This window comes from Diaphorobacter caeni (assembly GCF_015354245.1).
Lineage (GTDB): Bacteria > Pseudomonadota > Gammaproteobacteria > Burkholderiales > Burkholderiaceae_C > Diaphorobacter_A > Diaphorobacter_A caeni.
This window is the reverse complement of sequence record NZ_JADKYZ010000007.1, coordinates 55,967-113,637: the sequence shown is the minus strand read 5'-3', so window position 1 is coordinate 113,637 and position 57,671 is coordinate 55,967. Positions and strand designations below refer to the sequence as shown.

Annotated in this window: 47 protein-coding genes and 3 pseudogenes (2 of these 50 running past the window's edge); 18 read left to right on the top strand and 32 right to left on the bottom strand. The window is 64.4% G+C overall.

What is annotated here, in order from left to right; genetic code table 11:
* From ISG32_RS17690 to ISG32_RS17660, 7 genes are all read right to left on the bottom strand, one after another.
* Positions 1-183: the 5' portion of an AMP-dependent synthetase/ligase gene (locus ISG32_RS17690; protein WP_194772357.1), read on the bottom strand. 1,779 nt of this gene lie to the left of the window's left edge; only the first 183 of its 1,962 coding nucleotides appear in the window; it begins with the start codon at positions 181-183; the stop codon falls past the left edge of the window.
* 25 nt (positions 184-208) lie between these two features.
* Positions 209-553 (bottom strand): hypothetical protein, encoded by a 345-nt coding sequence (locus ISG32_RS17685; RefSeq protein WP_194772356.1) that lies wholly within the window; start codon positions 551-553, stop codon positions 209-211.
* 9 nt (positions 554-562) lie between these two features.
* Positions 563-1,750: a methylmalonyl Co-A mutase-associated GTPase MeaB gene (gene meaB / locus ISG32_RS17680; RefSeq protein ID WP_194772355.1), complete on the bottom strand. Its 1,188-nt coding sequence runs from the start codon at positions 1,748-1,750 to the stop codon at positions 563-565.
* A gap of 4 nt (positions 1,751-1,754) precedes the next feature.
* Positions 1,755-3,437, bottom strand: a complete 1,683-nt coding sequence (locus ISG32_RS17675; RefSeq protein ID WP_194772354.1) for an acyl-CoA mutase large subunit family protein — start codon at positions 3,435-3,437, stop codon at positions 1,755-1,757.
* Entirely contained in the window at positions 3,434-3,856 is a 423-nt protein-coding gene (locus ISG32_RS17670) for a cobalamin B12-binding domain-containing protein (protein ID WP_194772353.1), read from the bottom strand. The genes ISG32_RS17675 and ISG32_RS17670 overlap by 4 nt, the downstream gene beginning before the upstream one ends.
* A complete protein-coding gene (locus ISG32_RS17665; RefSeq protein ID WP_194772352.1) occupies positions 3,837-4,442 on the bottom strand; it encodes a TetR/AcrR family transcriptional regulator in 606 nt (201 codons plus the stop codon). The genes ISG32_RS17670 and ISG32_RS17665 overlap by 20 nt, the downstream gene beginning before the upstream one ends.
* 502 nt (positions 4,443-4,944) lie before the next feature.
* Positions 4,945-6,594 carry an acyl-CoA synthetase gene (locus ISG32_RS17660; RefSeq protein ID WP_407645073.1) on the bottom strand — a complete coding sequence of 550 codons (1,650 nt, stop codon included), beginning with the start codon at positions 6,592-6,594 and terminating at the stop codon, positions 4,945-4,947.
* Between the two features lie 147 nt (positions 6,595-6,741).
* On the opposite strand from ISG32_RS17660, the gene dnaG reads away from it, so the two are divergent.
* The 4 genes from dnaG (at position 6,742) to ISG32_RS17640 (ending at position 13,774) form a co-directional block, all read left to right on the top strand.
* Positions 6,742-8,772 (top strand): DNA primase, encoded by a 2,031-nt coding sequence (dnaG, locus tag ISG32_RS17655; RefSeq protein WP_194772351.1) that lies wholly within the window; start codon positions 6,742-6,744, stop codon positions 8,770-8,772.
* 261 nt (positions 8,773-9,033) lie between these two features.
* Positions 9,034-11,463 carry an RNA polymerase sigma factor RpoD gene (gene rpoD, locus ISG32_RS17650; protein ID WP_194772350.1) on the top strand — a complete coding sequence of 810 codons (2,430 nt, stop codon included), beginning with the start codon at positions 9,034-9,036 and terminating at the stop codon, positions 11,461-11,463.
* 236 nt (positions 11,464-11,699) lie between these two features.
* Positions 11,700-12,737, top strand: coding sequence for a Bug family tripartite tricarboxylate transporter substrate binding protein (locus ISG32_RS17645; protein WP_194772349.1), 1,038 nt, complete (start codon positions 11,700-11,702; stop codon positions 12,735-12,737).
* A 77-nt stretch (positions 12,738-12,814) separates the two neighbouring features.
* Positions 12,815-13,774, top strand: coding sequence for a ketopantoate reductase family protein (locus tag ISG32_RS17640; protein ID WP_194772546.1), 960 nt, complete (start codon positions 12,815-12,817; stop codon positions 13,772-13,774).
* Between the two features lie 15 nt (positions 13,775-13,789).
* Here ISG32_RS17640 and ISG32_RS17635 read toward each other — a convergent pair whose 3' ends face one another.
* The 7 genes from ISG32_RS17635 to ISG32_RS17605 all read right to left on the bottom strand — a co-directional run bounded on the left by ISG32_RS17635 (position 13,790) and on the right by ISG32_RS17605 (position 21,776).
* Positions 13,790-14,443, bottom strand: a complete 654-nt coding sequence (locus ISG32_RS17635) for a substrate-binding domain-containing protein (RefSeq protein ID WP_194772545.1) — start codon at positions 14,441-14,443, stop codon at positions 13,790-13,792.
* 72 nt (positions 14,444-14,515) lie between these two features.
* Positions 14,516-15,628 carry a porin gene (locus tag ISG32_RS17630; protein WP_194772348.1) on the bottom strand — a complete coding sequence of 371 codons (1,113 nt, stop codon included), beginning with the start codon at positions 15,626-15,628 and terminating at the stop codon, positions 14,516-14,518.
* Positions 15,629-15,689: 61 nt separating this feature from the next.
* A complete protein-coding gene (locus tag ISG32_RS17625; RefSeq protein WP_194772347.1) occupies positions 15,690-16,985 on the bottom strand; it encodes a gallate dioxygenase in 1,296 nt (431 codons plus the stop codon).
* Between the two features lie 57 nt (positions 16,986-17,042).
* Positions 17,043-18,749 (bottom strand): subtype B tannase, encoded by a 1,707-nt coding sequence (locus tag ISG32_RS17620; protein WP_194772346.1) that lies wholly within the window; start codon positions 18,747-18,749, stop codon positions 17,043-17,045.
* Between the two features lie 103 nt (positions 18,750-18,852).
* Positions 18,853-19,890, bottom strand: a complete 1,038-nt coding sequence (locus ISG32_RS17615; protein WP_194772345.1) for a TRAP transporter substrate-binding protein — start codon at positions 19,888-19,890, stop codon at positions 18,853-18,855.
* 36 nt (positions 19,891-19,926) lie between these two features.
* A complete protein-coding gene (locus ISG32_RS17610) occupies positions 19,927-21,249 on the bottom strand; it encodes a TRAP transporter large permease (RefSeq protein ID WP_194772344.1) in 1,323 nt (440 codons plus the stop codon).
* A complete protein-coding gene (locus tag ISG32_RS17605; protein ID WP_194772343.1) occupies positions 21,246-21,776 on the bottom strand; it encodes a TRAP transporter small permease in 531 nt (176 codons plus the stop codon). Before ISG32_RS17605 ends, ISG32_RS17610 begins: the two co-directional genes overlap by 4 nt.
* A 292-nt stretch (positions 21,777-22,068) precedes the next feature.
* Between ISG32_RS17605 and ISG32_RS17600 the strand changes: the two genes are divergently transcribed.
* The 3 genes and pseudogenes from ISG32_RS17600 (at position 22,069) to ISG32_RS17590 (ending at position 24,161) form a co-directional block, all read left to right on the top strand.
* A complete protein-coding gene (locus tag ISG32_RS17600; protein WP_194772342.1) occupies positions 22,069-22,974 on the top strand; it encodes a LysR family transcriptional regulator in 906 nt (301 codons plus the stop codon).
* Between the two features lie 211 nt (positions 22,975-23,185).
* Positions 23,186-23,488: pseudogene (locus ISG32_RS17595) on the top strand (winged helix-turn-helix transcriptional regulator); the annotation flags it as partial.
* Between the two features lie 313 nt (positions 23,489-23,801).
* Entirely contained in the window at positions 23,802-24,161 is a 360-nt protein-coding gene (locus ISG32_RS17590) for an FKBP-type peptidyl-prolyl cis-trans isomerase (RefSeq protein WP_194772341.1), read from the top strand.
* 73 nt (positions 24,162-24,234) lie between these two features.
* On the opposite strand, the gene ISG32_RS17585 is transcribed toward ISG32_RS17590, so the two are convergent.
* From ISG32_RS17585 to ppsA, 4 genes are all read right to left on the bottom strand, one after another.
* Positions 24,235-24,717, bottom strand: coding sequence for a hypothetical protein (locus ISG32_RS17585; RefSeq protein ID WP_194772544.1), 483 nt, complete (start codon positions 24,715-24,717; stop codon positions 24,235-24,237).
* A gap of 106 nt (positions 24,718-24,823) precedes the next feature.
* Positions 24,824-26,914, bottom strand: a complete 2,091-nt coding sequence (locus ISG32_RS17580) for a VC_2705 family sodium/solute symporter (protein ID WP_194772340.1) — start codon at positions 26,912-26,914, stop codon at positions 24,824-24,826.
* The gene (locus tag ISG32_RS17575; protein ID WP_194772339.1) at positions 26,907-27,212 is read right to left on the bottom strand and encodes a DUF4212 domain-containing protein; all 306 of its coding nucleotides are present in this window, start codon (positions 27,210-27,212) and stop codon (positions 26,907-26,909) included. Before ISG32_RS17575 ends, ISG32_RS17580 begins: the two co-directional genes overlap by 8 nt.
* A 27-nt stretch (positions 27,213-27,239) precedes the next feature.
* Positions 27,240-29,630 carry a phosphoenolpyruvate synthase gene (gene ppsA / locus ISG32_RS17570; RefSeq protein ID WP_194772338.1) on the bottom strand — a complete coding sequence of 797 codons (2,391 nt, stop codon included), beginning with the start codon at positions 29,628-29,630 and terminating at the stop codon, positions 27,240-27,242.
* A 298-nt stretch (positions 29,631-29,928) separates the two neighbouring features.
* On the opposite strand from ppsA, the gene ppsR reads away from it, so the two are divergent.
* Both ppsR and bchE read left to right on the top strand, forming a co-directional pair.
* Positions 29,929-30,750: a posphoenolpyruvate synthetase regulatory kinase/phosphorylase PpsR gene (gene ppsR, locus ISG32_RS17565; protein WP_194772543.1), complete on the top strand. Its 822-nt coding sequence runs from the start codon at positions 29,929-29,931 to the stop codon at positions 30,748-30,750.
* An 89-nt stretch (positions 30,751-30,839) separates the two neighbouring features.
* Positions 30,840-32,402, top strand: coding sequence for a magnesium-protoporphyrin IX monomethyl ester anaerobic oxidative cyclase (gene bchE, locus ISG32_RS17560; RefSeq protein ID WP_194772337.1), 1,563 nt, complete (start codon positions 30,840-30,842; stop codon positions 32,400-32,402).
* A 36-nt stretch (positions 32,403-32,438) separates the two neighbouring features.
* Here bchE and ISG32_RS17555 read toward each other — a convergent pair whose 3' ends face one another.
* A complete protein-coding gene (locus ISG32_RS17555; protein ID WP_194772336.1) occupies positions 32,439-32,645 on the bottom strand; it encodes a YgaP family membrane protein in 207 nt (68 codons plus the stop codon).
* A gap of 186 nt (positions 32,646-32,831) precedes the next feature.
* Here ISG32_RS17555 and ISG32_RS17550 point away from each other — a divergent pair, with 186 nt between their 5' ends.
* On the top strand, positions 32,832-33,200 hold the full coding sequence (locus tag ISG32_RS17550) for a carboxymuconolactone decarboxylase family protein (RefSeq protein ID WP_194772335.1): 369 nt from the start codon (positions 32,832-32,834) through the stop codon (positions 33,198-33,200).
* A gap of 40 nt (positions 33,201-33,240) precedes the next feature.
* Here ISG32_RS17550 and ISG32_RS17545 read toward each other — a convergent pair whose 3' ends face one another.
* Positions 33,241-34,224, bottom strand: coding sequence for a LysR family transcriptional regulator (locus ISG32_RS17545; RefSeq protein WP_194772334.1), 984 nt, complete (start codon positions 34,222-34,224; stop codon positions 33,241-33,243).
* 155 nt (positions 34,225-34,379) lie between these two features.
* On the opposite strand from ISG32_RS17545, the gene ISG32_RS17540 reads away from it, so the two are divergent.
* Positions 34,380-34,658 (top strand): DUF2798 domain-containing protein, encoded by a 279-nt coding sequence (locus ISG32_RS17540; protein ID WP_194772333.1) that lies wholly within the window; start codon positions 34,380-34,382, stop codon positions 34,656-34,658.
* Between the two features lie 73 nt (positions 34,659-34,731).
* The gene (locus tag ISG32_RS17535) at positions 34,732-35,580 is read left to right on the top strand and encodes a DUF4261 domain-containing protein (protein WP_194772332.1); all 849 of its coding nucleotides are present in this window, start codon (positions 34,732-34,734) and stop codon (positions 35,578-35,580) included.
* Between the two features lie 72 nt (positions 35,581-35,652).
* Here the strand turns inward: ISG32_RS17535 and ISG32_RS17530 are convergent, their stop codons facing one another.
* The 8 genes from ISG32_RS17530 to ISG32_RS17495 form a co-directional block, all read right to left on the bottom strand.
* A complete protein-coding gene (locus tag ISG32_RS17530; protein WP_194772331.1) occupies positions 35,653-36,453 on the bottom strand; it encodes a heme ABC transporter ATP-binding protein in 801 nt (266 codons plus the stop codon).
* A complete protein-coding gene (locus ISG32_RS17525) occupies positions 36,450-37,496 on the bottom strand; it encodes a FecCD family ABC transporter permease (protein ID WP_228529907.1) in 1,047 nt (348 codons plus the stop codon). The genes ISG32_RS17530 and ISG32_RS17525 overlap by 4 nt, the downstream gene beginning before the upstream one ends.
* Before the next feature lie 84 nt (positions 37,497-37,580).
* A complete protein-coding gene (locus ISG32_RS17520; protein WP_194772329.1) occupies positions 37,581-38,468 on the bottom strand; it encodes a heme/hemin ABC transporter substrate-binding protein in 888 nt (295 codons plus the stop codon).
* Positions 38,465-39,571 (bottom strand): hemin-degrading factor, encoded by a 1,107-nt coding sequence (locus ISG32_RS17515; protein ID WP_194772328.1) that lies wholly within the window; start codon positions 39,569-39,571, stop codon positions 38,465-38,467. Before ISG32_RS17515 ends, ISG32_RS17520 begins: the two co-directional genes overlap by 4 nt.
* A 32-nt stretch (positions 39,572-39,603) precedes the next feature.
* A complete protein-coding gene (locus ISG32_RS17510) occupies positions 39,604-41,889 on the bottom strand; it encodes a TonB-dependent hemoglobin/transferrin/lactoferrin family receptor (RefSeq protein ID WP_194772327.1) in 2,286 nt (761 codons plus the stop codon).
* 198 nt (positions 41,890-42,087) lie between these two features.
* Positions 42,088-43,479, bottom strand: a complete 1,392-nt coding sequence (locus ISG32_RS17505) for a cytochrome c (protein WP_228529906.1) — start codon at positions 43,477-43,479, stop codon at positions 42,088-42,090.
* Positions 43,480-43,499: 20 nt separating this feature from the next.
* Positions 43,500-45,152: a GMC family oxidoreductase gene (locus tag ISG32_RS17500; protein ID WP_194772325.1), complete on the bottom strand. Its 1,653-nt coding sequence runs from the start codon at positions 45,150-45,152 to the stop codon at positions 43,500-43,502.
* 53 nt (positions 45,153-45,205) lie between these two features.
* Positions 45,206-45,748 (bottom strand): sugar dehydrogenase complex small subunit, encoded by a 543-nt coding sequence (locus ISG32_RS17495; RefSeq protein WP_194772324.1) that lies wholly within the window; start codon positions 45,746-45,748, stop codon positions 45,206-45,208.
* Between the two features lie 319 nt (positions 45,749-46,067).
* Between ISG32_RS17495 and ISG32_RS27780 the strand changes: the two are divergent.
* Together ISG32_RS27780 and ISG32_RS27775 are read left to right on the top strand one after the other, a co-directional pair.
* Positions 46,068-46,466, top strand: a pseudogene (locus tag ISG32_RS27780) (LysR family transcriptional regulator); the annotation flags it as partial.
* 20 nt (positions 46,467-46,486) lie between these two features.
* A complete protein-coding gene (locus ISG32_RS27775; protein WP_323745953.1) occupies positions 46,487-46,972 on the top strand; it encodes a LysR substrate-binding domain-containing protein in 486 nt (161 codons plus the stop codon).
* A 99-nt stretch (positions 46,973-47,071) separates the two neighbouring features.
* On the opposite strand, the gene ahpF is transcribed toward ISG32_RS27775, so the two are convergent.
* Both ahpF and ahpC read right to left on the bottom strand, forming a co-directional pair.
* A complete protein-coding gene (ahpF, locus tag ISG32_RS17480) occupies positions 47,072-48,631 on the bottom strand; it encodes an alkyl hydroperoxide reductase subunit F (RefSeq protein ID WP_194772322.1) in 1,560 nt (519 codons plus the stop codon).
* 110 nt (positions 48,632-48,741) lie between these two features.
* Positions 48,742-49,305 carry an alkyl hydroperoxide reductase subunit C gene (gene ahpC / locus ISG32_RS17475; protein WP_194772321.1) on the bottom strand — a complete coding sequence of 188 codons (564 nt, stop codon included), beginning with the start codon at positions 49,303-49,305 and terminating at the stop codon, positions 48,742-48,744.
* A gap of 372 nt (positions 49,306-49,677) precedes the next feature.
* On the opposite strand from ahpC, the gene bfr reads away from it, so the two are divergent.
* Positions 49,678-50,154 (top strand): bacterioferritin, encoded by a 477-nt coding sequence (gene bfr / locus ISG32_RS17470; protein WP_194772320.1) that lies wholly within the window; start codon positions 49,678-49,680, stop codon positions 50,152-50,154.
* Between the two features lie 146 nt (positions 50,155-50,300).
* On the opposite strand, the pseudogene yccS reads toward bfr, so the two are convergent.
* Together yccS and ppc are read right to left on the bottom strand one after the other, a co-directional pair.
* Positions 50,301-52,364, bottom strand: a pseudogene (gene yccS, locus ISG32_RS17465) (YccS family putative transporter).
* Between the two features lie 294 nt (positions 52,365-52,658).
* Positions 52,659-55,508: a phosphoenolpyruvate carboxylase gene (gene ppc, locus ISG32_RS17460; RefSeq protein ID WP_194772319.1), complete on the bottom strand. Its 2,850-nt coding sequence runs from the start codon at positions 55,506-55,508 to the stop codon at positions 52,659-52,661.
* A 163-nt stretch (positions 55,509-55,671) separates the two neighbouring features.
* On the opposite strand from ppc, the gene hemC reads away from it, so the two are divergent.
* The 3 genes in view from hemC to ISG32_RS17445 are tightly spaced (at most 9 nt apart) and all read left to right on the top strand, a layout consistent with a single transcriptional unit that may run on beyond the window.
* Complete coding sequence (hemC, locus tag ISG32_RS17455) at positions 55,672-56,613, top strand: hydroxymethylbilane synthase (protein ID WP_194772318.1); 942 nt, start codon at positions 55,672-55,674, stop codon at positions 56,611-56,613.
* A 9-nt stretch (positions 56,614-56,622) separates the two neighbouring features.
* Positions 56,623-57,420: a uroporphyrinogen-III synthase gene (locus ISG32_RS17450; protein ID WP_194772317.1), complete on the top strand. Its 798-nt coding sequence runs from the start codon at positions 56,623-56,625 to the stop codon at positions 57,418-57,420.
* Positions 57,417-57,671, top strand: partial view of a uroporphyrinogen-III C-methyltransferase gene (locus ISG32_RS17445; protein WP_194772316.1) — the 5' end (the start) only. The gene runs 936 nt beyond the window's last position; 255 of the gene's 1,191 nt are visible here — the first part of the coding sequence; it begins with the start codon at positions 57,417-57,419; its stop codon lies beyond the right edge, outside the window. Before ISG32_RS17450 ends, ISG32_RS17445 begins: the two co-directional genes overlap by 4 nt.

Below are 57,671 nucleotides of genomic sequence, written 5' to 3'. Positions count from 1 at the left end.
CACCAGATGCTCGCCCGGCTGCAGACCCGCGTCATGCAGACCGCAGGCCAGTTCCTGCACCAGTGCTGCAAGCTCGGACCATGTCGTGGTCTGCCAGATGCCGTACTCCTTCTCCCGCATGGCAGGGGCCTGCGGGCGGGTGGCGGCTTGCTGCAGCATCAACCGAGGGAAAGTGGATTGCACATCGGCTCCAGGTTGTGAAAATCGCTCAATGCGTCGGGGTGGACAAAGGCAGGCCATGCCGGCTCGCCAATGCGAGAAAGCACTCCTGCAGGGACCTGTCGGCAGATCGCAAGGCGACGGCCCGGCAGTACTTCCAGTGCGCCTCCGACAGCGCCGCGCCCAGATCAACGGCCTGTTGAAGGCGTTTCATCGCCAGGCGCTCGTGCCCGAAGCGCATGCTGCGCTCCAGCAGTGCCACCACGCTGTTCTGCCCGATCTCGCGCGCATCGGACGCGGCGGTCTCGCAGGCGCCGATGCGCATCTGCCGCTTGAGATGGCGCACCTGCTGCCTTCCCCGCAGAAGCGTTCGGATTGGAATCGATGTGCTCATTCAGTCACCTCAATCATCATTGGCGCCGACCGGAGGCCGGTCCAGCACATACACGGTTCCATGAATCAGCGCGATGTGCGCATCGTCCGAGGCCCGCGAAATCCGCACCTGGTAGCTGCCGATCTTTCGCGACCGACTGACCTCGTAGGCGTGCGCAATCAGCCAGTCCCCCTCGTCCACGGCGGTGGAGATGCTCAGTTGTCCGTCCACCAGCGTGGCAAGGTGTCCTTGCGAATTGCAGGCCAAACCCAGCGCCATGTCCCCCAGCGAGAACAGCATCCCGCCGTGGCACTTGCCGTTGAAGTTGATGTGCTTGCGTTGCACCTTCATGCGCAGCGTGGTGCTGCCTCTGGATGCGGCGACCAGCTCCATGCCCAGCAGATTGGCGACGTTGTCGGAGGCGATGAATTTCGACAGCTGCCGATACGCATCTCTCGCCCCGCCAACCTCGTGGCGCACGCCGCGCGCCGGGCGCTGCATGAGCACGTCCACGAGGGCATCAACGCCATCACCGCTCGTGGCCACGACCTTCAGCACCTCGGGCAGCGCATTCTTCTCCTTGCGCAGCGCAAGCATCGCGCGCAGATCCGCCTCTGTCTTGCGCGAGTCCGGCAGGTCGGACTTGGTGACCACGAAGACATCGGCAATCTCCAGAATTCCCGCCTTGATGGCCTGCACATCGTCGCCAAGCCCGGGCGGACAGACGACGATCTTGGTATCGGCATAGCGGGTGATCTCGACCTCGGACTGCCCTGCTCCGACGGTTTCCACGATGATCACATCGAAGCCCGAGGCGTCGAACAGATCGATCACGTCGGACGCCGCCGTGGCAAGCCCGCCAAGATGGCCGCGCGATGCCAGCGAGCGGATGAATACGCCCTCGTCCGACTGGCGCTCACCCATGCGGATGCGGTCACCCAGCACCGCTCCGCCCGTGAACGGACTTGAAGGGTCCACCGCAGCAACGGCCACCGTCAAACCACGCTCGCGCAGACAACGGATCATCGCGGAGACCAGCGTCGACTTGCCTCCGCCTGGTGGACCTGTCACGCCGATGACATGGGCTCGTCCCTGTTTCGCAACCATCGCGTGACGGATCGCGTACGCGGACTCACCGCCGCTTTCCAGCGCACTGATCGCCCTGCCGATGGCCCGGCGATCTCCCTCCAGTGCTTGTTGAATGAAGGCTGTATTCATGTCGTCACACCACGGTCAGAGGATGGCCGAAGCCCAGTTCCTTGCGCAGCGTGCCGCAGATCTCGCCGTGCGTCGCGCCCGCCTCCGCCGCCTTGACGACATGCTCGAAGACATTGGTCTTGCGTGTCTCGGTCGAGCGCGCCAGTTCCTTCAATGCACGCTCCACATCGTCGTTGGACCGCGTCTTCTTGAACTCCGCCAATTGCTTGAGGTAACCCTGCATGCGCTCGGGCTGAGGGTATTCAAGCGTGGGATAGGAGGCGGGGTCTTCCTCGGTCTGGTACGCATTGACGCCGACCACCGTCTGCTCGCCCGAATCCACCTTCTTCTGGAAGGCAAGGGCCGAGTCGCCGATCATCTGCTGGACGATGCCCTTTTCCACCGCGTTGTACATGCCGCCCGCCTCGTCGATCATGGCGATGATCGAGAGAATCTTCTGCTCCATATCGTCGGTGAGCGACTCGACGTAGTAGGAGCCACCCAGCGGATCGATCACATCGGTCAGATGCGCCTCTTCACGAAGAATGTTCTGTGTGGCCACCGCGATGCGGGCCGCCTCGGTCGTCGGCGTGGAGAACACCTCGTCGTAGCCGTCGGTGTGCAGAGACTGCAGCCCGCCCAGAATGCCCGCCATGGCCTGCGTGGTGACGCGGGCGATGTTGTTGAGCGGCTGCTGGCGCGTGAGGTCGACACCCGAGGTCTGGCCGTGGAACTTGAAGCGCCACGAGCGTGGGTCCTTGGCGCCGAAGCGCTCGCGACACAAGCGCGCCCATACGCGTCGGCCCGCACGGAACTTGGCCACTTCCTCGAACAGGCTCACGGAGATGTCGAAGAAAAAGGTGAAGCGCGGCAGGAACTGGTCAGGGTCCATGCCTGCAGCGATGCAGTCTTCCGCATACTGGATGCCCGACGCGAGCGTGAACGCCATGGCTTCGGCCGGAGTGGCTCCCGCCTGCTGCATGTGCTGACCAACGATGGACAGCGGATTCCAGTTGGGCACCTGGGTGTTGCAGAACTTGATGTGATCGATCACCACCCGGCGCGCACCCTGCAGAGCGAGCCGGAAGAACATGTGGTTCGCGACGAAATGCGAGATGCAGTCGCTCTGGTTCGAGGTGCCCGTGATGCTGGTCCACGGAATGCCGCGGCGCTTGGCCACCGCCAGCTCAAAAGCCAGCAGCGTGAACGGAGACGGGTCGTTCATGGCGGTGGACAAATGATCGATAGGAACACCGTCGAGCGCCGTTTCCATGTCCTTGACGTGATTGATCACGGTTCCGCAGGTCCCGAGCAATTCGTGCGGCACTTCGTCAGCGTCGTAGCCCCGGAACACGGAGTTGCAAGGGATCAGCGACAGCGCGGAAGCACCCAGATCCAGGATTTCCTTGACGCGGCTGTTGTAGTCTTCCGGCACGCCGAGGCCGATCAGCTGGCGCTGCGACCAACTGCGTCCGCGGTACATCGTGGCGTAGATGCCGCGCGTGTACGGAAACTGCCCCGGATAGCCGAGCGCATCGTCCTGACGTTCTCCGGACCAGTCCTGCTGCGTGTACAGCGGTTTGATCGACACACCGGAGCGGTTGTGCGTGACGGCATCGCCTTTCACGCCCTGAGCGAATTCACGCTCCCATTTGCGCAACCCCTCGGGTGCCGCTGCCTGCTTGATGTTCAGTACGTCCGCGCTCATGCCGATTCTCCCTGCAGTTGACGACGCTTGGCGGTGAGCGCAATGACGTCAGTGACAACATCGTCGAGTGCGGCACCCGGATGAAACACCCGCGCCACGCCCGCCTCCATCAACATGGCCTCGTCCTTGGTCGGAACGATGCCGCCAACGATGACCTGAACATCGGACAGGCCCGCGTTCTTCAGCGCCGTCATGAGCTGCGGAACAATGAGGTGATCGGTCGCGAGCGACGAGATGCCGATCACGTCGGCGTCCTCTTCGGTCGCCAGCTTGACCACGGTAGCTATCTCTTGCCACGGTGGTGTGTAGATCACCTCCATGCCTGCGTCGCGAAGGGTGGCGGAGATGACGCGGCTGCCCCGGTCATGCCCGTCAAACCCGATCTTCGTGACAATCACCCTAGGCGGACGAACTGCCATCTTGTGTCTCCTTGATCAGCCCCACAAATTTCCTTGCCAGTGCGCGTGGGGAGTCGCGTCCCTGGGGGTTGAACCACAGCGCCGTCCAGTTGAGGGCACCAATCAACATCAATCGCAACGCGCGGCGGTCGGCGCGTGGCACGAGCGGCAATTCATCGACCGCATCGCGAAACGTTTTTTCGTAGGACTCCCGCACCTCGCGCAGCCGCTCTGCAGCCTCGGGGATGTCATCGGGCAGCACGCGGATCAGAACGTTGGCGTAGTTGCTGTCACTGAGCACCGTCTCCAGATGTGCCCGGCACAGCGCCTCGAGCCGATCCCAGGGATCGCGCTCCTTCGCGATGGCCGCCGCCGTCGCGATCTCCAACTCCTTCACGCCCTCGCTGTACACAGCAACAAGCAAGGCCTCCTTGGACGGGAAGTGGTAGTACAGCGATCCCGGAAGCATGTTGGTCTCCACCGCGATCTCCCGCATGGACGTCGCCGCGTAGCCGCGACTTCCAAAGGCGCGGGCTGCGGCGTCCAGCAATTCAGGCAGCCGATTGTCCGAACGGGGCGAGCGGTTGGTGGTTCGTTTGGTGTTCATATAAAAAGCAAACGTTCGTTTGGTATAGTGTGTGAAAACGGATGATGAAAGTCAACGCATGAAAGCTAGGGATTTCACTACGCCGGCGCGGCACTGTGCAGAAAGCACTTGAATCAAAGGACTGCCAAGACGCAGCCATGAGTCAGAGAAATAGCTTTGAAGATATCCCTTGGACCAGCCTCGAGCGGCCATCATGCAAAGAAGAACGTGCCCGGCGGCCGTTGTTGCATGAGAGATTCTGAGCACGGCTGACGACTCCGCCAGTGCGTATCAACATCGGCATCCATGCTGGCGATGGCACTGCGACGATGCGAAGGAAAACGAGCATGGATCAACCGCTGCCGCAGCCCACGTTCAGCCGGGCGGCATGCGGACATCGATGCCAATCGTGGCCGCGACGCAGCCGAGACATTCGAGTGCGACGTGAAATGGAATGCATCCTTCACGCGCACTCCATGCGGAGCCATTTCGGGAAGCGCACCCGAAATGGCCCAGCGCAAGTTCAACCGTCAATCGCGGAAGCCGACCCCGCCTGCTTGCGCAGTTCGAACTTCTGGATCTTGCCGGTGCTGGTCTTGGGAAGGTCGCCAAAGACCACCGCGCGGGGCACCTTGTAGCCCGCCAGATGCTTCTTGCAGTGCGCGACGATGTCTTCCACAGTGGTTGCCGCGCCCGCCTTCAGTTCGATGAAGGCGCACGGCGTCTCACCCCACTTGGGATCAGGCTTGGCGACCACGGCGGCGGCGAGGACGTCGGGGTGGCGATACAGCACGTCCTCGACCTCGATGGACGAGATGTTCTCGCCGCCCGAGATGATGATGTCCTTGCTGCGGTCCTTGATCTTGATGTAGCCATCGGGATACTGCACGGCCAGGTCACCCGAGTGGAACCAGCCGCCACGGAAGGCCTCCTCGGTGGCCTTCGGGTTCTTCAAGTAGCCCTTCATGGCGATGTTGCCCTGGAACATGATCTCGCCCATGGTCTCGCCGTCATGGGGCACGGGCTCCATCGTTTCGGGATCGAGCACGGCGGCCGAGCGCTGCAGGTGATAGCGCACGCCCTGGCGCGCGTTGAGGCGCGCGCGTTCACCGATGTCGAGCGCATTCCACGCCTCGTGCTTGGCACAGACCGTCGCGGGGCCGTAGACCTCGGTGAGACCGTAGACGTGGGTGATGTCGAAGCCCATGGCCTCCATGCCCTCGATCATCGCGGCCGGTGGCGCAGCGCCCGCGACCATGGCCTTCACGCCCGCGGGCACGCCCTCCTTCATCGCCGCCGGCGCGTTCACCAGCAGGCCGTGCACGATGGGCGCACCGCAGTAGTGGGTGACGCCGTGGTTGCGGATCGCGTCGAAGATCGCCTGCGCTTCCACGCGGCGCAGGCAGACGTTGACAGCGGCACGTGCCGCCACCGTCCATGGAAAGCACCAGCCGTTGCAGTGGAACATCGGCAGCGTCCACAGATAGACCGCATGCTTGGGCATGTCCCATTCGAGCACGTTGCTGATCGCGTTAATCGTCGCGCCGCGATGGTGATAGACCACGCCCTTGGGGTTGCCCGTGGTGCCGCTGGTGTAATTGAGCGCGATGGCATCCCACTCGTCGCCGGGCATCTTCCACTCGAATGCGGGATCACCGGCCGCGACGAAGGCGTCATAGGTCTGTGAGCCCACCGACTGCGCGGGCGCGCCGTAGCTCGCGTCTTCCACTTCGATCACGAGCAGTGGCGTGGAGAGCTTGCGCAGCGGCAGTGCCTTGGCCACGAGCACGGAGAACTCCGGATCGACAATCAGCACCTTGGCCTCGCCATGGTCGAGCATGAAGGCGATGGTCTCGGGATCCAGCCGGGTGTTCAGCGTGTTGAGCACCGCACCCGACATCGGCACACCGAAGTGCGCCTCCACCATTGGCGGCGTGTTCGGCAGCATCACAGCCACGGTGTCGTTCTTGCCCACACCAGCCCTCTGCAGGCTGCTGGCCAACTGCCGGCAGCGCGCATAGGTTTGAGCCCAGGTGCGACGCAGATCACCGTAGATGATGGCCAGACGATCCGGATAGACCTCGGCCGTGCGCTCGATGAAGGACAACGGCGTGAGCGCTGCGTGATTGGCTTCGTTCTGGGACAAGTTCTGGTCGTAAATGCTCGTGGACACGATCGATATCTCCTGTATTCAAAGGCTGCGCAAATGATTGTCGCCAGCCCCATTTGGCTGCCGGACATTAGACCAAAGCGGGCTGACGCCAAACTGAGTGAAAACCACATGCCCGAAACCTGAGGCGGCATCGGTCAAAATACCCCCGTGTCCATTCCGCAAACATTCATCCAGGATCTCCTCGCGCGCACCGACGTTGTCGATGTCGTGGGCCACTACGTGCAGCTCAAGAAGGCGGGCGCGAACTACATGGGGCTGTGCCCGTTCCATGGTGAGAAGTCGCCGTCGTTCAGCGTGAGTCCGTCCAAGCAGTTCTATCACTGCTTCGGCTGCGGCAAGAACGGCAATGCCATTGGTTTTCTGATGGACCACGCGGGCCTTGGTTTTCGCGATGCGGTGCAGGACCTGGCCCAGAAGGCGGGCATGCAGGTGCCGGATGACGACAATACGTCTCCGCAGGACCGCGAACGCGCGGTCGCCCAGCGCAAGAAGCAGGCGACGCTCAACGACGTGCTTGAAAAAGCGGGGGAGTCGTGGCGCAGGCAATTGCGCGAATCCCCTCGGGCCATCGCGTATTTCAAGGGACGGGGCGTCTCGGGCACCATCGCCAAGAAGTACGGCCTCGGTTACGCGCCGGAGGGATGGCGCAATCTGGCGAGCGTCTTCCCGAGCTACGATGATCCGCTGCTCGAAGAGAGCGGCCTCGTGATCGTCAGCGAAGAGGACGACAAGCGCTACGACCGCTTCCGCGACCGGGTGATGTTCCCGATCCGCAATGTCAAGGGCGAGTGCATCGGCTTCGGCGGCCGGGTGCTCGGCGACGACAAGCCCAAGTATCTGAACTCGCCCGAGACCGAGGTCTTCCACAAGGGACGCGAGCTCTACGGACTGTTCGAGGCACGCGCCGCGATCCGGGAGTCGGGCTACGCGCTGGTCACCGAGGGCTACATGGACGTGGTGGCGTTGGCGCAGCTCGGCTTTCCCAACGCGGTGGCGACGCTGGGCACGGCCTGCACGCCCGATCATGTGCACAAGCTCTTTCGCTTCACCGACACGGTGGTGTTCAGTTTCGACGGCGACGCGGCCGGGCGGCGCGCTGCGCGCAAGGCGCTTGATGGCGCCCTGCCCTACGCGAGCGACACGCGCAGCGTGAAGTTTCTGTTTCTGCCCAGCGAGCACGATCCCGACAGCTTCGTGCGCGAGTACGGCACCGACGCCTTCGCGCGCCATGTGGGTGACGCCACGCCGCTGAGCCGCTTTCTGGTCGAGGCCTCCGGTGAAGGCTGTGATCTCGGCACCGCCGAGGGCCGCGCCCGCATGCTGGCCAACGCCCGCCCGCTCTGGGGCCTGTTGCCCGACGGCGCGCTCAAGCGCCAACTGCTGGGCGAGTTCGGCGAACTGGGCCAGCTTCCGGCGGGCGAACTCGGCCAGCTCTGGTCTCAGGCACAACCGCCAGCGCAGCCGGGCCGCTCCGGGCCGCGTGCGCCTTCGTCCGGCGGCATGGGTGCACCGGACGACGGCATGCCCTGGGACATTCCAGCCGATCTCGCCCCTTGGGAGCGCGACGGCGAGCCCTCATTCGCGCCGCCCGATGGCTACCCCTCCCAAGGCGGCTATCCATCGACCGCGCCACAGTTTCAGAAAAAACCCTGGACACCCGGCAACGGCAAGGGCCCCTGGAAGAAGCGCTGGGGCAAAGACGCGGATCTGCCACCTCAACCACCGCTGCCGCGCGACGCCGTCGCCAAGCGCGAGGACCACGCGGTGCGGCTGGTGCTCTCGCACATGGAATTCCTCGAAGAACTGTCGCACGAAGACCACACCACGCTCTGCGACCTGCCCGCGCCGCACGGGCCGATCTTCGTCTGGCTCGAAGGCCAGTTGCACGAGCATGGCCCCGTCGCCTGGGCCGTGCTGCAGGAGTCGCTTGCCGGCCACGAGCACGAGGCCAAGATCCGCAAGCTCATGAGCGGCTCCCACGCCCAGACGGAGGGAGACATGACCGAGCTGCGCGAAGAATTGCGCGGCATCGTCAACCGGCTGCTGATCGACCAGCTCAGACGGCAGGAAAACGAGCTGATCCAACAGGCGGCACGCGATCCTGCGGCGCTTGAAAAATACAAACAATTACAAATTCGCCGCGTGGCACTGGAAAACCCCAAGCTGTCAAGCACTTGATTTGCCTGTAAAAGGTATAATTTAAGGCTTGTTGGCAAGAGCGACAGCAGCACCTCCGGATCAGGCGACCGTGACAAACACGCACAACAGCCTACCCCACCGCAAGGACTGCACTCCAAATGTTCGCCCAGACATCTTGCTGCAGAGGATTTGATCCTCACCTGCGAAGGCAACGGAAACGTCCTTCGCCTGCTAGCCCGCGCCGGGATGGATGGCGCTTGAGTTTTCTTTGTGAGTCCGTTTTTGAACCTGAGGTAATGCATGCCCGCTCAAAAGTCCGCGAAGCCAGCCAAGACCGCTCCAGCCAAAAGCACGGCTGCGAAGACCGTTGCCAAGACCACGACGCCCGTAAAGCCCGTTACGTCCGTTGCCAAAGCTGCTGTGAAATCCGTTGCCAAGGCCCCCGCCAAAGCCGCGCCTGCAAAGAAGGTCGCGGCCAAGCCCGCCAAGGCAACCAAGAAAGAAGAAGTCAAGACCGTGCCTGCCAAGAAATCCGTAGCCTCTGCAGAAACCACTGATGAATTGAAGAAGAAGCCTGCTCGCGGCGCCGCCGCTGACGACGCGGGTGACGACGAAACCACCGCCAAGAAGCGCCCCGGCCGTCCCGCCAAGGCCGCCGCCGAAGGCAAGGCGCCCGCCAAGCGCGGCCGCAAGCCCAAGGCCAAGGAAGACGAAGGCTCGGACGACGATGCCGACCTGTCGGACATCGAGTCCGATCTCGAAGGCGAACCCGAGGCCGAAGTCGAACAGGCCGCGACCGTCGAGAAGGTCAAGCCGCTGCGCATGAAGATCAGCAAGGCCAAGGAACGCGCCTTGATGAAGGAATTCGGCCTGGACGAAACCGTCCTGTCCGAAGAAGACATGGCCAAGCGCCGCTCGCAGCTCAAGAAGCTGATCACGCTGGGCAAGACGCGCGGCTACCTCACGCAAGTCGAAATCTCCGACCACTTGCCCGACAAGCTGGTCGATGCCGAAACGATGGAAGTCGTGGTCACCATGTTGAACGACATGGGCGTGGCCGTGTACGAGCAGACTCCCGATGCGGAAACCCTGTTCCAGAACAACGTCACGCCGACCGCCACGACGGTCGAAGAAGCCGAAGAAGAAGCCGAAGCGGCTCTGTCGACGGTGGACTCCGAATTCGGCCGCACGACCGACCCGGTGCGCATGTACATGCGCGAAATGGGCACGGTCGAACTGCTGACCCGCGAAGGCGAAATCGAAATCGCCAAGCGCATCGAAGGCGGCCTGCAGGACATGATGGAGGCGATCTCCGCATCGCCCGCCACCATCGCCGAAATCCTCTCGATGGGCGAAGAAATCCGTGAAGGCAAGGTCGTGATCTCGACCATCGTCGACGGCTTCTCCAACCCCAACGAAGCCGACGACTACGTGGCCGAAGAAGACTTCGACGAATTCGATGAAGACGACGACGACGACGGCAAGGGCGGCTCCAAGGCGCTGACCAAGAAGCTCGAAGAGCTCAAGAACGAAGCGCTGAGCCGCTTCGACACGTTGCGCGGTCACTTCGAGAAGATGCACAAGGTCTACGACAAGGACGGCTACGGCGGCGCCGTGTACATGAAGATCCAGCACGACATCTCGGCTGAGCTCATGACGATCCGCTTCACCGCCAAGACCATCGAGAAGCTGTGCGACATGCTGCGCGCCCAGGTGGACGACGTGCGCAAGAAGGAGCGCGAGCTGCGCCGCATCATCGTGGACAAGTGCGGCATGCCTCAGGAAACCTTCATCAAGGACTTCCCGCCCAATCTGCTGAACCTGCAGTGGGTCGAAAAGCAGGCCGCCGCCGGCAAGCCATGGAGCAACATCCTCTCGCGCAACATCCCGCCCGTGCAGGAACTCCAGCAGCGCCTGATGGACCTGCAGTCGCGCGTGGTCGTGCCGCTCACCGAGCTCAAGGACATCAACAAGCGCATGAACGCGGGTGAATCCGCTTCGCGCGATGCCAAGAAGGAAATGATCGAGGCCAACCTGCGTCTCGTGATCTCGATCGCCAAGAAGTACACGAACCGCGGTCTGCAGTTCCTCGACCTGATTCAGGAAGGCAACATCGGCCTGATGAAGGCGGTGGACAAGTTCGAATACCGTCGCGGCTACAAGTTCTCGACCTATGCCACTTGGTGGATTCGTCAGGCCATCACGCGCTCCATCGCTGACCAGGCCCGTACGATCCGCATCCCGGTGCACATGATCGAAACCATCAACAAGATGAACCGCATCTCGCGCCAGCACTTGCAGGAGTTCGGCTTCGAGCCCGATGCGTCGATTCTGGCCGCCAAGATGGAGATCCCCGAGGACAAGATCCGCAAGATCATGAAGATCGCCAAGGAGCCGATCTCGATGGAAACCCCCATCGGCGACGACGACGACAGCCATCTGGGCGATTTCATCGAGGACAGCAACAACACCGCGCCTGTCGATGCAGCGATGCAAGCCGGCCTGCGCGATGTGGTCAAGGACATCCTCGACGGCCTCACCCCGCGCGAAGCCAAAGTGCTGCGCATGCGCTTCGGCATTGAAATGTCCACCGACCACACGCTGGAAGAAGTGGGCAAGCAGTTCGACGTGACGCGCGAGCGGATCCGTCAGATCGAAGCCAAGGCGCTGCGCAAGCTCAAGCACCCCAGCCGCTCCGACAAGCTGCGCAGCTTCATCGACTCGCTGTAATCCGCAACGAGCGCAAGCTGAAAACCAAAGCCCCGCATGTGAAAGCATGCGGGGCTTTTTGCTGCGCGCGTAATTTGATCGCGCGCGACCGCCAACACACGCCCGCGACGAACCCATCCCATCTCTCCACCCCTCTCGCATGTCAACCTAGCGCAAACACCGATGGGATGGCCGTTCGATGACGGCTGAATGACAGCTTCGTTTCGCATGATTTCAGCAAACAACAGGAGCTCAACATGCGCACGACACGGCAATCACTCCTTTCCACGGCCACCTCTGGAGCACTCCTCTCCTCCATGGATCGCCGCCGCTGGCTTCTCGGCGGTGCCGCGCTTGCCTGCGCCGGGCTGTCGCCGCTGCGTTGGGCCGAGGCCAACCCCGGCCCACGCCTCGGCGAGAAACTGCACATCGTGATTCCCGCGAATCCCGGCGGCGGATGGGATCAGACGGGACGAGCGCTCGGCGCGGCGCTCGTGGACAGCGGCGTGGTGGGACAGGTGAGCTATGAGAACATCGGCGGCAAGGGAGGCACCATCGGACTGGCGCGCTATGCCGAGCAATACGCGGCGGCGCCCAACGCGCTGCTGATCGGCGGCATGGTGATGGTGGGTGCGATCGCTCTGCAGAAGCCTCCCGTGGACCTGCGGCAGATCCGTCCACTGGCCCGGCTGACGAGCGACTATCTGGTGGTCGCGGTGGCGGCCGATTCACCGATCCGCGACGCCAAGGGACTGATGCAGGCGATGCACAGCGACATAAAGTCTCTCACTGTGGCGGGCGGCTCCGCCGGTGGGGTGGATCACATGTTCGCGGGCATGCTCGCTCGCGCGGCCAAGGTAGCGCCCGATCAACTGCAGTACAAGCCCTTTCCGGGCGGCAGCGATGTGGTCGAATCGGTCCTCAACGGTCAGTCTCAGGTGGCGATTTCCGGATTCAGCGAAATGAGCGAAGGTCTTTCGTCAGGCCGCCTGCACGCACTCGGCGTATCGGCGCGCAAGCGCATCTACGGCCTGCCTTCGTTCAAGGACATGGGCGTGGATGCCTCCATGGCGAACTGGCGCGCGGTGTTCACGGGCAAGGAGGTCTCCGAAGAGCGCAGCCGCCAGATGCTGGCCGCCATCGAATACGCCGCCGCGCGCGAGAACTGGAAGCGCAGCCTGCAGACCAACCGCTGGGACCCATCGTGGCAGAGCGGCAAGGATTTCAGCGAGTTTCTGGACATGGAGAACACCACGGCGCAGGTGATGAACTACCTGTTGAAACTCAAGGTCTGACAGCGGCCGGCGGCACGGCGCTATAGTCGGTCCTGATCCATCCCGAACACTCAGAACGACAGGCCCCGATCGTGCACATTCCAAGCTCCCCCAACTCCGCATCGACCCACGCTCCGCGCCTGTCCATCGCCGTCATGGGCGCGGGCGCGGTGGGCTGCTATTTCGGTGCGATGCTCGCACGGGCCGGCCACCATGTGACGCTGATCGGCAGACAGTCGCATGTGGAGGCGGTGCTCAAGCGCGGTCTGCGTTTTCAGACTGCCACCGAAGATGTCCACGTGCCGATGACCGCAAGCACCGACGTAGGTGCCGTGCAGGGTGCGGACGTGGTGCTGCTGTGCGTGAAGTCGACCGACACCGAGGCCGCCGCCCGGCAGCTGCAGCCCCATCTCTCGTCCGGCGCGCTGGTGCTCACGCTGCAGAACGGCGTGGACAACGACGAACGTGCGCGCTCGGTGCTCGGCGAGCAGAACCCCGTCGCCGCCGCCGTGGTCTACGTGGCCACCGCCATGCCTGGCCCGGGCCATGTGCGCCACTATGGTCGCGGCGAGCTCGTCATCGCGCCCTCGCCGCTCAGCGATCAGCTGGCACTGCAGTTTCCCGAAGCCGGCATTCCCACGCAGATATCGGACAACGTGCGCGGCGCGCTCTGGTCCAAGCTCATCATCAACTGTGCCTACAACGCGCTGTCGGCGCTCACGCAGATGCCCTACGGCTGGCTGGTCGAACAGAAGACCTCCGGCGTCAATCCGCTGATCGACGAAATCGTCGCCGAATGCATGGCGGTGGCCAAGGCCGACGGCGTGCAGCTGCCGGAGAACATGCTGGACATGGTGCACGGTCTGCCGCAGACCATGCCGGGCCAGCTCTCGTCCACTGCCCAGGATCTGGCGCGCGACAAGCAGACCGAAATCGATCATCTGAACGGCTATGTGGTGGCGCGCGGCCAGGCGCTGGGCATCGCCACGCCGGTCAACAACACGCTGCTGGTGCTCGTGCGCCTTGCGCAGACACCGCGCGGCACGCCCGCGCATTGAGCGCTTGAAGGACTCTCAGGCCATGCCGTGACGCCGCTTCACGGCCTGCGCCTCGGGCGAGCTTGCAAGAAACGCGAGCGCCTTCCACGCCGCATCCACATGCTCGCAGGACGCACCGACCGCGCCCGAAAAAACGGTGATGATCTCGCAATCCGACGGCATGGCGCCCAGAATCGCGATGCCCTCGATGCCGAGCAGTTCGCTCAGTTGCTGAAAGCCTAGGTCCACCGCGCCATCGGCCAGAAGCTTGCCCACGGGCACGCCAGCAGGGGCCTTCAGGAGCCGATCCGCCAGCAGCGGTGCGATGCCCCAGCGCTCGAACAAATGCATCAACGCGGTGCCGCTCGGGCCGCTTGAAAATCCAATGCCTTGCGCAGCCAGCACGGCCGCACGCAACGCCTTGGACGTGGAAACATCGGGCAACGCGGCATCGGCGCGCACCGCCACGGCCGTGGTGGACACGGCAAGCTCCATCAAAGAATCCGGCAGTACATGGCCCGACTGCGCCAGAGCGGCGAGCGCATTCGCGTCCAGTACCACCAGATCAAAAGACTCCCCTGCAGCAAGACGTCGCGTTGCATCGACGCCCCCCACCGATTCGAACTGCAGGGAAATTCCGGCAACTGGGCAGGTTTGTGAAAGCTCAGCCAGCACATGGCGCGTGGCCATCGACGAGATGCCGCGCAAATGGATGACCGTGCTGTTCACAACGTGCCTCTTCCTTGGAGCAAACGATTCAACTCAGAACGAATGGCGCATACCGACGGATATGCCGGACTGTCCCGAACCGGCGGCAGGATTGCTGCCCGTAGCCGCATTGCTCACCGACAGCGCAAGCGTTCCCTTGTTCGAGATATGGCCCGCCGTGGCGTACACCGCCGTGCGCTTGGAGAGGTTGTAGGTACCGCGGATCGCGTAGAGCGTGGCCTCGTTGGCGCTGTTCTTGTAGTCGAGCTTGAACACCTCGCCATCCAGCACGAAGGCGGGCGTGACGCGGTACTGCGCGCCGACGTACCAGAGGTTGCTGCGCTTGGTCGCGGGCGTTGCGTCGTTGCTGCGCGCGATCAGGCCACCGCCGAGCTTGAAGTCCCCGAACTTCGCCCAGCCTGTGGCCGTGGAGCGGCGGTCCTTCAAATCGCTGTTGGTGAGCCCCGCGAACGCGGCCGCGCCGCCGGTGATCTCGTCCATCGCGAGCGCGAGGCCCCAGTTCGCGGCGTCGTACTTGGCCATCACCGACCATTGGCGGCACGCCGATTTGTCGCTCGCGTTCTCACCCGCGCAGTTCGTGCCCGACGGACTCGGGCCCGCATTCACCGTGTCGCGGCCGAAGCTGTAGGTTGCCCCAGCGGTGAAACCGTTGAACGTGCCCTTGTAGGCGATGGCGTTGTCCACGCGCGCGTTCGGCAGATAGCTGTCGAGCGAGCCCGATCCGTAGCTTGCGGAGCCGAGGATGTCGGCATCGAGTTGAGACCAGAACAGCATCGAGTACTGACGGCCCAGCGTCAGCGCGCCCCAGCTGCCCGACAGGCCAACGAACGACTGGCGGCCGAAGAAGCGCCCGCCCTGGTTCAGCGTGCCGCTGTCCACGCCCAGCCCCGACTCGAGCGTGAAGATGGCCTTGAGCCCGCCGCCCAGATCCTCGGTGCCGCGAAAGCCCAGACGCGACGGCATCTGTCCGCCCGTGAGGCCCGGCATGCGCGTGAGGCTGTCGCCGTTCGCGCCCACCTTGTTGATGTATTCGACCGATGAATCGACGATGCCGTAGATGGTGACGTTGCTCTGCGCATGCGCGGCGTTGCCAAGCAATGCGGCAACGCTCGCGGCGGCCAGTGCGATCCGGTGTGGTTTTTTCATGTCTCTCTCCTCGTAGGTCAGTGGTGGTAGTGATGTGGATGGCGTGAAGAAATCTGGCGGATCAGTTGCTCGGCTTGTCCCAGCCCAACGAGCCTGCATCCTTGCCTGCAACGGAGTACAGCGCCTGCGTATTGCGCGTTTTCTGGAATGTCTCGAGCGACTCGCCGCGCATGGCGGCATAGATGTGCAGGTTGGAGACGCCGACGACCGCGCCGAGCTTTTCGAGCATGAAAAAGATCACGCCGTAATGGATGAGCCCCTGCCAGTCGCGCGAGCTCACGAGCGAGCGCTCCTCGTCCGTCAGGCCCGCCTCGCGCATCAACGCGGCCTCGTCTTCCATGAACTTCGCGCGATGGGCCGGGACGATGAGGTCGTGCAGAAAGCGGTTCAGGCGATAGGCCTTGACGCTGCGAGCGATGGTGAACGGATACGTGCCCTTGAGCCGTTCCGCTCCGGCCAGCTGCTCGTTCAGGTGCGCGATGTGGCGATCCCTGGCCTGGGGCCACATCGTCTGCGGCTCCACGGTTTCGTAGATCGCGGTGGCGATGCCGGTCATCGACGGCAGATAGTAGGCGCGGTGCCTGCACGTGACCTGCGCCGACAACGCGCCGCGCATCACCAGCCACATGATGACCTCCGCTCCTTCGAGCCCGCCCAGCGTCGCGTACTCCGCATGCGTGATCGTGGTGAGCTGTTCCGGATCACGCTCGAACAGGTCCATGAAGCGCGCATCCCATTGAGGATCGTTGAAGCCCGCACGCTCGCCATGCACCTGATGCGACAGACCGCCCGTGGCGACGATGGCCACGCGCAAGTCTTCGGGATAGCTCTCGATGGCGCGGCGCAGTGCCTGCCCCAGCTTGTAGCAGCGGCGCGCAGTGGGCAGCGGAAACTGCAGCACGCCCATCTGCAGCGGAACGAGCTTGAGCGGCCAGCCGCTCGCGTCGTGCTGGCACATCACCGACAGTGGCGAGAAGCAGCCGTGATCAAGCGGACGGTCCTGAAAGAACGACATGTCGAACTCGTCGGCCATCAGCGAGCGGCCGATGTGCTCGGCCAGCGCCGGATGGCCTGCGATGGCTGGCAGATCACGCGCCCCCGCGCCCTCGTCCGCGACCTCCCACTTCTCGCCGACACCGAGGGTGAACGCCGAGTAGTGATCGAAGAAGAACGAGGTGACGTGGTCGTTGTAGATGAACAGCAGCACGTCGGGCTTCTTCTCTTCGATCCACGCATGGATCGGCTCGAAGGCTTCAAAGATCGGCGCCCACACGGGGTCGCTGCTCTTGTCGCGGTCGAACGCGAAGCCGATGGTCGGGGTGTGCGATGCGGCAATGCCGCCGATGATCTGTGCCATAGCTGGCTTCTCTCCATGCGCCACTCGGGTGGCAGTTGCGTGTGCGGGCGTCAGGGCTCAAAGCCCTTTGGCGTCCGCGTCCTTCAAGGTCTTGGCGATCCATGCCATGGCTTCGGGCACGTCGTAGTTGCCCGCGTGCGGCTGATCCCATGCGAGGCGGTAGTTCAGGTCGCTCACTTCGGCATCGGCCTTGAGCGCGCGCGCCAGATTCACCGACACGACGAAGGCCGTGTCGCGATCACGCGAGCCATGGCGCACATACCAGTACGGCGCGGTCTTGGAAGCACTGCCGATGTAGTTCATCGGATTGACCAGCTTGAGCTGCGTGGACACCAGCGTGGACGCGGAAAGGAACTGCGCCCAGGTCTGCCGGGTGTCATCCATGCCCGTGCCGTCGCCTGCGGTGTCGTTGTGCGTCCAGCCGTAGTCGGTGAAGTTGGAGTACACCTGCGCCGCCGTACCGAACAGCGACGACTCGCCCGACGACGCGGTGATCGCCATGCCGCTCTGGTCGAACGACGGTGCGTTCTTGAGCTTGGCCTGGGTGACGACAAACTTCAGGTACTTCGCCATGTCGAGCGACAGCACCTTGCCCGCCGCGTTGTCCACCGTCAGCCAGTCGTTGGTGTACTGGCCGGTCTGGCCCTGACTGGTGTAGGTCATCACCTCGCCGAGATTGGGAATCGTCTTGCCCGATGCCATGTAGATTTCGGCGGAACGCGTCACCTCGGCCTTCACTTCGTCCAGCATGTTGTCGGCCGTGAGCGCCGCGCCTGCGGAGGTCTTGAGGTTGAGCGACTTCTGGTAGTCCGCGAACTTCGCCATCAGCTCGGCGGAGCCCGTGGGATTGGGGTTCTGGCTGACGGTCGCACGCGTGCCGAGCACGTTGAACATCCATTCATAGAGGATGTCCGCGTTGCCCAGATCGGTGATCGGGCAGTAGGCGTTGATCGCGAGCACATCGTCCGCGAGCGTGCTCTTGCCCGAGGCGTCAATGCCGGCCGCTCCGGCTTCGGCCAGATAGCTGTTGTAGTCGGCGCTGTTGCCCGATGAGCCGAGAATCGACGACAGCCCGCCGCCGCCGCTCGTGCCGTTGACCACGATGCGCCTGGCGCTGCCGGGCATCAGCGAATCATTGAGCCGCAGATAGCGCACGGCGGCCTTCGCGTCCACCACCACCGAGGGCGACTTGCCTGGATACTTGCCATCCGCGCCCACCACGTTGCGGCTGCGCGTGGCCACGTCAATGTAGACATAGCCCGCCTTGAGCGCAGCGCCCACGTTGCTCGCGCTGCTGTCGAACGTGGCGCCATCCTTCACGCTGGCCTTGACGTAGCTGCTCATCCAGCCCCCATTGTTGACAGCGAAGTAGAGGGCGGTCTTCTGGTCGCTCGCGACGCTCTCGGGCACGAAGATGTTCATGCTCTGGTAGCCACACTTGGTGTTGCTGATGGCGATGGTCTGACCGAGCGAGGTCTGCGTCGCGGCCATCTCCGTCGGCTTGGCGACGTAGCAAACTTCCGGGTACCAGCGCACCGGCACCTTGGTGCCGTCGATGGTGACGTTGATCGTCGTGTACTTGGTCGCGTCGAACTTCAGCGCCGCATCGTTCACGCCCACCGCCGCCGCGCTGTCGTTGTCGCCATCGCCACCACCGCAGCCCGCAAGGCCGAGCGCAATGGCGCCGCACGCGGCCACGGCGAGCACGCTCCGTGCGAAGCCGGGAGTGCTGCCATGCCGTGTGTTCTTAATTCCCATCGTCATCGTTGTCTCCTTTGTTGTGTGTGCACTTTTTTCGGGACGAGTCATCCCCGGGCGTGCGCGCAGGCGCTCGCCCTGATCAGATCAGTTCTGGAAATGGGGCCGGTTAAGGCGTGGTCTTGGCCGCCTGCTTGGCGATCAGCGACTTGGCGTCGTCCAGCATCTTCTTGCCGTCGAGGCCCTTGCCGCTCATGTCCTTGACCCAGTCGGCCGAGAGCTTGTCGCCCAGCTTCTGCCAGGTCGCCAGCTCCGTCGCCGCGATCACGTTGGTCGTGTTGCTGGCGGTGAGCTTCTTGCCCTCCGCATCGGCCTGCACGAAGGCCTTGCCGATCTGTCCCGAGAACGCTTCGCCGCTGTTCGCGTCGATGACCTTCTTGAGGTCGGGCGGCAGCGATTCGTACTTGGCCTTGTTCATCGCGAAGATGAAGGTCGATGTATAGAACGCGGGCACGGCCGGATCGGTCTCCGAGTGGTACTTGACCAGCTCCTGGATCTTCACCGAGGGCACGACTTCATACGGCACGACCGCGCCGTCGATCACGCCCTTGGAGAGCGCGTCGCCGACCTGCGGCACCGGCATGCTGACCGGCGTGGCACCGAGCATCGCGATGAACTTGTTGGTCAGCCGCGTGGGCGCGCGCATCTTGAGGCCACGCAGATCGGCCATGGTCTTGACCGGCTTGCCCGTCATGTGGAACACGCCGGGGCCGTGCACGTGAAAGGCCAGTGGATGCACATCCTTGAACTCCTTCTGGCTGTGGATCTGCGCGTACTCCCAAAGCGCACGGCTCGTGGCCTCGGGCTTCTGCATCATGAAGGGCAGCTCGAAAGCTTCGAGGCTCGGGAAGCGGCCCGCCGTGTAGCCCGGCAGTGTCCAGACCACATCGGCCACGCCATCGCGCACCTGATCGAAGAGCTGCGGCGGCGTTCCGCCCAACTGCATCGACGGGTAGATCTGGCACTTCATCCTGTTGTTCGATTCCTTGGCGATCTTCTCGCACCAGGGCTGGATGAACAGCGTGCTCGCATACGACGTCTGGGGCAGATGGAAGTGGACCTTGAGCGTCACTTCCTGCGCCTGCGCGGGCGCTGCCATGGTCCCGATGGCGAGGGCGCAGGCTGTGAATGCCAGTTTGAATTGCATGTTCAGTCTCCTTGTTGTGTTTGTCGACAGGTTGAATCAGGTGAGCAGATGCACCAGCCACAGCGCGGTGGCGGGGAACACGATGAGCAGCGCGAGCCGCATCGCGTCGGTGATGAGGAAGGGAACCACGCCCTTGTAGGTCTCGACCATGGGCACGTCGCGCGCCAGGCCGTTCATGATGTAGACGTTCAATCCCACAGGCGGGAAGATCATGCCGATCTCGCAGACGGTGAGGATCAGGATGCCGAACCACAGCGCCTTGTCGCCCACCGAAAGTCCGAAGAAGTCCATGCCCATGATCACGGGGAACAGCGTCGGCACGGTCAGCAGGATCATGCTCATCTCGTCCATCACGCAGCCGAGCAGCACATAGAACAGCATCACGCCGGTGAGCACGAGCAGCGGCGGGATCTGCAGATGGCCGACCAGCTCGGCCAGTTGCGACGGCAGCTGCGAGAGCGCCAGGGCCGCGTTGATCATGTCCGCGCCGATGAAGATCAGAAAGATCATGCCGCTGGTCTGCGCCGTGGTACGCACGGCCGAGACGAACTTGCTGCGGTTGAGCTCGCCGCGCAACAGCGTGATCGCGCAGGTCATCACGTTGCCGATGGCCGCGCCCTCGGTCGCCGTGAAGAGGCCGCCGTAGATGCCGCCGAACACCACCGCGAAGATCGCGAGAATCGGCCAGACCTTGCCCGCCGCCTTGAGCACCTCGCGCGCCGAAATCGCCTGCGCGGCAGGAGCCTGCTCGGGATGGATGCGCACCATCACCATGATCGCGATGATGTAGCCAAGCGCGGCGATCAGCGCCGGCACGTAGGCCGCGAGGAACATCTTGGTGATGTTCTGCTCGGTGAGAATCGCGTAGACCATCAGCGTGACCGATGGCGGCAGCAGCACGCCCATGGTGCCGCCCGTGGCGAGCGCGGCCGTCGCGAGGCGGCCCGAGTAACCGATGCGGCGCATCTGCGGGTAGGCCACCTGGGCGATCGTCGCGGTGGTCGCCACGGTCGATCCCGAGATCGATCCGAAGGCCGCGCAGGCCAGCACGCCGGCCATCGCCATGCCGCCACGGAAGCGTCCTAGCAGCGCATTCGCGAAGTCGAACAGCGCCTTCGAAAGACCGCCCTGCACCGCCACCGCGCCCATCAGCATGAACAGCGGAATCACCGACAGGTCATACACCGACACCCGCCCGTAGACGGCGCCCTTCAGATGCGCAAGCAGCGGCATCCAGCCCGAGAGCACCATGTAGCCCACCGCACCGGGAATGAACATCGCCACCGCGATGGGCACGCGCACCGCCATCAGCACCAGCATGCCGGCGAACATCGCCAGGCCAATCGACATCGTGCTCATGCCTGCACCTCGCCATCCGCCTCGTCAGCAACGCCACGCAGCAGCTCGACGAGCTGCACGAGACCGATCAGCACGCACAGCGCAAGGCCCGGCAGCATCAGCACATAAGGAATCCACAGCGGCAGGTCCATCAGCATCGAGCGCTCCTGCGCGTCGTAGATGTCGATGCCGCCGACGGCCACGCGCCAGGTGACCAGCGCCAGCATCAGCGTGTACAGCAGCAGGCCGAAGGCATCCATCAGGCGCTGCGCGGAGGCGCTGGCCTTGGTCGTGAAGAAGTCGACAATGATGTTGGCGCGGCGAAACTGCGTGTAGGGAAGGAACGAGGCCACCACCACGGCGCAGCCAAGCTGCACCAGTTCCACGTCGCCGAGAATGGGATGAGAGAAAAATGCGCGTCCGACGACGCTCACCGTGGTCATCAACGCCAGCACCACCAACACCAAAGCCCCTATCGCAGCACTCGCATCGCAAAGCCACTCCAATCGGCGCATCGCAGGCGATGTCACCGCTTTTTGCTCTTCCATTAACTCGTCTCCTTTTGACCTCAATCAGCGACGATTGTCACTGTCGCTCGTAAGCATTTTTTGAAATGATCGGAGTCTAGAGAGCATGCAATGCGCAAGTAAGATGTCCTGCCTCGATGCGCAATAACTGGCGGTTATCACCCACGCGCAAACCCTTGGAACGTGTCTGCGATCTCAGTGCGAGGATTTGCAGCGCGGCAGATCACCAGAGGCCGCGCCTGCAAGACCGCGCAAAGGTCGCGCAGAGATCAGGCAGAGACCGCAAACACGTTCATCACGGAAGCCACTCACCATGAAACTCACCAACCTGCGCGCACTGGTGGCCGCCATCGAGGAAGGCAGCCTGCGATCCGCAGGAAAGCGTCTGGGCATTTCGCAGCCCGCGCTCACCAAACTGATACGCGAACTCGAGCGCGAGCTCTCGACCACGCTGCTGCATCGCTCGACCACCGGCGTGGTCGCGACGGCACAGGGCCTCGTGATGTATGAGCGCGCGATCGCCGCGGACCGCGAGCTCGTGCAGGCGGTCGAGCAGATCCGGCAGCTGGACGGCCACATGTCGGGCTCGCTCGCCATCGGCGCGGTGCCGCTCGCGGTGATGCTGCTGGTGCCCGAAACGCTGCGCACCTTCGGCAGCGCGTTTCCGGACATCAAGCTGCGCATCATCGAGGAGCTCTACATCGCGCAGCTCACGCGTCTGCGCAAGGGCGAGGTCGACATCGCGCTCGGTCCTCTTCCGGGCGATCTGCCTGCCGGTGAATTCGCGGTCGAGACGCTGATGCCGATCACCATGGTCGTCGTCGTGCGCAAGGGCAACCCGCTCGCACGCGCCAAGCGCCTGGCCGATCTCGCCGACGCGCCCTGGGTCTACACCGGTGCGCCGCCCGACTCGGGCTACGCCAAGACGCTGTTCGAGCAGCACGGCCTTGCGCCGCCGCCTGCGGGCGCGCTGGTCAATTCGACGCTCGGTCTGCTGTCCATCATCACCAGCGGCAACTGCGTGGGCCTGCTGCCCCAGCAGATCGCGCTGCACCCGCTCGCGTCGCAATACATCGACATCATCACGCTCAAGGAGGGCCCGCTGATGCTGACGCTGGGCGCGCTCGCGCGTGCCGAATCGCACCTCAAGCCCAGCGTGCGCCATTTCATGGCCCACCTGCATCGCGCGGCGCATCACTTGACCAAGATCAGCGCGTGAACGCTGCTTGAACTCCAACGCATCGCTCGGGCCGGTGGCGTCGGCACCACAGAAATTGAACCGCTTCCGTAAAGCCACCTTGCCGCAAAAGCTACCAAACTTGTAGCAAATTGGATTCCACGTTATATTGAGGCCGTTTTTTCGCCCCCCGCCCGGATGACCTCGTGCGCCGCGCGGTCCGCCCTCATTTCATGCGTAAGGAGAAGCGCTCATGAGCTCCAAGGACAACGCCGCCGTCAATCAGCTGTTCGAACGGCTCGAATGCCGCTACGCGATGCGTGTGCTGTGGGCGCTGCGTGACGGCCACCCGCAGACCTTTCGCCTGCTGCAGGACAGCGTGGGCGGCATCACCCCCAACACGCTGAACACCCGCATCAAGGAACTGCGCGAGGCCAGCCTGCTTGATCACGGCAGCGACGGCTACACGGTCACCCCGCTGGGTCAGGACCTGCTCAAACGCCTCTCGGACGTGCAACCCTTCGCCCTGCGCTGGGCGGCTACTCACCCGCGCAAGGTCACGGTGCGCGCCTCGTCAGCCAGCGCGGTGCCTCCCGCCGCTCTGGCGCAGGCCCCCACACCGGCACCGGCGCCTGCGGCGACCACGCCACTCGGTGATCCATGGCCCGGCGCTGGCGCGCAGGTCCGCCCCTCCTCGGGTGATCTGGACGACTGAGCCGCCCACATTCCGCCTCAGGCACGCCACCAACCCGCGCCCGTTCGCGGGTTTTGTGTTTTTTGGCACTATGCTTGCCGCATCGCCGTTGGCAGACCGCTCGCGCGGATCCGTGACGCAGCGATTTCCACATTCCATCCAAAGGACTCTCTCCATGACGTTCACCACCACCCCTTCCGGCCTGCAGTATCAGGACACCGTCGTCGGCGAAGGCGCCGAAGCCAAGGCCGGCGTGCCCGTGCGCGTGCACTACACCGGCTGGCTCTACAACGACGGCCAGCAAGGCGCCAAGTTCGACTCCAGCCGCGACCGCAACGACCCGTTTGAGTTCCCGCTGGGCTCCGGCATGGTCATCAAGGGTTGGGACGAAGGCGTGCAAGGCATGAAGATCGGCGGCCAGCGCACGCTGCTGATCCCCGCGGCTCTCGGCTACGGTGCACGCGGCGCGGGCGGAGTGATCCCTCCGAACGCCACGCTGAAGTTCGATGTGGAGCTGCTGGCGGTCGGCGGCTGATCCCGCTGATCCCGCAACGCCCTCGCACCAACGCGCCTTCGGGCGCGTTTTTTTCGCCTGTGTCGAGGCTGGATCAGCCGTGGAGCGCCTGATCCAGCCGCGCAAATTTGACGTCGCCCACGGCTGCGCGAATCTTGGGAGCGAGCGCCAGAAGTTCGCGGTAGCCGCCTGCGGATTCAACGGCGAGAGTCAACGGCAGGCCACGCAGGCCGAGGCCGGAGGTCAGTTCCGTGGCGATGCGGTAGGCATCCTGGTAGCGGTCGCCGGAACTGCGAAAGGACTCCGCGCCGAAACCGCTGGCACCGGTGGCTGCAGCTGGGGCAGAGTTGGCCGTCGTCGTGGCGGCGACGGGCGCGCTCACGAGCTCGAGCAGCCCCTGATCGACCATGCCCTGCACATCCTGCGCCGTGATCCCCATGGGAGCGGTGGCTTCGAGCACCTTCGCGAGCGTGCGCTTGCCATCAAACAGAATGAATGCGGAGCGTTGGCGCGGGGCCAACGACGCGTGCCGCTCCTTGAGCGCTTGTTGACCCGCTTGCGTCTTCACGTAAATCATCACTCACCTCACATCCGGGTCATTGAATTCGGTATCCAACCATCTCAAATGTTAATTTGATTGCATACCGGGAATCCCCGAAGGATGGCAAATATTTATTCTTTCGTTATGACGTTTTCGGTAGATTGTTTTTATCTTTACTTTCACGCGTCAGCCAACTCACGACCCAGGCGACCATGAATCCGAAAGGCACGCCGAAAACGCCCGCCGAGATCGGCTGGATGCCGAACCACAGTCCGTCCACCAACAGAAACGAGGGCACGACGGCGCGCACGGCAGCCACCTGCGAGAGCAGGTAATAGACGGTGATCAGCAGACCGCAGACCATCCCGGCCACCGCCCCTTCTCGGGTGGTGCCGCGCCAGAAGATGCCGAGCACCATCGCCGGGACGAAGGCCGATGCGGCGATCGAGAACGAGGCCGACACCATCGGCAGGATCTCCGATGGCTTGAGCGCGGCGACGAAGGCGGCGGACAGAGCCACGGTGAGCAAGGCGAACTTGGTCAGGATCACCCGCTGCTCGGGCGTGGCGCGGCGGCGGGTTTCACGGAAATAGAGGTCGCGCACCAACGCGTTGCTGATGGTGAGCAGCAGACCGTCTGCGGTGGAGAGCGCGGCGGCCAGCCCCCCCGCCGCGACGAGGCCCGAGATCACATAGGGCAGCCCGGCGATCTCGGGCGTGGCGAGCATGATGAGGTCGGCGCCGAATCGCATTTCACCGAACTGCAGAATGCCGTCTCCATTCATGTCCTCGACCGAGAGCAAGGCGCTGTCCAGGCGCGACCACTGGGCCATCCAGTTGGGCAGCGCGTCAAAGCTGCTGCCCACGAGGTTGTTCATGACCTCGTGCTTGACGAGCACCGCCAGCGCCGGCGCGCTGAGGTAGAGCAGCGCGATGAAGAACAGCGACCACGCGACCGACGAGCGTGCGGCGGCCACGGTCGGCGCCGTGTAGTAGCGCGTGAGCAGATGCGGCAGGCCGGCCGTGCCGACCATCAGACAGAACATCAGCGCGAGAAAATTGTTGCGCGAGTTCCTGAAGGCCTCGCGCTCTTCCGAGCTGCCCTCGGGATCGCCCGCAAACTCCTGGCTGTGGCGCGGCAAGCCGCCCAGCGGCCTGGCGCGCTCGTAGTTCTCGCGCATCTCGCGCGTCCAGAGTTCACGTGCGGCCTCGACATCGCGCGGCAGCTTCACCAGTTCGCGGCTGGCGGCGACGATCAGACCGACGTCCGCATTCTGCGCGCGCAGGCGCTGGATGCGTTCCCGGGCGGCGATGCGCTCGCGCTCGAGCGCGGCGTCCACGTCAGTGAGTCGCGCCTCGTACTCGCGCGCGCGGCGCAGGTAGGCGCGCTGCACTTCCTTCTCGGCTTCGGAGGCCAGCAGCCCGTCCTCCAGCTCGGCGATCTTGCCGATCTGCGCGCCGTATTCAAAGGTCGCGACCGGGGTGCCAAGCTGCTTGTAGGCAAGCCATGACACCGGAATCAGAAACGCCAGCAGAATGACGACATACTGCGCCACCTGCGTCCACGTGATCGCGCGCATGCCGCCGAGAAACGAGCACAGCAGCACGCCGCCAAGACCGAGCATGATGCCGATCTCGAACTGCACGCCGGTCAGTCGCGAGGCGATCAGGCCCACGCCGTAGATCTGCGCGACCACGTAGGTGAACGAGCAAAGCACCGCCGCCAGCGCGGCGATCACGCGCGGCCAGCGCCCGCCGAAGCGCACCTGGAAAAAATCGGGAATGGTGTAGAGATTCATCGCCCGCAGGTGCGGCGCGATCAGGATGGCGACGAGGCAGAAGCCCCCCGTCCAGCCAAGCAGATAGGCCAGCCCACCCGCCTGCCCCGGCAGCCCCGCGAAGCCCTGCAGATAGAGCGCGCCGGAGAGGCTGATGAACGAAGCCGCACTCATCCAGTCGGCAGCTGCGGCCATGCCGTTGTAGAACGGGGGAATGCGCCTTCCCGCGACGTAGTATTCCTCGGGGTCGGTCGTTCGCGCGTAGACGCCGATGCCCGCGTAGGCCATCACGGTGAGGAACAGGAAGATCGGCCCGATCCAGTGCCGCGACAGCCCCTGTTGCTCAGCCCAGGCCAGTGCGGCGATGAAGCCCAGCAGGCCGATCACATAGAGCGTGAGCGTGCGCGCCAGACGGCGGGAATACGAGCGAGCGCCCGAAGAACCGCCGTCACTCATCGCGGGAGGAGCCGCCCGACTCGCGCTGGAGATCCTGCCGCTCGAAATGGTTCATCGCTGCACAGTAAACGCAGACGATCACGATGAACATCAGGACTGCCCCTTGGGCGGCCATCCAGTAGCCGAATTTCCACTGTCCGATTTGCCACGTCAGATCGCGAACGAACCAGCATGCACCGAAGGTGACAAGCGCCCAGACGCAAAGAAGCCCGGCCTTGAGCCACAAGTGCCGGGCGTCATGCATGTCGGGCAGAAAGGGAATGCCCACCTGCTCTTCATTCTCGGAATGCGGCAGCATGTGGGCGGACTCCCTTCGCCGTCAGGCTCAGCCTGCGAGGTTCTGCCAGGTCGTGACGACGCTGTCAGGGTTCAGCGAGATCGACGAGATGCCCTGCTCGGCCAGCCACTTGGCGAAGTCCGGGTGGTCGCTGGGGCCCTGGCCGCAGATGCCCACGTACTTGCCCTGCGCCAGGCAGGCGTCGATGGCGCGCTTGAGCAGTGCCTGCACGGCAGGGTCGCGCTCGTCGAAGTCAGCGGCCAGCAGTTCCAGTCCGGAGTCGCGGTCCAGACCCAGCGTGAGCTGAGTCAGATCGTTCGAGCCGACCGAGAAGCCGTCGAAGTACTGCAGGAACTGCTCGGCCAGCACGGCGTTCGAGGGAACCTCGCACATCATGATGACCTTGAGCGAGTTCTCGCCGCGCTTGAGACCGTGCTCCGCGAGCAGGTTCGTGACGCGCTCGGCCTGCTTGAGGGTACGCACGAAGGGCACCATCACCTGGATGTTGGTCAGGCCCATCTCGTTGCGCACGCGCTTGAGCGCTTCGCACTCCATCGCGAAGGCTTCACCGAAGTCCTCGCTGATGTAGCGGGCCGCGCCACGGAAGCCGAGCATCGGATTCTCTTCTTCCGGCTCGTAGCGGCTGCCGCCGATCAGCTTGCGGTACTCGTTGGACTTGAAGTCCGACAGACGCACGATGACGGGCTTGGGCCAGAACGCCGCAGCGATTGTCGCCACACCTTCGGCCACCTTGTCCACGTAGAAAGCGCGTGGCGACGCATGGCCACGGGCCACCGATTCCACGGCCTTCTTCAGGTCGGCATCGACGGCTGGATAGTCGAGGATGGCCTTGGGGTGCACGCCGATGTTGTTGTTGATGATGAACTCGAGACGCGCCAGACCCACGCCTTCGTTGGGCAGCTGTGCGAAGTCGAAGGCCAACTGCGGGTTGCCCACGTTCATCATGATCTTGGTGCTGATCTTGGGCATCACGCCGCGCTGCACTTCGGTCACTTCGGTTTCGAGCAGACCGTCGTAGATCTTGCCGGTGTCGCCTTCAGCGCAGCTCACGGTCACAAGCGTGCCGTCCTTGAGCAGCGAAGTCGCATCGCCGCAACCCACCACGGCCGGAATGCCCAGTTCACGCGCGATGATCGCGGCGTGGCAGGTGCGGCCACCACGGTTGGTGACGATGGCGCTCGCGCGCTTCATCACGGGCTCCCAGTTGGGGTCGGTCATGTCGGTGACGAGCACGTCGCCGGCCTGCACCTTGTCCATTTCGGCGATGTCGTTCACCAGACGCACGGGGCCGGTGCCGATCTTCTGACCGATGGCGCGGCCTTCGGCGATCACGGTGCCGGTGCCCTTCAGCTTGAAGCGCTGCTCGGCCTGCCCCTTGGATTGGCTCTTCACGGTTTCGGGGCGCGCCTGCAGGATGTAGAGCTGGCCGTCAGTGCCGTCCTTGCCCCACTCGATGTCCATCGGACGACCGTAGTGCTTCTCGATGATCAGCGCATAGCGGGCCAGTTGCTCGACGTCGGCGTCGGTCAGCGAATAGCGGTTGCGCAGCTCAGGGGCCACGTCGGTGGTCTTCACCAGCTTGCCGGAGGCAGCCTTTTCCTCGGGCGTCGCGAACACCATCTGGATCAGCTTGCTGCCCAGATTGCGGCGGATCACCGACTTGTTGCCCGCTTCCAGCATGGGCTTGTGCACGTAGAACTCGTCGGGGTTCACGGCACCCTGCACCACGGTCTCGCCGAGGCCGTAGCTGGAAGTGATGAACACCACTTCTTCAAAGCCTGATTCGGTGTCGATGGTGAACATCACGCCAGCGGCGCCGGTGTCCGAGCGCACCATGCGCTGCACGCCGGCGGACAGGGCCACCACGTCGTGTTCGAAGCCCTTGTGCACGCGGTAGGAGATGGCGCGGTCGTTGTACAGCGACGCGAACACTTCCTTCATCTTGTGCAGCACGTCTTCGATGCCGACGACGTTCAGGAAGGTTTCCTGCTGACCGGCGAACGATGCGTCCGGCAGATCTTCCGCGGTGGCCGAAGAGCGCACGGCGAAGCTCGCCTGCGCGTTGCCTGCGGACAGGGTGGCGAAAGCGTCACGCACCGACTTTTCGAGGTCGGCGGGGAAAGGCTGGTTTTCCATCCAGCCACGGATTTCTGCACCGGCCTCGGCCAGCGCGCGCACGTCGTCCACGTTCAGCGAAGCGAGCTTCTTGCTGATGCGGTCGGCGAGGCCCTCGTGCTTGAGGAATTCGCGGAACGCGTGGGCGGTGGTGGCAAAACCCGTCGGCACGCGAACGCCTTCGGGCAGTTGGGAGATCATTTCGCCGAGCGAGGCGTTCTTGCCGCCTACGACTTCGACGTCGCTCATTCTCAGGTTCTCAAACGGAACGACCAAGGCGGTCGTTTCATAGAGTGCAGACATGGGGAAGCTCCAGAGTTTAAAAACCGGTGCAGGCCTGCAGCGCTCGAACTCAACGATGTCGGCTCAATGGCCGGTATTGAGCGCGCACGACCCATTCCCACGTCGCCGGGCGAAGTGCTTTGATGTTCTGGTTGTGGACCGCCAATGAACAACATGGGAAGGAAATTGGGAATAATGGGCGCCATTGTAGAGCCCGATTGATCGCGATGCGCAAAGTGATCGAACCCAGCCCGACTGCCAAGGCAGGTTTTGCGCGTGACTTCCCGGATACTGAAATATGAGCACTTCTCCACGTGCAATGCACACCCACACGATTTTCGTGATCTCTGACGGCACCGGCATCACCGCCGAAACCTTCGGCACCGCCATCATGGCCCAGTTCGAGACCAAGCCCCGACTGGTGCGCATCCCGTTTGTGGATTCCATCGACAAGTGCCACCAGGCCATCCGCCAGGTCAACCACGTGGCCGAGGTCGAGCACAAGAAGCCCATCGTCTTCACCACGCTGGTGAATCAGGAAATGCTCGACCTGATCGAGACCCAATGCAAGGGCAAGGTGTTCGACATGTTCGGCACCTTCGTGCGCCCGCTGGAGATCGAGCTGGGCCAGAAATCGCTGCACCGCGTGGGCCGCTTCGCCGACATCAGCGAGAGTAAGGAATATCTGGAGCGCATGGAGGCGATCAACTACACGCTCGCCCATGACGACGGCCAGACGCATACCGACCTGACCGGAGCGGACGTGATCCTCGTGGGCGTGAGCCGCAGCGGCAAGACGCCGACCAGCCTCTATCTGGCGATGCAGTTCGGCCTCAAGGTCGCGAACTACCCGCTGATCCCCGAGGACTTCGATCGCAAACAATTGCCCCCGGCGCTCGAGCCCTACCGCAAGAAGCTGTTCGGCCTGACCATCGACCCACAGCGCCTCTCGAGCATCCGCAACGAGCGCCGCCCGGACTCGAAGTACGCAAGTCTGCAGAACTGCCGCTACGAGGTGTCCGAGGCCGAGGCGATGATGCGCCGCTCGGGCATCGGCTGGCTTTCCAGCACCACCAAGTCGATCGAAGAGATCGCGACGACCATCCTGCAGGAAGTGCTGCCGCAGCATCTGGGACACTGACGCCCGACTTCACCGTCGGCTCACATACGCCTCAAACTGGCGGCACAGCCACTGCCTAGCATGGCGGCAACCCATCACAGGAAGCCGCCATGAAGATCGTCCTGATCAACCCGCCCCACACCGCCATCGGCAGCCGCATGCCGAAGGAACATCTGCCGCCACTCGGCCTGCTCAGCGTCGGCGGTCCGCTGATCGACGCGGGCTTCGAGGTGGCGTTGATCGACGCGGAATTCGGGCCGATGCCGCTCGCCGCCATCGTCGATCAGGTGATGGACCACGCGGCGGATGTGGTGATGCTCGGCCACTCGGGCTCCAGCTCGGCGCATGCCACGGTGGTCGAGCTCTGTGCGCTGCTCAAGCAGCGACAGCCCGCGCTCACCATCGTCTACGGCGGCGTGCACCCCACCTATCTGTGGGACGAGATTCTGCGGGACTGCCCGAACATCGATTTCATCGTGCGCGGCGAAGGCGAGCAGACGGCGCTGAGCCTGATGCAGGCGCTCGCGGGCATTGACGAGGTGGATCTGCGCGCCCTGCCCGGCATTGCCTTGCGGGATGAAGGCATCCCCGTCGCCACGGCCGATGCGCCCATGATCCGCCGCCTCGACGACTATCGCGTGGGCTGGGAGCTCATCGACCACAGCCGCTATTCCTACTGGGGCGGCAAGCGCGCCGTGGTCGCGCAGTTCTCGCGCGGCTGCCCGCACCTGTGCAGCTACTGCGGCCAGCGCGGCTTCTGGACGCAGTGGCGGCACCGCGACCCGGTGCTGTTCGCCAAGGAGCTCGCCCGGCTGCACCGCGAGCATGGCGTCGAGCTGATCAACTTCGCCGACGAACTGCCCACCGGCTCGCGCGCGATGTGGAAGGCGTTTCTCGAGGCGCTGATTGCCGAGGACGTGCCGCTGCTGCTGGTCGGCTCGACCCGCGCGGGCGACATCGTGCGCGACCGCGACATTCTTCATCTCTACAAGAAAGCCGGCGTGATCCGCTTTCTGCTGGGCATAGAAAGCTACAGCGACGCCACGCTCGCCAGCATCCGCAAGGGCGCGACGACCAGCGAGGACCAGCAGGCCATCGCCCTCCTGCGCGAGCACGGCATGCTGTCAATGGCGACCTACGTGGTGGGTTTCAGCGAGGAAGGCGACGCGGATTTCTGGCGCTCGTTCCGGCACTTGGTGCGCTACGACGCGGACCAGATCCAGCTGCTCTACGCCACGCCGCACCGCTGGACGCCGTTCTACGCCGAGGTGGAAGGCCGCAAAGTCATCCAGACCGACACCCGCCGCTGGGACTACAAGCACCAGGTCATCGCCAACCCGCGCGTGCCCGCCTGGCGCGTGTTTCTATGGTTCAAGCTTATCGAGGTGACGGTGCAGCTGCGCCCGCGCGTGCTCGCCCGCACCCTGCTGCACCCGGCCCCCGAGTACCGCCACGCCATGCGCTGGTACACCCGCATCGGCCGACGCGTCTGGTTCCATGAGGTCTGGGAGTTCCTGACGCGAACCAGGCACGACCACAGCGGCACGACGCTGCGCGCCTTCGCGGGAGCCAGCCTCGCCAAACGCGAATATGCCCTCGCCCGCCGTGCGCCGAAGACGCCGCGCCCAATGATTCGGTGGATCACAAAAGCCGAAGCCTCAGAGCAGGTCTGAGATCGTCAACACGCTCTGAGACTACGGCCGCCCCGATCAACCCTGGCGCTTGCCGGCATCCAGCGGACACGAGTTCATGCCCAGCAGCGTATAGAGCGGACAGAAGCGGAACAGTCCCGTGGCCAAAGGAACGATGCCCAGCCAGCCCCACCAGCCGACCATCCCGGTGGCGGCAAGACCGATCAGCACCAGACCGACCACGATGCGAAGCACGCGGTCGAAACCGCCGACATTGAATTTCATGGGAACTCCTTGAGTGAAGCGGATGAGTTCCTGCGTCCCGTTCGCAACGACAGCGAAGCGGATGGGTCGCAGGGCTTTGATATCAATATGCAATTGAATATTATATTTTTTTGTATATTATTTCAAGCAGCTTGTGTTCAACCCGCTTTTGAACGTCCTCCTCAACCCATTTCAAGGAATCTCTGCATGACCGCCACCACCAGCTACAGCCAGCTCACCCGCGACATCAGCGGCAACATCGCCGCCCTGCACAAGGGCGTTCCCGGCGTGATGAAGGGCTTTGGCGACATGGCCAAGGCCGCCATCGCCGACGGTGCGCTCGACGCCAAGACCAAGGAGCTGATCGCCCTGTCCATCGGCGTGGCCAACCGCTGTGACGGCTGCATCGGCTTTCACACCAAGGCTCTGGTGCGTCTGGGCGCCACTCAGGCCGAACTTGACGAAGCACTCGGCGTGGCCGTCTACATGGGTGGCGGCCCTTCGCTGATGTACGCGGCCAATGCGGTCGCGGCATTCCGGGAATTTGCGGGAGCCGCCGCACCCGCCACCGCTTGAACCCCTCCAGCCCGCCCGAGCCCCCGCTCGGGCCGCCCGTTCATTGCGAGCGCTGCATGCCCGGTTGCTGCGGCAGCACCTCGACCAGATAGTCGACCAGCGCACGCACCTTGGACGGCACATATTTCCGGTCGCGAAAGCAGGCGAAGAAATCCAGCGGAAGCGAATCGAACTGCAGCTGTCCCTTGCGCGCGGGCTTGAGGTGGATGGGCACCAGTTGCCCCTCCTGCACGTAGCGCTCGGCAATCGGCAGCGGCGGGCTGCCCGCGTTCTGCAGATAGCGCTGGGCGATGAAACTGCCCGCCCAGACGATGCCGCCGCCCGCGCGCGCATATTCGACCAGCGAGTCGATGTCGGTCGCCACCGCGCCGATGCGCAGTTGCGGCTCCACCGGTTTGCCATCGCGCGAGAACGGCCAGCGCATGAAGCGCCCGTCGCTGCCGCGCCGGTAGATCAGGCAGGCGTGCTGCAGCAGGTCTTGCGCCGTCTGCGGCGTGCCGTGCTCACGCAAATATGCGGGCGACGCGCACAGGATGCGCGGAACCGCCACCAGCGGGCGCACCGACATGCCAAGCTCCAGCGCATCGCGGTATCGCACGCTCACGTCCACGTCCTCCTTGAGCACGTTGACGTTGTGGTCGGTGATCAGCAGCTCCAGCTCCAGCCGGGGATGCCGTGCCGCGAACGCGGGCAGCAACGGCGAGAGCACATGGCGGCCAAACGCCGTCATGCAGGCGATGCGCAAGCGGCCCTGCAGTTCGCCATGGATCAGTGACAGGTCCGACTGCGCGCGCTCCAGTTCCTCGAGCACCGGCGCCACGCGCGTCAGATAGCGCTCGCCCGCCTCGGTCAGCGCCATCGAGCGCGTGGTGCGCGTGATCAGCCGCGTGCCCAGCTCCTTCTCGAGCCGGGCGATGTTCTGGCTGGCCGCTGCGGGAGAGATGCCGAGTTGGCGCGCAGCCGAGGCGATGCTGCCGCCTTCCAGCGCTTTGACGAAGGTTTCGATGGCTCTGAGATTCGGCATAGGGAGCAACGACTATAACAAGCCATTCGTAAGTTTTGCTTACGGGTCTGTCAAGCTCCGCAGGTCTACCGCCAGCGCCGCATCGTGGCTACAGTTCAGGACCGTTCCATTTCCACCAGATTCGCCGCAGGTCGGCGAACCCCGTGCCTTTTTTCATGTCCCGATCCAATACCGCAAACACTGCCCAGCCCCGCCCCGCCAGCCGCAAGATCCACCGCAAGTACACCCAATTCGTCTTCGCCCTCTACATGTCCGCGATCATGGCCTTGCTGATGTGCTCCGTCATCGTCGGCGTGAACTCCGGCCTCGGCAGCGGTTACCTGCAGCGCGTGCTGCAGACCTACCTGCTGGCCATGCCCGTGGCTTTTTTCTGCGTGCTCGGCGTTCGCCCGCTCGTGATGAAGCTGGTGGCGGCGACGGTCGATCTGGGCTGATTGCCCGCTCCTACACCGGGTTCGAAGAGTGTCGTGCTAGCCTGTCGCCATTCCAGCTCCTGAGACGCCTTTCATGACTGAAGAATCGACAGAGACATCTCCGCGCAACGCTCCCGACATGTGGCAGTTCGAGGCGCTCTACGCCGCGCCGCCGCAGTTGGATGGAGAAACGCTGCGTGCAGCGTTGGAAGAGTATCTCGGAGAGGTGCATTTGATCTCGAACGGATCAGACAGCAAGGCGCTCATGTTCGCGCTGCAAGACTATTGCGTGGACTACGGCGACAAGAAAAGCATGCCCAGCCAGATCGCGATCCTGCATGCCGACAAGCCTGTCGATCCCGATGAATATGCCGAAGCGATCCAGCAGACCTGGGACTGGCCCGACAAAGAAAAAGCCATTGCGCAAAGCACGCACTGCGTGCTGGTGACCGAGTTCATGGGTCGTGGGCTGGAGGTCGAGGATCGCCTCGAAATCCTTCAGGCGATCATGCACGTGATCATCGAAAACGGCGGCGTCACGGCCATCAGCCAGTCCAACGCCCGCTGCCTGCTCAATCCCGCAACCTATATCCAGAACCACGCGGATGGCTATGTGTACTACGGGACGCTCAACGTGCGCTTCTTCAACATCAGCAACCACGAGGGCGACATGCTGATGGACAGCGTGGGCTGCAGCGTTTTTGGCGTACCCGATGTGCAATGCCATTTCCGCCAGCTCGATCCGTCGGAAGTCTCGCGCTTCGTCTTCAACTCCGCCGTCTATCTGATCCAGAACGGCGACGTGATCGAAGACGGGCACACGCTGGCCGGCATCGAGAAAGGCAGCAAATGGCGTTGCCAGCACGAGGACGCGCTGGTGAAGCCGGAGCGAGTGGTACTGGACGCAGACCCCGGCAAGCCCTACGCAGCAGGCAATCGCTAAGAGCGCGTTGGCGATCTCCACTCGGTCTTGCAGGCGCAGCCTCGCGATGAGGTCGTCAACACGCGCTGAAGCCTACTCCCCGCTGAACAGAAACTGCGGCAGACCATCGCTCGCCGCCACCTGAGTGCATCGCACGCCCCAGACCTGATGGATGCGCTCGGGCACCAGCACCTCGTGCACCGGCCCGACCACGCATTCGCCGTGGCCGAGGATCAGCACCTCGTGCGCGTAGCGCAGGGCGAGATTCACATCGTGCACCACCGCAACCACGCCCATGCCCTGCTCCTCGGCAAGGCTGCGCAGCAGCGCCATGCTGTGATGCTGGTGGGCTAGGTCGAGCGCGGCGGTCGGCTCGTCGAGCAGCATCCAGCGCGCGGCGGCATCCTGCGGCGGCTCCCACACTTGCGCCAGCGCGCGTGCGAGATGCGTGCGGGCGCGCTCGCCACCCGAGAGCGTGTTGATGCTGCGATGCGCGAGATGGTCCACGCCGGTGCGCTGCATGGCGCTGCGCACGATGCCGGCTTCGTCGGTGCTCGGGCGGTGCCTATGCGGATAGCGCCCCAGCTCCACCACTTCGAGCGCGGTGAAATCAAACGCCACGCCGCAGTCCTGCGGCATCACCGCGCGCCGCAGGGCGATCTGCTCGGGCGCGTGCAGAGCCACCGGTTTTCCGTCGAACATCACCTCGCCCGACTGCGGCGCGCGCTCGCCGATCAGCGTGGCCAGCAGCGTCGACTTGCCCGCGCCGTTGGGACCGAGGATCGCGGTGAAGCGCCCCGGTCGCAGCTGCGCGTTCACCGTCGCCAGACGCGGCCCGCGCGCGATGCCCACGCCGAGCGCGCGGCATTCGATCAAGCCCTGCGTCATAGTCATACCTTGCTCCTGAACTGTCTGAGCATCAGCAGAAACAGCGGCACGCCGATGAACGCGGTGAGCACGCCAAGCGGCAGCTCGGCCGGTTTGACGATGGTGCGCGCAACCGCATCGGCCAGCACCACCAACGTCGCACCCAGCAGCGCGGAGCCCGGCAGCACGACGCGATGATCTGGCCCCGCCACCATGCGCACCCAGTGCGGCGCGATCAATCCTATGAACCCGATGATGCCCGTCGTCGCCGTCACCGCGCCCACGGCCAGCGCCGTGATCAGCACCGCAAGCCGCTTGGTGCGCTCCACGCGGATGCCAAGCAGGTGCGCCTGGGCCTCGCCAAGCGCGATGGCATTGAGCGGCTGCGCCAGACGCTGCGCGGCCACGAGGCTCACGCCCACCGCCGCGCACACCAGCACCACCGCCGACCAGCGCGACGCCCCGAGGCTGCCGAGCAGCCACATCTGCAGATTGCGCAATTGTTCGTCGCTGGAGATGAAGCTCAGAAACCCCAGACCGGCCCCGGCGAGCGCGTTGATTGCGATTCCCGCCAGCAGCATCAGGCCGATGCGCGTGCCGCCCTGCACCTGTCCGAGCGCGTAGACCAGCATGGTCACCAGCAGCCCACCACCGAAGGCCATGCAGACCAGCGGCCAGCTGCCGAGCGTGCGCGGCAGCTCTGGAAACCAGACGCCGCCCATCACGATGGTGATGCCCGCCGCCAGCGCCGCGCCGCTGCTCACCCCGATGAGGCCCGGATCGGCCAATGGGTTGCGAAACAGCCCCTGCAGCAGCGCCCCCGCCATGCCCAGTCCTGCGCCTGCCGCCACGCCCATCAGCAGGCGCGGCAACCGGATGTTGAAGAACACCAGATGATCGGCCGCAGGCGGCACGTTGCCGACCATGCCCGACCACAGCAGCGTCAAAAGCCGCTCGCCGGAGATGCCGTAGGCGCCGCTCGCGCTGCCCACCACCACGGCCACGAGCAGCAGCACCGCGCCCAGCATCAGCGTGGCGCGGCGCGTGAGGCGGCCGTTCGGCATTCGCATGCGACGCAGATCCCATGAAGGCAGGGGCCGCGAAGAGGTCACATCACTCATGAAACTCGACATGTCGTGAACGATGGTCGTGGCTCAGGCCAGCAGCGCCTGCATGCGCTCGTGCGCGGTCTTCACCGCGCTCGGAAAACGCGGGCCAAAGCCCAGCAGAAAGTTGGCCTCGATGCTCACCAGCGCCCTGCGCGCGAACGCGGGCGTGAGCGCGAGCTCCGGGCGCTTCCAGAACGCCGCTTCACCGCCCAGCGCTTCAATGCCCTGCGTGGTGTTGACGATCACATCGGGCGCGGCGCTTGCCATGGCTTCGGCGGTGAGCGCGCGATAGCCTTGGAATTCGCTGACCGCGTTGATGCCGCCCGCATAGCGGATCAACGCATCCGCTCCCGTGCCCCGCCCAGCCACCTGCGGCGATCCGCCATGCGACAGGATGAACAGCGCGCGCGGCTTGCGCTTGGCCGCCGCGACCGTGCTCTGCACACTCGCCCATTCGGCGTTCAGCCGCTCCATCAGTGCCTTGGCATCCGACTCGCGCCCGGTCTCGCGCCCCACGAGCTGGACCTTGGTCTGCACCTCGCTCCAGTCGTGCTGCACCGGGGTCAGCGCCACGCGCACGCCGGCCTGCCGGATCTGGTCAAGCACCACGGCGGGCCCCGCCTCCTGCGTGCCGATCACCACGTCCGGCTTGAGCGACAGCACCCCTTCGGCAGACAGCTGGCGCATGTAGCCCACCTTGGGCGTGCGCGTGGCCGCTTCGGGAAACAGGCTGGTCGTATCGGAGGCCACCAGTTGGTCCTGCGCATTCAGCAGATAGACGATCTCGGTGAGCGATCCGCTCAGCGAGATCAGGCGCCCTCCACTCCCTCCTTTTTTGTTCTGCGCCCACGCGCCCGGCACAGCCATCACCATGCCGGCAGCGCCCAGCCATTGCAGACTCCGGCGACGCGCCGGATTGCGCGCGGCGCTCATGCGGCCACCTCCTCGCGCTGACCGGCGCGCGGCAGCCGCGCGACCAGCTCGCGCCAGCCCTCGAGCTCATGCATGCCCGGCTTGCGTTCGCCAAAGAACATGGCCATCAGATCACCGCTTTGGTCGAACACCTCCACCGAGGTGACGATGCCGTCCTCCGTGGGCTTGCGCACCAGCCAGGTCGCGCCGATCAGGTCGGTGCGCAGATGCAGGTTGAAGCCCTTGTCGAGCACGTTGATCCAGCGCGCGCCGCTCGCCGTATCGAGCGGGCGGATGTTGCTCACCGGGCCCGTGTGGATCTGGATGCAGCCGGGGTTCGGCACGAACACCATGATGGACAGACCGCTCTCTGCCGCATCGCTCAGAAGCCGCGTCACGCTGTCCTCGGCCAGCGCCTCGGTGAACGCGCCCTGCGTCAGCCGCAGCGCCTGCTGGCGCTCCGCGCCAAAGCGGCGCAGCATTTCGAAGAACTCGTGCGTGTCCTTCATCGCGGCCCAGGCGTCGCGCAGACCGGCCACGTCGATGTCGGCATCGGGCGGCACGGGCTTGCGCGGCTTGGGCGCATCGAACTCCACGTTGCCATCTGCAGCGCTTGCAAAGCGTTCGATCAGCGCATCCCACGCCTGCATGTCCGTGGCCTCGCGGGCGTAGACCTTGTGCACGGCCACGCCGTGATGGTCGTAGAACTGCAGACTGCGCATCGCGGGCTTGTCGGCGCGGGCCGCGCTTTCCGTCACGGCAAACCCGGCCCGCCAGTGCATGAAGAACAGACGCAGATCGATCTCGCGCGACAGGGCAATGCCGATGGGGCCGGTGGCGGAGAGTTGCTGGTAGACGCCGTCCTTCTCGTGCACGGTGGACTCGTTGCGCGTGAGCGCCATCACCGTGCCGCAGGCTTCGAGCGCCTTCAGAATGTCCAGCCATTCGCCGCGCAACGCCGTGGCCTTGAGCGGCTCGGCGTGCTCGCCCTGATGGGCCGCGACCACCGCGCCTTCGCTCAGTTGCAGGGCCTCTGCGGCGTCCTTGGCGCGCAGGCCTTGCGTGCGCTTTTCGGCGAACCGTTGGCGGATGCCGGCGGCGTTGGATTGAAGTGTCTCGTTCATCGTGATGGATCCTTGGTTGCTTGAAAGGCGGCTCAGAAATCTTTGACCATGGAGACGCGCACATGGCGTCCGGGCTGGCTGTAGGCGTCGGCGATCGTGGAGCTGGCCGTGAGGTTGCGTACGTCGGACCAGCGCCAGTACTTCTTGTCGGTGAGGTTGTAGACGCCCACGTTCAGCCGCAGGTCAGGCTGTATGCGCCACTGCGCCGAGAGGTCCAGCACCGTGGCCGACGGGCTCAGCCAGGCCTTGTCGCCCGCCGTGGTGTCCTTGGCCTTCTTGCCCGACCAGTGCGACGCCGTCAGGCGCACGCCGAATTCCTTGCGCTCGTAGCGCACGCCCAGCACCAGCTGCTGGGGCGAGATGGTGTCGAGCGCCTGATGGGTGTTCAGGTCCTTGCCATCGGTGTAGCCGTAGGCCGCATTGGTGATCAGTTGACCGCCCGCGACGCGGCCCCAGTCGTACTCGCCCTTGACTTCGAAACCGCTGATGCGCACGCGGTCGAGGTTGACCGACTGGAAGGTCGCCCAGTTGTTCGGATTGCCATACTCGCCCGAGATCTGCACCTGGTCCTGGATGAAGTCCTTGTAGCGTCCGGTGAAGGCCGCCGCATCCAGGCGCAGTCCGTTCACGCGGCCACGCACGCCAAGCTCGAAGGTCTGGCTCTTCTCGGGCTTGAGATCGGGATTGGGGATGCTGCGGTAGTAAGCCAGCGGGTTCTCGAAGAACGCGTTCACCTGCCCCGCGTTCGGCGCGCGAAAGCCCGCTGCGTAGTTGCCGTAGACGCTCCAGTCGTCGCTTGCGTGGAACATCACGCCAAGCTTGGGCGAGATCGCCGAGTCGGAGTTGTTCGCGACCGTGGGGGCAAAGCCGTTCTGGCTCGCGTCGAGCTTGTAGTGCTCGGCGCGCAGGCCCGGCGTGATGCTCCATGCGCCGAAGTGCAGATCGGCCTGCGCGAAAGCGGCGGTGGAGGTCTCGGTCGTGTCCGGAAAGCGCTTGAGCGGGAAGCTCTCACCGGCCGGTGGCGTGATGCCGTTCTGCTCGTTCGTCACCTTGTTGCGCGTGTAGTCCACGCCGTAGGTGATCTTGCCATCGGCATTCGCGCCAAAGCGCAGCAGCTTGCCCGCCTGCGCATGCAGCTGCAGCGCGCCCTCGTCATAGGTCACGTCGCGTTCGCGATAGGCCAGCGGCGCGGTGCGCACCTCATTCACCCACTCGCGCGAATCGGACTTCTGGTAGCTCGCCATCAGCTGCAGTTCGTCGGCAACGGCCGTGTCGAGCTGCGACCAGCGCCCTTGCCAGGTCGCGCGCCAGCGGTCCATGTCGGTGGTCGATCGCGAATCGGTGACCGTGGCGCTGCGCGCCGACAGCAGGTTGTAGTCGGCGTGCTTGTCCACCTGTTCCAGCGTGAACACATGCTTTTGCACGGCCGAAGGCGTGTAGACCAGACGCCCCAGCAGCGACTGGCTCTTGTTCGATTCGGGGTTGGTCGTGGTGCGCGTGGCGCCGACGACGTCGCGCTCCCCCATGTTCTCGAGCGCATGACCACGGCCCAGTCCGGCGGAGATCAACCAGCTCCATTGCGGATTCAAGCGGCCCGCGAGCGTGGCTCCGAGGCGCTTGCCGTTGTCCGATCCGTCATAGCCCGCGCTCACGCGCCCGCCGATGGTCTTGCCATCTTTCAGCAGATCGTCGGGCTGCACGGTGATGAAGTTCACCAGCCCGCCCATGCCGTCCGAGCCATACAGCGCGGGCGTCGATCCACGCAGAATCTCCACGCGTTCGATCAGCCCAAGGTCGAGGTAATCGCGCCCGAACGCATTGGCCGAGAACGCATAGCTGCGCGGCAGCCGCACGCCGTCCACCAGCATCAGCACACGGTTGCCCTCGAGCCCGCGGATGTTGAAGCCGCTGTTCTGATCGCGCCCCGTCGAGCCGCTCGCCAGCGAGAACCGCGCGGGCGTGCGCGGCACGGTCACGTTGGGAATGTCGGCCGTGAGTTCACGGATGTCGGTGATCTGCGCCTCTTCCATCTGCCGCGCGTTGATCACGTCGACCGACATCGGCAGCAGATCCGGATCCTGCTCATCGCGCGATGCGCTGATGACCACCTCCTTCAGCGCGGGCGTGCCAGTGCCCTTGCGCGCACCCGCCTGTGCGGCCGCGGCGACCTGCTGCACGGCTGCAGCGCCCGAGTCTTCCGCGAGAGACGCGGCACTCGCCGCCGTAGATGCCAACCCCGCGCAAAGACTTGCGCAGGCCCAGGCCAGGGGATGAAACGCGCAGCGCGCGTGCAAATGCAGAGTGATGGCGCAAGCCATGCCAGAAGCCCTCTTGTTCAGTTCTAACGAATGAAAAGCTGGCTTCTGAAGTACGTTTGCGTAGTGCGGAAGATTCCTCCGCACTACCGACAAGTACGTGTTTGCTGGCTGTGTGCTGCGATTATATGAGAACTATTCTCATTTCAAACGAAACACGTTCAATGACCATGCATCGCCAATGCATGGTCGCGCATGGCCTCAGCGACGCGCCCTGCGACGCAGCAGCCAGATCGCGATGGCCACCACCACGATCACGCCCAGCGCCATGCCCAGACGCGCCAGAAGCAACAGCTTGCCGCCGCCTTCGGGTTCAGGGCTGCGCAGTCGCGCGACCTGGTCCTGCGTCACCTTCGCCGCAGGATTGCCGTAGCTTGTCAGCAGGTAATTGCCCAGCGTGGTGATCTGCTTGTCGGTCAGCTCGTGCGCGAAGCCGGGCATCACCGTATCCGCGTCCACGCGCTGAATGCCGTGCAGCATGACCTGAACCAGGTTGTTGCTGCTGGCATGCCCCAGCGAGGTGTTGTGAAACAGCGCGGGCAGGCCATCCTTGTCGCTTCCCTGGCCTTGAGCCTGATGGCAGCTCGCGCAGTAGCCGTCGTAGATCTGGGCACCCGTCATCGCGTCAAAATCCCTGGGCAGTTCCGTCCCGCGAATGCTGTCCAGATCATCCCTCGCCTGTCCAAAGCTGTCGGCCGCCTGCTTCATGTCGGCGGATTCCACGGCGGGCACCGACTTGATGTAGACGGCGATGGCCTCGAGGTCCTCGCGCGTCAGATGCTTGAGACTGTGATCGACGGCCTCCGCCATCGGCCCTGCCGCAGGGCCCTTGCCCGGCACGGGCTGGCCGCTGAGATAGGCGACCAGATCGGCCTGGCTCCAGTTGCCGATGCCGCTCGTGGCGTGCGACGTGATGTTGGGCGCGTACCAGCCACCGAGATCGCCCCCCGACAGTCCGCGCTTGCGGTCTTCCGCCATCAGGGCCGTGCGTGGCGTGTGGCAGGTGGTGCAATGCGCGAGACCTTCCGAGAGGTAGGCTCCACGATTCCACTGCGGCGGCTTCGATGCATCGGCCTGATACGGCTTGGCATCATGGAACATGGCGTTCCAGGCGCTCATCGACAGGCGGATGTTGAACGGAAACGGAAGCGCTGTCTGATGCGCCGGTGCCGTGTCCACCGCGGCCACGCCCTGCATGAAGAAGGCATACATGGCCGCGATGTCTTCGTCAGACGTCTTGGCGTAGGCCGTGTAGGGCATGGCGGGGTACAGATTGGCACCGTCGGCGCGCTTGCCGTGCCTGAGCGCGTCACTGAACTGCTGCAGGCTGTAGTTGCCGATGCCGTGGGTCTTGGACGGCGTGATGTTGGTCGAGTAGATCGAGCCCAGCGGGCTTGCCAGCGCCAGGCCACCGGCCATGGACTGACCGCCTGGCGCGGTATGGCAGGCCACGCAGTCACCGGCAGTGGCGAGATAGCGACCTCGCTCGACCTCCGGATTGACGTTGGCAGCAGGCGCATCGGCCGCCCACAGCGGCATGCTGGCGACCGCAAACGCTGCGGCCGTCAACCATCGGGAAGATTTCAATGTCATGGTCATGGCGTCTTCCCTCTTCAAGCCGTCTTCAGGCCAAGCGTGTTGCTGCGCGGCGGCATTGCGGGGCCACCGCTTTCCGCGATCAGGTGGGCTGCCGTGCGCAGACCCACGGCGATGCCGTTGAGCGTGGAATTGCAGGTGGCCGAAGTGGGCAGCACGCCGGTCGATGCGAAATACAGGTTCTCGTGATCCCAGGCGCGACCGTATTGATCGCACACGGAAAGCGCGCGATCCGAGCCGAAGCTCAGGGTGCCGCAGATGTGCTGGTTGTTCGCGAAGTCGTCATCCTTGGAGTAGCGCAGGTTGGTGCCGCCCATCAGCTCCGCGATTTTCGCGAAGTCCTTCTGCGCGGCCTTGTGCCCCTTGAAGGTGTACTCGTCGATGCGGTAATGGGCGCGTGGATTCTGCAATCCCATGGCGTCTTTTTCGTCGGCAAGATCGATGCGGTTTTCCGGCACCGGCAGCACCTCGAGCACGCTCTTGACGTTCATCTCGCGGGCCGATGCATGACGCAGCTTCTCCGCGAATTCCTTGCCGTAGACGCCCGCCTTGAGCAGCGAAGACGTGGCACCGTCCACGCGCGAGATGTTGGTGAAGTCCAGGCGATACGGCGAATGTTCCGACCGGAAGCCTCCGTCGCGCATCGAGTTGATGGACACCGGGCTTTGCGGGCCGCGGCCCAGCCACACATCCTCGTCGGCATCAAAGGTCAGCGACGTGCTCGGGTGATCCATGAGGTGACGGCCCACCATGTCGTTCTCGTTGGCGATGCCGTTCTTGAACTTGTCGCTGCGCGAGAGCAGCAGCAGTCGCGGCGACTCGATGCCGTTGGACGCGACGATGAAGGTCTTGCCGGTCACGCGATGCACGTTCTTGTCGGGGTCGTAGTAGTTGGCTGCCACGATGCGGCCCTTGGCGTCGTGCTCCAGCTGGAACACGTTGGCGCGCGCCTGCAGCTTCACGCCGACGGCCAGCGCCTGCTGCACCGCGATGCCTCCGTGGTATTGCGCATCGATCGGACAGATCGGCTGACAGCTGTTGTTGCCGCAGCAAGGCGGGCGACCATCGAAGCTGCGACTGTTGCGCGCAACGGTATTGCCCACGACCTCGTAGGTGCCGGCCAGACGGTCACGCGCACGCTGCATCGCATAGGGCATCGCCATCTCGCCCATGGGAAAAGGCTTGCTGCGCGGCGATCCGGTCTTGGTGGAGCCGCCCACGCCCATGATCTCTTCGGCCTCCTGGTAGTAGGGCTCGAGATCGTCGTAGTCGATCGGCCAGTCCACGCCCACGCCGTAGAGGCTCTTGATCTTGAAATCATTGGGCACGTTGCGCCATGCGTGGGCCGCCCAGTGCCAGCTCGTTCCACCGACCTGGCGGATGTATTCGGCCTTGTAGGGATAGGGCCCCGCCTGCACCAGATGGTGGTTTTCTTCGGGCTTGTAGATGGGATGCGGCGCGCTGTCCAGCGAGGGATAGGGTGACATCCAGTCGCTGCGCCGTGTGGAGTTGCGAAAGCGACCGACGATTTCGCCGCGCGTGACGTGCGCCCCCGCCTCGAGCATCAGCACCGATGCTCCGGTTCTGGCCAGCTTGGCGGCCAGCATGGCACCGATGATGCCTGCGCCGACGATGACGTAGTCGGCGGAAAGTGGTGTTGAATCAGCCATGACGGGCGTTCTTCCTGTAGTTGTGTCGTGGGGTTGCGAAAGAACAAACGCGCTCAGGTCTGCACGGGCACGCGCTGCAGGTTGAAGGTTGTGGGATTGCTGGTCCAGCTGCCATACAGCCCGTAGGAATACGTGGGCGGCTTGAGCTTGTCCGAGACCACCTGCGCGTTCAGTGCGAACTCATAGGCCAGCGCCTTGGCCTGCTTGCCCGCGCCGACGATGCCGAGATACCAGGCCTGCATCACCGCGGCAGGGACGGCCGCCAGTTCCGGCTTGTCCGCCTTCAGACGCTCGTTGAGCTGGGCAAGCGGCACATGCTGGCTGTCGATCCATTGCCACAGTGCTGCGGCCTGCGCGCCGAATTGCGCGTCCAGCGCCTGCAGACCGGCCAACAGGCGTGCGCCCTGCCGAGCGCTCAGGTCATCGCGCTCGGTGAGATAGCGCGACAGCGCCATGAAACGGCTGGCGTCGGCCGCGGGTTCGGCGGCGCGGCTCCACGGGGCGAGGTACGCCACGCTGACCGCCAGTGCGCCACCCAGCAGCAGTCTGCGCTGCGGCGCAAAGCCGCCTGGAGTGAATTGAGGAATTGTGTTCATGGTGGGGACGAAGGTCGATGTAGGGGTGCTGCTCTTCACGCCCATTGGGAGCGCGCACGTCGCCATCGTGCGTAGGACCGTACAGCGGTGCAGCTTCCACTTTCTGCCGAAATCATGCGGGGCAATGACTACACACGGGCAGCGGCGGACGAGCGCTCGCGTTTCTGCGCGCACGCCAGACAGTGGGCGACCGCTCGCAATGTAGGCCTTATGGCGAAAGGGAAAAATAGAACCGTGCACAAGAGACTGTTACCTCTCTCGCAATAATCGACCCACGAATCACTACCAAAGAGATGTTGTGCTGGACCGTTTGCAAACCATGCAGGTGTTCTTGTCCGTCGTGGATGAAGGCGGCTTCACGGCTGCCGCCAAGCGCATGTCCATGACCGTGCCGCATGTCACCCGCCACATTGCCGCTCTCGAAGAGCGCCTTCAGACCCGGCTGCTGCAGCGCACGACGCGGCGCGTGTCCCTCACCGCCGCAGGCGAGCGCTATGCCGAGCGCGCGCGCGACATTCTGGAAGCCGTGGACCTCGCCACCACCGAAGTTCAAAGCGATACCAGTGCGCTGAGCGGGACGCTGCGCATCGTCGCCGCGCCGTCGCTCACCGACGCGCTGGTGTCCCCGCTCGCGGCCTCGTTTCGCGAGCAATACCCTGACATCACGCTGGATGTGTACGTGGACGCCCATCCCCTGCCGGATCTCAACCGCTACGACCTCGGCTTTCTGCAGGTGCCGTGGGGTTCGATTCGAACATCGTGGCGCGCACGCTCTCGACGTCCGACACCATCCTGTGCGCATCACCGGCCTACATCACGCGTCACGGCACACCACGGGTTCCGGAGGATCTGGCCCGGCATGTCTGCGTGCTGCGCCGCCCTGCCGGCATCCACCGCAACAGCTTTGGTCTGTGGCGCGCCGACCAGTCTCTGACCGAACCGCCAGCGCACGACATCGAAGTGCGCGCCGCCATCACCATCAACCAGACCGCCAGCATCCTGCAGATGGTGCTGGACGGCGCGGGGATCGCCACGTTCACCATGGATTCGGCACGTCCGTTCCTGAATCAAGGCATGCTCGAGCATGTGTTGCCCGACTGGATCACCGGTCGCGCCAAGGTGCTGGCCGCCATGCCCAGCCGCAAGCACCTGCCCGAGCGCGCCAAGGCCTTTCTCGACTTCGTCTTTGCGGCCCACAGGGCCGGGTTGATCGATCGCTGCTGAGCATCGCTCGCCTCAAAAGAAAAAAGGGCTGACGCACACGGCGACAGCCCTCTCTTCAACCAGCCCAGGGCTGGAGCTTCTATCCGAAGATTCCGACGATCAATGGCGGATCAGATGATCGAACGCCGACAGCGCAGCCGTGGCACCGGCACCCGCAGCGATGATGATCTGCTTGTACGGCACGTTGGTGCAGTCACCCGCGGCGAACACGCCCGGCACATTGGTGTGGCCCTTGGCGTCGATGATGATCTCGCCGAAGCGGGTGAGTTCGACCGTGCCCTTGAGCCAGTCGGTGTTGGGCAGCAGACCGATCTGCACGAAGATGCCTTCGAGTTCGACGGTACGGATCTCGTCGTTGGTGCGGTCCTTGTAGGTGATGCCGGTCACCTTGTTGCCGTCGCCGTTCACCTCGGTGGTCTGCGCGTTGAGGATCACGGTCACGTTGGGCAGGCTGGCGAGCTTTTTCTGCAGCACGCCGTCGGCCTTGAGTTCAGCCGCGAACTCGAGCACGGTGACGTGGGACACGATGCCGGCCAGATCGATCGCGGCCTCGATGCCCGAGTTGCCGCCGCCGATCACCGCCACGCGCTTGCCCTTGAACAGCGGGCCATCGCAGTGCGGGCAGTAGGTCACGCCCTTGGTGCGGTACTGCTCTTCGCCGGGCACGTTCATGTTTCTCCAGCGTGCACCGGTCGAAAGGATCACGGTCTTGCTCTTGAGCGTCGCGCCGTTTTCCAGTTCGATCTCGACCAGTCCGCCTTCGGTGGTGGCGGGCTTCAGAGCCTTGGCGCGCTGCAGGTTCATCACCTCGACGTCGTAGTCGGCCACGTGCTGCTCAAGCGCAATCGCGAACTTGGGGCCTTCGGTCTTGCTGACCGAGATGTAGTTCTCGATGTCCACGGTGTCCAGCACCTGGCCGCCGAAACGCTCGGCCGCCACGCCGGTGCGGATGCCCTTGCGCGCCGCATACACGGCAGCGGCTGCTCCGGCGGGGCCACCGCCGACGATGAGCACATCGAACGCATCCATGGCGTTGAGCTTGGCGGCGACGCGGGCATGTGCGCCGCTGTCGACCTTGGCGACGATCTCGGCGAGCTCCATGCGGCCCTGACCGAAGTTCTTGCCGTTCAGGAACACGGTGGGCACGCCCATGATCTGGCGTTCCGTGATTTCGTTCTGGAACACCGCGCCGTCAATGGCAGTGTGCGTGATGCGCGGGTTCAGCACGCTCATCAGGTTGAGCGCCTGCACCACGTCAGGGCAGTTGTGGCAGGACAGCGAGTAGTATGTCTCGAAGTGGAATTCGCCTTCGAGGTTCTTCACCTGCTCCAGCAGATCGGCCGCTTCCTTGGAAGGATGGCCGCCGACTTGCAGCAGCGCCAGAACGAGGGATGTGAATTCATGACCCAGCGGCACGCCGGCGAAACGCACGCCAGTATCCACGCCGGGGTTGGTGATCAGGAAAGAAGGCTTGCGCGTGTTGGGCGCGTCGTTCTTTTCGACCACGGTGATCTTGTCGGAAAGCGCTTTGATTTCGTTGAGAAGTTCGCGCACTTCCTTGGAGGTGGCGCCATCATCCAGCGTGGCCACCAGCTCCACAGGACGCTGCAGGCGCTCCAGATACGCTTTCAATTGGGTTTGGAGAGTGGTGTCGAGCATGGAGATTCCTCTTGATTGTCTAGTTTTGGGATAAAAAAAGCCCGGGCGCCAGGCACCCGGGCGTCTTCAACAACAATTCAACTGTGTTGATTCAAGCAGCGAGTCGCTGCTTAGATCTTGCCGACCAGGTCGAGCGAAGGAGCCAGAGTCTTCGCGCCTTCTTCCCACTTGGCTGGGCAGACTTCACCTGGGTGCGAAGCCACGTACTGAGCAGCCTTGATCTTGCGCAGCATGTCAGCGGCGTTGCGGCCGATGCCTTCAGCGGTGATTTCTTCAGCCTGGATCACGCCCTGTGGGTCGATGATGAAAGTGCCGCGGTTGGCCAGGCCTTGGCCGGGACGCAGAACTTCGAAGTTGTTGGAGATTTCCCAGGTTGGGTCGCCCACCATGGTGTACTGGATCTTGGCGATGGTGTCGGAAGCGTCATGCCATGCCTTGTGCACGAAGTGGGTGTCGGTGGACACGGAGAACACTTCCACGCCCATCTTCTGCAGTTCAGCGTAGTGGTCAGCCACGTCGCCCAGTTCGGTGGGGCACACGAATGTGAAGTCGGCAGGATAGAAGAAGAACACGGCCCACTTGCCCAGCACGTCCTTTTCAGTGATGTCGATGAACTTGCCGTTCTTGTAAGCGCTGGCCTTGAATGGCTTGAGGGTAGTGTTGATCACGGACATTTGTCGTTTCCTTTGGTTGGTTGATTGGCTAAGAACAGACTGAAGTTTATGCTCAAGCAATGAATTAATCCAATAAATTGACTTCATGACTTTGATTTATGAAATCTATTGAAAATCACTCCTCGATGGTCAAACCCCAATGACGCACAAGTCTGCCTCATCAAGGCACATGCAGTCGGCTGCGGGGATTTTCAAGCATCCCTGCAGCCGATCACGAGGATGCCTGCGGAAAGTCAAGAAATCGAGCATATCGTCCACGCTTGCGAACGCAACTCAACATCACACGCAGCCATACCGCATATGAATGGACATTGTCTTGCATCAGCAAGATTGCTTGGTGACAATGCGCCCATTGAACAGAAGGAGAAAGCCATGCAAGGCGACCCACAAGTGATTGCGCACCTGCAAGCGCAACTGAAAAACGAACTCACCGCCATCAACCAGTACTTTCTGCACTACCGCATGCTCAAGCACTGGGGCTTCGACAAGCTGGCCAAGAAGGAATACGAAGAGTCCATCGGCGAGATGAAGCACGCCGACAAGCTCATGGACCGCATCTTCATGCTCGACGGCCTGCCCAATCTGCAGGATCTCGCCAAGCTGCAGGTCGGCGAGGACGTGCCGGAGATTCTGGAATGCGACCTGCGCAGCGAGCGCGGCGCGCAGGCCACGATCAAGGACGGCATCGCCCACTGCGAAACCGTGCGCGACTACGTCTCGCGTGACCTGCTCCAGGAGATTCTGGAAGACACGGAAGAGCACATTGACTTCCTCGAAACGCAGATCGAGCTGGTCAACAAGGTAGGCGTGCAAAACTACCTGCAGTCCCAGATGAGCGACGCGGACTGATACTTCTTTTGTCTGTCAAAAACGCCGGCATTTCTGTCGGCGTTTTTTTGTTTGTACAAAGGCTTGGCGTTGGAGGGTCGATCTCAGCGCCATGTTCGCTTCAATGGCCCGCTGCTGGAAGTCAAATTGGCTTTGGGGTCGAACAGCTACGTCTTTGCAACCCTCGCCAACTCGGCCGCCACATGCCGCAGCGGTGCAACCTGGCGGCAGATGAGGGCCAATTGGTTGAGCAGCGCGCGTTGTGACTCCAGTGCCGGTTCGGCGTGCTCTTCCAGAGCTTTGGCCGCTGCGTCGCAGCGCGCGGCATCGGGCAGACCGGGCTCGAACTGGCCTTGCGCGCGCAGGGCCGTCGCGATGGCATGGAACTCCTTCACGGCCATCTCGCCTGAGGACATCAGCAGGCCATCCCGCGCCGCGCCTTCGAGCTTGCCGCGATGCGCGCCGAGGGCCGAAATGTAGTTGAGCAGCGTGTGCGAGAGCACCAGGATGCGCTGGCCCCAAAGCACATTGCGGCGCGCCCAGTGCGGCTCCTGCATGAGCTGGTGCAGCGAGCGTGAGAGCGCCGCATCGGCGTCGTGGGCGTTGCGGCGGGCGACGCGGTAGTCAAGGTCGTCATCCTTGCCGTCGGCGTACTGCGAGAGTATCTCGCGCAGATAGGCGGCGCTGGCTTCCACGGCATTCGCGGCCACGGCGTTGAGGCGACGCCCCTGCCAGTCGGGCAGCACCAGCAGCATGGCGATGGCCGAGATCACGCCGCCGATCAGCGTGTCGAACAGGCGCGGCGCGATCAGCTCGTAGGCCGCTCCGGTGGTCTGGTTGAAGCACATCAGCACCATCAGCGTGATGGCCGCCGTGCCGATCACATAGCGCTGGGTGCGCGTGATGAAGAACACCACGCCCGCACACACCGCGATCAGCGCCTGCGTGGCAAGGCCCGGAAAGAGCTTGAGCAGCGCCCAGCCGGCGAGCAGGCCGAGCGCCGTACCCGCGATGCGCTCGACCACGCGGGTGATGGTCGCGCCATACGTCGCTTGGCAGACGAACAGCGTGGTCAGAAGAATCCAATGTCCATGCTCCGGGTCGGTGAGCTGCATGGCCACGCACCCAGCGGCCAGCGCAGCCGAGAGACGCACCGCGTGGCGCAGCAGCGGCGAGCTCAGGTGCAGCTGTCCGGCGATGCGTGCCCATGCATCGGCGAAGCTGCGCGCGGACGCGTCGAACAGCGTCACGTCGCCGAGCAGCGAGGTGTCGAGCGGGCCAGTGGCGAGCGTGAGCTGCGAGTCCAGCGTAGTGAGATTTCGCGACAGCGCGCGCAGCGAACGCAGCGGCCTGACCCACTGCGGCCGGCCCTGCTGCTCGAGATACGCGATCGCATCCTCGAGATCGACGATGGCATGCGCCACCTCCACGCCACGCCGAAACGGCTTGCGGGCACGCAGCGCTTCAGCCAGACGCGCGCAGGTCACGCCCTGCAGGCCGAGCACGCGCTGGCAGCGGAACAGTACGTCGCTGTGGAACAGCTCGTCGGCCCAGTCGTTGTAGTGATAGTGCGAGGAGCTCACGCGCTCGTGGATGTCCTGAGCGAGAAAGTACAGATTCAGGCAATGCAGCAACTCGCCCTGCGGAACCCTGCCGACCCGCATGCGGCTGAGCAGGCGCTCCTTCATCACGTTGAGCGCCGCCACCACCCGTCCGTTGGCCTGCGCAAGGCCGATGCGCCGCTGCTGCACGTCGAGGCCGCGCACCGGCTCGAACAGACTGGCCTTGAGCTGCATGTAGCCGCTGAGCTCCGCATAGAGCTGCGCCAGCCCCATGCGCAGCGGCCGCAGCGGAAAGGCCATCTTCCAGAGCACCGAAAGCAGCCCATACTAGGCCGCACCGGCCAGCAGCAGCGCGGACACGAGATGCGGCGGCGTCTGCTGCGAAGCGCCCACGCTCATCGCGGTGTAGAGCGCGAGAATCACCGACGCGGTGGAGACCGCGCGATACCGCTCACCCACCGCGCCGAGCATGGTGAATGCGAACGCGACGCCGCACAGCGTGAGTGCGAACAGCGCGGGCGAATGGACGACGGTCTCGATGCTGAGCGACACCAGCGCAAAGCCCGCCAGCGTGATCACCAGCGTGCGCAGCCGGCCACGCCAGTTGTCGTCGGTTTCGGCAAGCGCGCTGGCGATCACGCCGAGAAACAGCGGCACCAGCCAAGGCATGTGGCCGGTGCTCCAGCACCAGCCCATGGCGCCGCCCAGCGCGACGAGCACACGCAGCGCGTAGAGCGAGGCTTCCTGTCCGCGCAGCCGGTGCAGCCAGCCGCTCAGCGCAAAATCCCGTCCAGACAACTGCATGATTGACGCGCCTCCCCTGAATCGCTGCGGGGCGGCCCTTGCTCGGCTGCCCTCGCCTGGCGAGCGCCAGTGTCAAGCACCGTGAGCGACGCGAAATGCCATGAGTGATTGGGCACAGAACTCACCGGAAAACAAAGCTGCCGCGACCGAAACGCCCGATCAGCCGGTGTTGCGCAGCGCGGCGGCGATGCCGTTGATCGAAATCTGGATACCCGTCTTCACGCGGTCATCGGCCTGACCCAGACGCCAGCGGCGGATCAGCTCGACCTGCAGGTGATGCAGCGGGTCGATGTAGGGGAAGCGGTGGCGGATCGAACGCGCGAGGGCCGAATTGTGCGCCAGACGCTGCTTGTCGCCGGTGATGCGCACCAGCGCGTCGGACGTGCGATGCCACTCTGCCTCGATGTTGCCGAACACCTTCTTGCGCAGACGCGCGTCGGCCACCAGTTCGCTGTAGCGCGAGGCCAGTTGCATGTCGCTCTTGGCCAGCACCATGTCCATATTGGAGAGCAGCGTGCGGAAGAACGGCCACTGACGGTACATCTTCTGCAGCAGCGCGAGCTGGGCCTTGGGGTCCTTGCCCGGAGCCTTGATGAAGTCCTCCACGGCCGAGCCGAAACCGAACCAGCCCGGCAGCGTCAGACGGCACTGGCCCCAGCTGAAGCCCCACGGAATCGCGCGCAGATCCTCGATCTTCTGATTGGCCTTGCGCGACGCGGGGCGCGAGCCGATGTTGAGCTCGGCGATCTCGCGGATCGGCGTGGCGCTGAAGAAGTAGTCGGTGAAGCCGGGGGTCTCGTAGACCAGTGCGCGGTACGCGCCCATGCTGGCCTTGGAGAGCTCTTCGGCGGCCTCGAGAAACGCCTTGGTCGCGGGCTTGGTCGGCTGCAGCAGCGTGGCTTCGAGCGTCGCGGCGACCAGCGTTTCCAGATTGCGTCGGCCAATCTCGGGGTTCGCATATTTGGAGGCGATCACTTCGCCCTGCTCCGTCAGGCGGATCTGGCCGCGCACGGTGCCCGGCGGCTGCGCCAGAATGGCCTGGTAGCTCGGGCCGCCGCCGCGCCCCACCGTGCCGCCACGGCCGTGGAACATGCGCAGCTGGATCGGCGCACCTACTTGCTTGGCGTTGAGTTCATCGAACAGCGTCACCAGCGCGTTCTCTGCGCGGTACAGCTCCCAGTTGCTCGTGAAGATGCCGCCGTCCTTGTTGCTGTCGCTGTAGCCGAGCATGATGTCCTGCTCGGCGCCGCTCGCGCGCACCAGCGCCGCATAGCCCGGCAGCTCGTAGAGCTCGCGCATGATGGGCGCGGCGTTGCGCAGGTCCTCGATGGTCTCGAACAGCGGCACGACGATGAGGTCGGCGCGGCCGTTCTGGTCGAGCGTGCCGTGCATCAGGCCGACTTCCTTTTGCAGCAGCAGCACCTCGAGCATGTCGCTCACGGTCTCGGTGTGGCTGATGATGTAGTGGCGGATCGCCTCGGCACCGTAGAGCTCGCGCATCTTGAGCGCGGCCTCGAAGATCGCGATCTCTCCGGCCGTGTGCTCGGAATACTCCGCGCCCATCACGCGCAGCGGACGCGCATCGGCCAGCAGCAGCATGAGCAGCTTGCGGCGTTCGGTCTCGGGCAGCGACGAGTAGTCGGGCGTGATGCGCGCCTTGGCCAGCAGCTCGGCGACCACGCGCTCGTGCTGGTCGGAACTCTGGCGCAGGTCGACCGTGGCCAGGTGAAAGCCGAACACCTCGACCGCGCGGATCAGCGGACGCAGACGCTGCTGCGCCATGGCGGAGGCCTTGTGCGACAGCAGCGACGACTCGATGACGCGCAGATCGGCCAGAAACTCCTGCGCGCTCACGTAGGCGTTCTGCGGCGCGACGGCGTGGCGTGCCGCATCGCCGCCGGTCAGGTCCTTGAGCGTGGCGGCCAGGCGCGCGTAGATGCCGGTGAGCGCACGACGATAGGGCTCGTCCGCGCGGTGCTCGCTGGTGTCGGGAGAACGTTCGGCCAACGCCATCATCTCGGGCGATACCTGCACCAGGTTGGCGGACAGCGACAGCTCACGGCCGAGGTTGTGCACCTCGGTCAGGTGGTGGCGCAGCGCGACGTCGGACTGGCGCTTCAGCGCCAGCTCGAGCGTGGCGGCGCTCACGTTCGGATTGCCGTCGCGGTCGCCGCCGATCCACTGGCCCATGCGCAGAAAGCTCGCCACATGCTGGTTGCCCAGTTCGCGCTCGAGCTCCGCATACATGCGCGGAATCTCATGCAGGAAGGTGTATTCGTAGTACGAGAGCGCGTTCTCGATTTCGTCGGCCACGGTGAGCTTGGAGTAGCGCAGCAGGCGCGTCTGCCAGAGCTGGGCGACGCGCGCGCGCAGCTGCGAATCGTTCTCTGCCAGCTCGCGCGGGGTGATCGGGTCCTTGGCGCTGTTGTAGAGCTGCGCGCGCATCAGGATGTCGTCGCGCGCAGTCAGCAGATCGGCGATCTCGCGCTCGGAATCCAGAATGCTCTTGCGCTGCACCTCGGTCGGGTGGGCGGTGAGCACCGGCGCCACATAGCTCTTGGCGAGCGACTGCGCCACCGCGCGCGGCGCGATGCCGGCCCAGCGCAGGCGCGCAAGCGCCACCTCGATGCTGCCTTCCTGGGCGCTGCCCGCGCGCTCGTGCACGGCGCGGCGGCGGATGTGGTGGCGGTCCTCGGCCAGATTGGCCAGATGGCTGAAATAGGTGAACGCACGGATCACGCTCACGGTCTGGTCGCCGGTCAGGCCCTTGAGCAGCTTCTTGAGCGCCTTGTCCGCCTCTTGGTCCGCATCGCGGCGGAAGGCCACCGAGAGCTTGCGGATCTGCTCGACCAGGTCATAGGCGGCAACGCCTTCCTGCTCGCGGATCGCGTCGCCCAGAATGCGTCCAAGCAGACGAATGTCCTGGATCAGCGGGAGATCCTTGTCGGTCTTGCGGACCGCGGGAGCGTTGGCGGGGGCGTCGGATTTGCGGGCGGCGGGCGCGGACATGCGGAAAGTCACTCCTGAACTTTGGGACAATGAAGGCGGCATAGATACAGATCAAACCGCGTCGCCCCAAATGGGTACGGGGCGGCTGTAACCTGCTGCAGCGCAACATGCTAGCATCCCGCAGCAATGTTGAAGGGCGCTGGAGCGCCAATAACAGAAAGTCATGAAAATAAATTCATCGCAGCCCACCCAGTTCGTCATCGCGACGCGCGAGAGCCGCCTCGCTCTCTGGCAGGCCGAGCACGTCAAGGCCCTGCTCGAATCCCGCGGCCACGCCACGCATCTGCTGGGCATGACCACCAAGGGCGACCAGATCCTCGACCGCACGCTCTCCAAGGTCGGCGGCAAGGGCCTGTTCGTGAAGGAACTGGAACTCGCGCTCGAGGAAGGCCGCGCCGATCTGGCCGTGCATTCGCTCAAGGACGTGCCGATGGAGCTGCCCGCAGGCTTTGAACTGGCCTGCGTGATGGAGCGCGAAGATCCGCGCGACGCCTTCGTCTCCCCGCAATATGCAAAGCTCGCCGATCTGCCGCAGGGCGCTGTGGTCGGCACCTCCAGCCTGCGCCGCCAGGCCCTGCTGCAGGCGCTGCGCCCGGACCTCGATATCCAGCCGCTTCGCGGCAACCTCGACACCCGCCTGCGCAAGCTCGACGAAGGCCAGTACGCGGCCATCGTGCTCGCCGCCGCAGGCCTCAAGCGCCTCGGCATGGAATCGCGCATCCGCCACATCTTCGAGCCCGAGGAAATGCTGCCGTCGGCCGGACAGGGCGCGCTCGGCATCGAGATCCGCCAAGGTCGAGACGACCTCCAGCAGGCGCTCGCCCCCCTCGCCCATCAGCAGACCTGGCTGACCGTGACCGCCGAGCGCGCCGTGAGCCGCGCCATGGGCGGCAGCTGCTCGGTGCCACTGGCCGCGCATGGCCGCTGGACGGGCAACACCCTGCGCCTCGACGCGGCCTGGGGCGATGTGGAAGGCCAGCAGGTGCTGATCCGCGCCAGCGCCGAATCGAGCCAGATCACCGACCTCGCCTCCGCCGACGCGCTCGGCGTGGCCGTGGCCGACAAGCTCAAGGCTGCGGGCGCCAGGGTCTGCACGACTTCCTGACGCGCCGGCATGACACGCGTTCTGATCACCCGCCCGTCGCCCGAAGCCGAGCGATGGGGGGAGCGGCTGCGGGCGCAGCACATCGACGCCGTGGCTCTGCCGCTGCTGTCCATCACCGCCGTGCGCGATCCGGCGCTGCAGTCGGCGCTCACCGACGCACGCGCCCGGCTGAAAAATTTTCATGCGCTGATGTTCGTCAGCGGCAACGCGGCCGCCGAGTTTCTGGCGGAGGGCTTGTCATTGCCATTGTCATTGACTGAACCCGACCACCTGCCCCGCTTCTGGTCCCCCGGCCCCGGCACCGCACGCGCTTTGGTGCAGGCGGGTGTGCCGGCATCGCTGATCGACGGCCCCGCGCCTGATTCCAGCCAGTTCGATTCGGAGAGCCTGTGGCTCGCCGTCGCCCCGCAGATCGGCCCCGGCAAGCGGGTGCTGATCGTGCGCGGAGCCAACGCGGCGCAGACCAAGGGCGGCAATGGCCGCGACTGGCTGGCCGCGCAGATTGCAGCCGCCGGAGGCGAGACGGAGTTCGTCGCGGCCTATGAAAGAACGGGCTCGCGGCTCGATGCCGATGCCAAAGACCTTGCTGCACGTGCGGCGTTGGACGGCACAGTGTGGTTTTTCAGCAGTTCCGAGGCCATCCAGAATCTGGCGCGGGAGTTGCCGCAAACCAGCTGGGACAAGGCTTGCGCGCTGGTCACGCACCCGCGCATCTCCGAAGCGGCACGCGCCGCAGGATTTGGCAACGTAAGTGAGTGCCGCCCTACACTGCAGGACGTGACGGCGTCTATAAAATCATTGGTATGAGCCTCGAGCCCCAACACACCATCCACGAAGACACCCCGGACGCACCGGGCGCTGCGCATCGGGCGCCGCCCGCTGCCCCGGCGCCTGCGCCCGCCCCGGCTCCCGCTCCTGCCGCTGCGTATGCAGCAGCGCCGCCTGTAGCCGCCGCCGGCCACGCCCCCGCAGCGGGCGGATCGCGGCTGCTGGTCAGCATCGTGGGCGCGGTCGCGATTGCCGGTCTCGCAAGCAGCTTCATGCTGTGGCAAAAGCTC

Excerpts from the sequence above, each read along its gene's own strand:
- ISG32_RS17685 (WP_194772356.1), bottom strand. The coding sequence starts at position 553 with ATGAGCACATCGATTCCAATCCGAACGCTTCTGCGGGGAAGGCAGCAG.
- meaB (WP_194772355.1), bottom strand. The coding sequence starts at position 1,750 with ATGAATACAGCCTTCATTCAACAAGCACTGGAGGGAGATCGCCGGGCC.
- ISG32_RS17675 (WP_194772354.1), bottom strand. The coding sequence starts at position 3,437 with ATGAGCGCGGACGTACTGAACATCAAGCAGGCAGCGGCACCCGAGGGG.
- ISG32_RS17670 (WP_194772353.1), bottom strand. The coding sequence starts at position 3,856 with ATGGCAGTTCGTCCGCCTAGGGTGATTGTCACGAAGATCGGGTTTGAC.
- ISG32_RS17665 (WP_194772352.1), bottom strand. The coding sequence starts at position 4,442 with ATGAACACCAAACGAACCACCAACCGCTCGCCCCGTTCGGACAATCGG.
- rpoD (WP_194772350.1), top strand. The coding sequence starts at position 9,034 with ATGCCCGCTCAAAAGTCCGCGAAGCCAGCCAAGACCGCTCCAGCCAAA.
- ISG32_RS17645 (WP_194772349.1), top strand. The coding sequence starts at position 11,700 with ATGCGCACGACACGGCAATCACTCCTTTCCACGGCCACCTCTGGAGCA.
- ISG32_RS17635 (WP_194772545.1), bottom strand. The coding sequence starts at position 14,443 with ATGGCCACGCGCCATGTGCTGGCTGAGCTTTCACAAACCTGCCCAGTT.
- ISG32_RS17630 (WP_194772348.1), bottom strand. The coding sequence starts at position 15,628 with ATGAAAAAACCACACCGGATCGCACTGGCCGCCGCGAGCGTTGCCGCA.
- ISG32_RS17625 (WP_194772347.1), bottom strand. The coding sequence starts at position 16,985 with ATGGCACAGATCATCGGCGGCATTGCCGCATCGCACACCCCGACCATC.
- ISG32_RS17620 (WP_194772346.1), bottom strand. The coding sequence starts at position 18,749 with ATGACGATGGGAATTAAGAACACACGGCATGGCAGCACTCCCGGCTTC.
- ISG32_RS17615 (WP_194772345.1), bottom strand. The coding sequence starts at position 19,890 with ATGCAATTCAAACTGGCATTCACAGCCTGCGCCCTCGCCATCGGGACC.
- ISG32_RS17610 (WP_194772344.1), bottom strand. The coding sequence starts at position 21,249 with ATGAGCACGATGTCGATTGGCCTGGCGATGTTCGCCGGCATGCTGGTG.
- ISG32_RS17605 (WP_194772343.1), bottom strand. The coding sequence starts at position 21,776 with ATGGAAGAGCAAAAAGCGGTGACATCGCCTGCGATGCGCCGATTGGAG.
- ISG32_RS17600 (WP_194772342.1), top strand. The coding sequence starts at position 22,069 with ATGAAACTCACCAACCTGCGCGCACTGGTGGCCGCCATCGAGGAAGGC.
- ISG32_RS17590 (WP_194772341.1), top strand. The coding sequence starts at position 23,802 with ATGACGTTCACCACCACCCCTTCCGGCCTGCAGTATCAGGACACCGTC.
- ISG32_RS17585 (WP_194772544.1), bottom strand. The coding sequence starts at position 24,717 with ATGATTTACGTGAAGACGCAAGCGGGTCAACAAGCGCTCAAGGAGCGG.
- ISG32_RS17580 (WP_194772340.1), bottom strand. The coding sequence starts at position 26,914 with ATGAGTGACGGCGGTTCTTCGGGCGCTCGCTCGTATTCCCGCCGTCTG.
- ISG32_RS17575 (WP_194772339.1), bottom strand. The coding sequence starts at position 27,212 with ATGCTGCCGCATTCCGAGAATGAAGAGCAGGTGGGCATTCCCTTTCTG.
- ppsA (WP_194772338.1), bottom strand. The coding sequence starts at position 29,630 with ATGTCTGCACTCTATGAAACGACCGCCTTGGTCGTTCCGTTTGAGAAC.
- ppsR (WP_194772543.1), top strand. The coding sequence starts at position 29,929 with ATGCACACCCACACGATTTTCGTGATCTCTGACGGCACCGGCATCACC.
- bchE (WP_194772337.1), top strand. The coding sequence starts at position 30,840 with ATGAAGATCGTCCTGATCAACCCGCCCCACACCGCCATCGGCAGCCGC.
- ISG32_RS17555 (WP_194772336.1), bottom strand. The coding sequence starts at position 32,645 with ATGAAATTCAATGTCGGCGGTTTCGACCGCGTGCTTCGCATCGTGGTC.
- ISG32_RS17550 (WP_194772335.1), top strand. The coding sequence starts at position 32,832 with ATGACCGCCACCACCAGCTACAGCCAGCTCACCCGCGACATCAGCGGC.
- ISG32_RS17545 (WP_194772334.1), bottom strand. The coding sequence starts at position 34,224 with ATGCCGAATCTCAGAGCCATCGAAACCTTCGTCAAAGCGCTGGAAGGC.
- ISG32_RS17540 (WP_194772333.1), top strand. The coding sequence starts at position 34,380 with ATGTCCCGATCCAATACCGCAAACACTGCCCAGCCCCGCCCCGCCAGC.
- ISG32_RS17535 (WP_194772332.1), top strand. The coding sequence starts at position 34,732 with ATGACTGAAGAATCGACAGAGACATCTCCGCGCAACGCTCCCGACATG.
- ISG32_RS17530 (WP_194772331.1), bottom strand. The coding sequence starts at position 36,453 with ATGACTATGACGCAGGGCTTGATCGAATGCCGCGCGCTCGGCGTGGGC.
- ISG32_RS17525 (WP_228529907.1), bottom strand. The coding sequence starts at position 37,496 with ATGCGAATGCCGAACGGCCGCCTCACGCGCCGCGCCACGCTGATGCTG.
- ISG32_RS17520 (WP_194772329.1), bottom strand. The coding sequence starts at position 38,468 with ATGAGCGCCGCGCGCAATCCGGCGCGTCGCCGGAGTCTGCAATGGCTG.
- ISG32_RS17515 (WP_194772328.1), bottom strand. The coding sequence starts at position 39,571 with ATGAACGAGACACTTCAATCCAACGCCGCCGGCATCCGCCAACGGTTC.
- ISG32_RS17510 (WP_194772327.1), bottom strand. The coding sequence starts at position 41,889 with ATGGCTTGCGCCATCACTCTGCATTTGCACGCGCGCTGCGCGTTTCAT.
- ISG32_RS17505 (WP_228529906.1), bottom strand. The coding sequence starts at position 43,479 with ATGACATTGAAATCTTCCCGATGGTTGACGGCCGCAGCGTTTGCGGTC.
- ISG32_RS17500 (WP_194772325.1), bottom strand. The coding sequence starts at position 45,152 with ATGGCTGATTCAACACCACTTTCCGCCGACTACGTCATCGTCGGCGCA.
- ISG32_RS17495 (WP_194772324.1), bottom strand. The coding sequence starts at position 45,748 with ATGAACACAATTCCTCAATTCACTCCAGGCGGCTTTGCGCCGCAGCGC.
- ahpF (WP_194772322.1), bottom strand. The coding sequence starts at position 48,631 with ATGCTCGACACCACTCTCCAAACCCAATTGAAAGCGTATCTGGAGCGC.
- ahpC (WP_194772321.1), bottom strand. The coding sequence starts at position 49,305 with ATGTCCGTGATCAACACTACCCTCAAGCCATTCAAGGCCAGCGCTTAC.
- bfr (WP_194772320.1), top strand. The coding sequence starts at position 49,678 with ATGCAAGGCGACCCACAAGTGATTGCGCACCTGCAAGCGCAACTGAAA.
- ppc (WP_194772319.1), bottom strand. The coding sequence starts at position 55,508 with ATGTCCGCGCCCGCCGCCCGCAAATCCGACGCCCCCGCCAACGCTCCC.
- hemC (WP_194772318.1), top strand. The coding sequence starts at position 55,672 with ATGAAAATAAATTCATCGCAGCCCACCCAGTTCGTCATCGCGACGCGC.
- ISG32_RS17450 (WP_194772317.1), top strand. The coding sequence starts at position 56,623 with ATGACACGCGTTCTGATCACCCGCCCGTCGCCCGAAGCCGAGCGATGG.